The 57,157-nt window shown below is 70.4% G+C and carries 50 protein-coding genes (2 of these 50 cut by a window edge); 22 read left to right on the forward strand and 28 right to left on the reverse strand.

Annotated features, from left to right (window positions below; translation table 11 throughout):
• A protein-coding gene (locus tag V3W46_RS02625; protein ID WP_331781535.1) for a hypothetical protein crosses the window boundary here: on the forward strand, nt 1-334 show its 3' portion. It extends 14 nt beyond the left edge of the window; only the last 334 of its 348 coding nucleotides appear in the window; the start codon falls outside the window, past its left edge; the stop codon is at nt 332-334.
• A 37-nt stretch (nt 335-371) separates the two neighbouring features.
• On the opposite strand, the gene V3W46_RS02630 is transcribed toward V3W46_RS02625, so the two are convergent.
• Nucleotides 372-1,643, reverse strand: a complete 1,272-nt coding sequence (locus V3W46_RS02630) for a patatin-like phospholipase family protein (RefSeq protein WP_331781536.1) — start codon at nt 1,641-1,643, stop codon at nt 372-374.
• A 223-nt stretch (nt 1,644-1,866) separates the two neighbouring features.
• Between V3W46_RS02630 and V3W46_RS02635 the strand changes: the two genes are divergently transcribed.
• The 3 genes from V3W46_RS02635 (at nt 1,867) to V3W46_RS02645 (ending at nt 4,229) form a co-directional block, all read left to right on the forward strand.
• On the forward strand, nt 1,867-2,373 hold the full coding sequence (locus tag V3W46_RS02635) for a MerR family transcriptional regulator (protein ID WP_331781537.1): 507 nt from the start codon (nt 1,867-1,869) through the stop codon (nt 2,371-2,373).
• Nucleotides 2,370-3,329, forward strand: a complete 960-nt coding sequence (locus tag V3W46_RS02640; RefSeq protein WP_331781538.1) for an NAD-dependent epimerase/dehydratase family protein — start codon at nt 2,370-2,372, stop codon at nt 3,327-3,329. The genes V3W46_RS02635 and V3W46_RS02640 overlap by 4 nt, the downstream gene beginning before the upstream one ends.
• A gap of 210 nt (nt 3,330-3,539) precedes the next feature.
• Complete coding sequence (locus tag V3W46_RS02645; RefSeq protein WP_331781539.1) at nt 3,540-4,229, forward strand: SDR family NAD(P)-dependent oxidoreductase; 690 nt, start codon at nt 3,540-3,542, stop codon at nt 4,227-4,229.
• 149 nt (nt 4,230-4,378) lie between these two features.
• On the opposite strand, the gene V3W46_RS02650 is transcribed toward V3W46_RS02645, so the two are convergent.
• Complete coding sequence (locus V3W46_RS02650; protein WP_331781540.1) at nt 4,379-5,320, reverse strand: NADP-dependent oxidoreductase; 942 nt, start codon at nt 5,318-5,320, stop codon at nt 4,379-4,381.
• Between the two features lie 96 nt (nt 5,321-5,416).
• On the opposite strand from V3W46_RS02650, the gene V3W46_RS02655 reads away from it, so the two are divergent.
• The 3 genes from V3W46_RS02655 (at nt 5,417) to V3W46_RS02665 (ending at nt 8,945) form a co-directional block, all read left to right on the forward strand.
• On the forward strand, nt 5,417-6,736 hold the full coding sequence (locus tag V3W46_RS02655; RefSeq protein WP_331781541.1) for an FAD-dependent oxidoreductase: 1,320 nt from the start codon (nt 5,417-5,419) through the stop codon (nt 6,734-6,736).
• A gap of 31 nt (nt 6,737-6,767) precedes the next feature.
• Complete coding sequence (locus tag V3W46_RS02660; protein WP_331781542.1) at nt 6,768-7,109, forward strand: aldo/keto reductase; 342 nt, start codon at nt 6,768-6,770, stop codon at nt 7,107-7,109.
• Between the two features lie 165 nt (nt 7,110-7,274).
• Nucleotides 7,275-8,945, forward strand: coding sequence for an FAD-dependent monooxygenase (locus V3W46_RS02665; RefSeq protein ID WP_331781543.1), 1,671 nt, complete (start codon nt 7,275-7,277; stop codon nt 8,943-8,945).
• Nucleotides 8,946-8,953: 8 nt separating this feature from the next.
• Here the strand turns inward: V3W46_RS02665 and V3W46_RS02670 are convergent, their stop codons facing one another.
• Complete coding sequence (locus V3W46_RS02670) at nt 8,954-9,304, reverse strand: ArsR/SmtB family transcription factor (protein WP_331781544.1); 351 nt, start codon at nt 9,302-9,304, stop codon at nt 8,954-8,956.
• A gap of 175 nt (nt 9,305-9,479) precedes the next feature.
• Here V3W46_RS02670 and V3W46_RS02675 point away from each other — a divergent pair, with 175 nt between their 5' ends.
• The gene (locus V3W46_RS02675; protein ID WP_331781545.1) at nt 9,480-9,887 is read left to right on the forward strand and encodes an arsenate reductase ArsC; all 408 of its coding nucleotides are present in this window, start codon (nt 9,480-9,482) and stop codon (nt 9,885-9,887) included.
• Between the two features lie 125 nt (nt 9,888-10,012).
• Here the strand turns inward: V3W46_RS02675 and V3W46_RS02680 are convergent, their stop codons facing one another.
• A complete protein-coding gene (locus V3W46_RS02680; protein WP_331781546.1) occupies nt 10,013-10,240 on the reverse strand; it encodes a DUF3072 domain-containing protein in 228 nt (75 codons plus the stop codon).
• Between the two features lie 183 nt (nt 10,241-10,423).
• Here V3W46_RS02680 and V3W46_RS02685 point away from each other — a divergent pair, with 183 nt between their 5' ends.
• Complete coding sequence (locus V3W46_RS02685) at nt 10,424-11,452, forward strand: hypothetical protein (protein WP_331781547.1); 1,029 nt, start codon at nt 10,424-10,426, stop codon at nt 11,450-11,452.
• A 39-nt stretch (nt 11,453-11,491) separates the two neighbouring features.
• Here the strand turns inward: V3W46_RS02685 and V3W46_RS02690 are convergent, their stop codons facing one another.
• From V3W46_RS02690 to V3W46_RS02725, 8 genes are all read right to left on the reverse strand, one after another.
• Nucleotides 11,492-12,310, reverse strand: coding sequence for an SDR family oxidoreductase (locus tag V3W46_RS02690; RefSeq protein WP_331781548.1), 819 nt, complete (start codon nt 12,308-12,310; stop codon nt 11,492-11,494).
• An 83-nt stretch (nt 12,311-12,393) separates the two neighbouring features.
• On the reverse strand, nt 12,394-12,912 hold the full coding sequence (locus V3W46_RS02695; protein ID WP_331781549.1) for a mycothiol transferase: 519 nt from the start codon (nt 12,910-12,912) through the stop codon (nt 12,394-12,396).
• 3 nt (nt 12,913-12,915) lie between these two features.
• Nucleotides 12,916-13,392: a VOC family protein gene (locus V3W46_RS02700; RefSeq protein ID WP_331781550.1), complete on the reverse strand. Its 477-nt coding sequence runs from the start codon at nt 13,390-13,392 to the stop codon at nt 12,916-12,918.
• Between the two features lie 86 nt (nt 13,393-13,478).
• Nucleotides 13,479-13,610 carry a hypothetical protein gene (locus V3W46_RS02705; protein WP_331781551.1) on the reverse strand — a complete coding sequence of 44 codons (132 nt, stop codon included), beginning with the start codon at nt 13,608-13,610 and terminating at the stop codon, nt 13,479-13,481.
• A gap of 186 nt (nt 13,611-13,796) precedes the next feature.
• Nucleotides 13,797-17,297: a helix-turn-helix transcriptional regulator gene (locus tag V3W46_RS02710; protein ID WP_331781552.1), complete on the reverse strand. Its 3,501-nt coding sequence runs from the start codon at nt 17,295-17,297 to the stop codon at nt 13,797-13,799.
• A gap of 18 nt (nt 17,298-17,315) precedes the next feature.
• A complete protein-coding gene (locus V3W46_RS02715; protein ID WP_331781553.1) occupies nt 17,316-17,480 on the reverse strand; it encodes a hypothetical protein in 165 nt (54 codons plus the stop codon).
• Between the two features lie 170 nt (nt 17,481-17,650).
• Nucleotides 17,651-18,520: an LLM class F420-dependent oxidoreductase gene (locus V3W46_RS02720; protein WP_331781554.1), complete on the reverse strand. Its 870-nt coding sequence runs from the start codon at nt 18,518-18,520 to the stop codon at nt 17,651-17,653.
• A gap of 30 nt (nt 18,521-18,550) precedes the next feature.
• Nucleotides 18,551-19,048, reverse strand: a complete 498-nt coding sequence (locus V3W46_RS02725; RefSeq protein ID WP_331781555.1) for a hydophilic protein — start codon at nt 19,046-19,048, stop codon at nt 18,551-18,553.
• Nucleotides 19,049-19,221: 173 nt separating this feature from the next.
• On the opposite strand from V3W46_RS02725, the gene V3W46_RS02730 reads away from it, so the two are divergent.
• Nucleotides 19,222-20,334 (forward strand): ATP-dependent DNA ligase, encoded by a 1,113-nt coding sequence (locus tag V3W46_RS02730; protein ID WP_331781556.1) that lies wholly within the window; start codon nt 19,222-19,224, stop codon nt 20,332-20,334.
• 101 nt (nt 20,335-20,435) lie between these two features.
• Here V3W46_RS02730 and V3W46_RS02735 read toward each other — a convergent pair whose 3' ends face one another.
• Complete coding sequence (locus V3W46_RS02735) at nt 20,436-21,587, reverse strand: NADH:flavin oxidoreductase (protein WP_331781557.1); 1,152 nt, start codon at nt 21,585-21,587, stop codon at nt 20,436-20,438.
• A gap of 107 nt (nt 21,588-21,694) precedes the next feature.
• On the opposite strand from V3W46_RS02735, the gene V3W46_RS02740 reads away from it, so the two are divergent.
• The 6 genes from V3W46_RS02740 to V3W46_RS02765 all read left to right on the forward strand — a co-directional run bounded on the left by V3W46_RS02740 (nt 21,695) and on the right by V3W46_RS02765 (nt 33,724).
• Nucleotides 21,695-25,126, forward strand: a complete 3,432-nt coding sequence (locus V3W46_RS02740) for a DUF2207 domain-containing protein (protein WP_331781558.1) — start codon at nt 21,695-21,697, stop codon at nt 25,124-25,126.
• Nucleotides 25,127-25,135: 9 nt separating this feature from the next.
• Nucleotides 25,136-25,486, forward strand: a complete 351-nt coding sequence (locus tag V3W46_RS02745; RefSeq protein ID WP_331781559.1) for a VOC family protein — start codon at nt 25,136-25,138, stop codon at nt 25,484-25,486.
• Nucleotides 25,487-25,699: 213 nt separating this feature from the next.
• Complete coding sequence (locus tag V3W46_RS02750) at nt 25,700-29,191, forward strand: FtsX-like permease family protein (protein WP_331781560.1); 3,492 nt, start codon at nt 25,700-25,702, stop codon at nt 29,189-29,191.
• Entirely contained in the window at nt 29,188-31,881 is a 2,694-nt protein-coding gene (locus V3W46_RS02755; protein WP_331781561.1) for an FtsX-like permease family protein, read from the forward strand. Before V3W46_RS02750 ends, V3W46_RS02755 begins: the two co-directional genes overlap by 4 nt.
• Nucleotides 31,878-33,038 carry an ABC transporter ATP-binding protein gene (locus V3W46_RS02760; RefSeq protein WP_443069911.1) on the forward strand — a complete coding sequence of 387 codons (1,161 nt, stop codon included), beginning with the start codon at nt 31,878-31,880 and terminating at the stop codon, nt 33,036-33,038. Before V3W46_RS02755 ends, V3W46_RS02760 begins: the two co-directional genes overlap by 4 nt.
• A complete protein-coding gene (locus tag V3W46_RS02765; protein ID WP_331781562.1) occupies nt 33,035-33,724 on the forward strand; it encodes an ABC transporter ATP-binding protein in 690 nt (229 codons plus the stop codon). The genes V3W46_RS02760 and V3W46_RS02765 overlap by 4 nt, the downstream gene beginning before the upstream one ends.
• A 103-nt stretch (nt 33,725-33,827) precedes the next feature.
• Here V3W46_RS02765 and V3W46_RS02770 read toward each other — a convergent pair whose 3' ends face one another.
• The 5 genes from V3W46_RS02770 to V3W46_RS02790 all read right to left on the reverse strand — a co-directional run bounded on the left by V3W46_RS02770 (nt 33,828) and on the right by V3W46_RS02790 (nt 39,814).
• Nucleotides 33,828-34,721 (reverse strand): phospholipase, encoded by an 894-nt coding sequence (locus tag V3W46_RS02770; protein ID WP_331781563.1) that lies wholly within the window; start codon nt 34,719-34,721, stop codon nt 33,828-33,830.
• Nucleotides 34,722-35,166: 445 nt separating this feature from the next.
• On the reverse strand, nt 35,167-35,943 hold the full coding sequence (locus V3W46_RS02775) for an SDR family oxidoreductase (protein WP_331781564.1): 777 nt from the start codon (nt 35,941-35,943) through the stop codon (nt 35,167-35,169).
• Nucleotides 35,944-35,983: 40 nt separating this feature from the next.
• Nucleotides 35,984-37,006: a non-homologous end-joining DNA ligase gene (ligD, locus tag V3W46_RS02780; protein WP_331781565.1), complete on the reverse strand. Its 1,023-nt coding sequence runs from the start codon at nt 37,004-37,006 to the stop codon at nt 35,984-35,986.
• 61 nt (nt 37,007-37,067) lie between these two features.
• A complete protein-coding gene (locus tag V3W46_RS02785) occupies nt 37,068-38,432 on the reverse strand; it encodes an NtaA/DmoA family FMN-dependent monooxygenase (protein WP_331781566.1) in 1,365 nt (454 codons plus the stop codon).
• The gene (locus tag V3W46_RS02790) at nt 38,429-39,814 is read right to left on the reverse strand and encodes an NtaA/DmoA family FMN-dependent monooxygenase (protein ID WP_331781567.1); all 1,386 of its coding nucleotides are present in this window, start codon (nt 39,812-39,814) and stop codon (nt 38,429-38,431) included. The genes V3W46_RS02785 and V3W46_RS02790 overlap by 4 nt, the downstream gene beginning before the upstream one ends.
• 140 nt (nt 39,815-39,954) lie before the next feature.
• Here V3W46_RS02790 and V3W46_RS02795 point away from each other — a divergent pair, with 140 nt between their 5' ends.
• Entirely contained in the window at nt 39,955-40,545 is a 591-nt protein-coding gene (locus V3W46_RS02795; protein ID WP_331781568.1) for a TetR/AcrR family transcriptional regulator, read from the forward strand.
• A gap of 12 nt (nt 40,546-40,557) precedes the next feature.
• Here the strand turns inward: V3W46_RS02795 and V3W46_RS02800 are convergent, their stop codons facing one another.
• The 4 genes from V3W46_RS02800 to V3W46_RS02815 all read right to left on the reverse strand — a co-directional run bounded on the left by V3W46_RS02800 (nt 40,558) and on the right by V3W46_RS02815 (nt 46,821).
• Nucleotides 40,558-41,181 (reverse strand): histidine phosphatase family protein, encoded by a 624-nt coding sequence (locus V3W46_RS02800; RefSeq protein WP_331781569.1) that lies wholly within the window; start codon nt 41,179-41,181, stop codon nt 40,558-40,560.
• Between the two features lie 110 nt (nt 41,182-41,291).
• Entirely contained in the window at nt 41,292-43,055 is a 1,764-nt protein-coding gene (locus tag V3W46_RS02805) for a M57 family metalloprotease (RefSeq protein ID WP_331781570.1), read from the reverse strand.
• A gap of 245 nt (nt 43,056-43,300) precedes the next feature.
• On the reverse strand, nt 43,301-45,367 hold the full coding sequence (locus tag V3W46_RS02810; RefSeq protein WP_331781571.1) for a VWA domain-containing protein: 2,067 nt from the start codon (nt 45,365-45,367) through the stop codon (nt 43,301-43,303).
• A 53-nt stretch (nt 45,368-45,420) separates the two neighbouring features.
• Nucleotides 45,421-46,821 (reverse strand): magnesium chelatase, encoded by a 1,401-nt coding sequence (locus V3W46_RS02815; protein ID WP_331781572.1) that lies wholly within the window; start codon nt 46,819-46,821, stop codon nt 45,421-45,423.
• A gap of 236 nt (nt 46,822-47,057) precedes the next feature.
• Between V3W46_RS02815 and V3W46_RS02820 the strand changes: the two genes are divergently transcribed.
• Nucleotides 47,058-47,630, forward strand: coding sequence for a helix-turn-helix domain-containing protein (locus tag V3W46_RS02820; protein WP_331781573.1), 573 nt, complete (start codon nt 47,058-47,060; stop codon nt 47,628-47,630).
• A gap of 249 nt (nt 47,631-47,879) precedes the next feature.
• Here the strand turns inward: V3W46_RS02820 and V3W46_RS02825 are convergent, their stop codons facing one another.
• The 3 genes from V3W46_RS02825 to V3W46_RS02835 all read right to left on the reverse strand — a co-directional run bounded on the left by V3W46_RS02825 (nt 47,880) and on the right by V3W46_RS02835 (nt 52,053).
• Nucleotides 47,880-49,808 (reverse strand): trypsin-like peptidase domain-containing protein, encoded by a 1,929-nt coding sequence (locus tag V3W46_RS02825; RefSeq protein ID WP_331781574.1) that lies wholly within the window; start codon nt 49,806-49,808, stop codon nt 47,880-47,882.
• A gap of 206 nt (nt 49,809-50,014) precedes the next feature.
• On the reverse strand, nt 50,015-51,478 hold the full coding sequence (locus V3W46_RS02830; RefSeq protein ID WP_331781575.1) for an MATE family efflux transporter: 1,464 nt from the start codon (nt 51,476-51,478) through the stop codon (nt 50,015-50,017).
• Between the two features lie 128 nt (nt 51,479-51,606).
• Complete coding sequence (locus tag V3W46_RS02835) at nt 51,607-52,053, reverse strand: MarR family winged helix-turn-helix transcriptional regulator (protein ID WP_331781576.1); 447 nt, start codon at nt 52,051-52,053, stop codon at nt 51,607-51,609.
• Nucleotides 52,054-52,282: 229 nt separating this feature from the next.
• Here V3W46_RS02835 and V3W46_RS02840 point away from each other — a divergent pair, with 229 nt between their 5' ends.
• Nucleotides 52,283-52,774 carry a DUF4190 domain-containing protein gene (locus V3W46_RS02840; RefSeq protein ID WP_331781577.1) on the forward strand — a complete coding sequence of 164 codons (492 nt, stop codon included), beginning with the start codon at nt 52,283-52,285 and terminating at the stop codon, nt 52,772-52,774.
• Between the two features lie 34 nt (nt 52,775-52,808).
• On the opposite strand, the gene V3W46_RS02845 is transcribed toward V3W46_RS02840, so the two are convergent.
• On the reverse strand, nt 52,809-53,510 hold the full coding sequence (locus V3W46_RS02845) for an NADase-type glycan-binding domain-containing protein (protein WP_331781578.1): 702 nt from the start codon (nt 53,508-53,510) through the stop codon (nt 52,809-52,811).
• 243 nt (nt 53,511-53,753) lie between these two features.
• Here V3W46_RS02845 and V3W46_RS02850 point away from each other — a divergent pair, with 243 nt between their 5' ends.
• A complete protein-coding gene (locus V3W46_RS02850) occupies nt 53,754-54,029 on the forward strand; it encodes a hypothetical protein (protein ID WP_331781579.1) in 276 nt (91 codons plus the stop codon).
• Nucleotides 54,030-54,055: 26 nt separating this feature from the next.
• Here V3W46_RS02850 and V3W46_RS02855 read toward each other — a convergent pair whose 3' ends face one another.
• Together V3W46_RS02855 and V3W46_RS02860 are read right to left on the reverse strand one after the other, a co-directional pair.
• Nucleotides 54,056-54,553, reverse strand: coding sequence for a hypothetical protein (locus V3W46_RS02855; protein ID WP_331781580.1), 498 nt, complete (start codon nt 54,551-54,553; stop codon nt 54,056-54,058).
• Nucleotides 54,550-54,714 carry a hypothetical protein gene (locus V3W46_RS02860; RefSeq protein WP_331781581.1) on the reverse strand — a complete coding sequence of 55 codons (165 nt, stop codon included), beginning with the start codon at nt 54,712-54,714 and terminating at the stop codon, nt 54,550-54,552. The genes V3W46_RS02855 and V3W46_RS02860 overlap by 4 nt, the downstream gene beginning before the upstream one ends.
• Before the next feature lie 657 nt (nt 54,715-55,371).
• Here V3W46_RS02860 and V3W46_RS02865 point away from each other — a divergent pair.
• Entirely contained in the window at nt 55,372-55,746 is a 375-nt protein-coding gene (locus V3W46_RS02865) for a hypothetical protein (RefSeq protein ID WP_331781582.1), read from the forward strand.
• A 175-nt stretch (nt 55,747-55,921) separates the two neighbouring features.
• A protein-coding gene (locus tag V3W46_RS02870) for a cation:proton antiporter (protein WP_331781583.1) crosses the window boundary here: on the forward strand, nt 55,922-57,157 show its 5' portion. It continues 708 nt past the right edge of the window; 1,236 of the gene's 1,944 nt are visible here — the first part of the coding sequence; the start codon lies at nt 55,922-55,924; its stop codon lies beyond the right edge, outside the window.

Below are 57,157 nucleotides of genomic sequence, written 5' to 3' on the forward strand. Positions count from 1 at the left end.
CGAGGTGCGGGGGCGGCACGATCGTGCGCGCAGCGGAGCCGGGCGGGGGCGGCACAACCGGGCCGGCAGCGGGGCAGGGCGGGGGCGGCGCGACCGGACCCCCACCGGGGCGGCCGAGGCGCCCGCAGCAGCCACGCGCGAGCCGGGGTGGCGCGCACGCTACGTCGATGACGTGGGATTCACCCTCATCTCGCTGTTCGATGCGTTCACCGTCGTCGGTGCCATCGACATGGGGGCACCGGTGCCGGTCGCGATCGGAGTCGGTGCGGTGGGCGTGGTCGCGGGCATCCTCGTCGTCAATCGGGCGAAGGCCCGCCTGGCGCTGCGGGTCTGACCACGACCACCCGGCACAGCAGCGACAGACGACCGGGTCAGTGCCAGAACGCGGCGAGCTCTGCCGCCCGCGACCGGCCCTGCGCGAAGCCGGCACGGGCGGCGGCCGGGCGGGCCGACAGGTTCATCATGGAGGGGCCGAAGGCGTCGAGCGAGGCGTCGTCGGGGAGGATGGTCGCGACCTCGCTGCCGCCGGCCCGAAGCTCGTCGACTTGTGCGGCGAGGTGCATGTTCCACTCGAGGGGCATGCGGGTTCTGCCGCCGAGCGGAGACAGCACGAGCACCCGCCGGAAGCCCGCCGCGAGGTCGGCGTTCTCGCTCGACCGCCGGTAGCCGCCGTCGATGTACGCGATGCCGCCGATGTCGTAGGGGGGCCCGCCCGCGGTGCTCGCCGCGACCGCATCGACCAGGTCGACGCCGCTGTCGCGGTCGAAGACGACAGCGGCTCCGGTGCGGGCATCGACGGCGGAGATGAGCACCGACGCTCTCGGCCGGGGCGGCCAGACGCGGCTCGTCAGGCGGCCGGCGACAGTGGTTCTCCACGCCGCCTGCCGCTCGCGGTCGTGTGCGTCATCCAGTGCAAGAGCGGATGCCCCCAGCCGGCGCCGAACGTCGGCCGGGCCCTCTGCGGCGGCGATGACATCGTTCGTTCTGCGCAGGTGGTCGGTCATGGGCCCCAGTGGGCCGTGCTGGGGAGTGGGTTGCGCGCCGGGCTGTTCGGCGAGTTGGGCGCTGCGCCGGGCGCCGGGCTGGCCGAGGAGGTCGCGGGGCTGCGCGCCGGGCTGGCCGAGGAGGTCGCCGGGCAGCGCGCCGGGCTGGCCGGGGTGGGGGCCGGGCTGGGCGCTGGGCCGGGCGCCCGGTTGAGCTCCGCCGTGGCGCTGCGGCGACGTGGCCGACAGGATGTCGGCGTAGAGCCGGCGCGGCGCCTCCCCCGCCAGCTGGGCCGCCGCCGTCGCGCCCGCCGAGGTGCCGACGACGAGGTCGGCCGCCTCAGTGACGTCGAGGCCGCCATCGGCGAGCCCCGCGATCACCCCGATCAGCCAGGCGTTGCCGGCGGCCCCACCGCCGCCGAGCACCAGGGCCCGCTCGCGGGCGAGTTCGGGTTCGCGGGTGCGTTCGTGTTCGTGGGCGAGTTCGGGTTCGCGGCCGAGTTCGGGTTCGCGGGCGCGTTCGTGTTCGTGGGCGTACTCGTGTTCGCGGGTGCGTTCGTGAACGCCCCCACCGTCGCCGAGCGCGACGTACTCGATTCGACGCTCGGCCTCGGGCCCGAGCAGGGAGACATGAAATGTGGTGAAGGGTGTTGCGTGCATGGGAGATGCCTTTCGCGAGCTGCGTCGGGCGCTCCCTCAGACGACGCTGTCAGCCGCCCGATCGTGCACAGCAGGGAGCACCCACTACGGATACTTCGTTCATGGGTTCACCTCCCGTCGACTCGTCACGATCGCAGAAACTTTAGCACCCGGCCGAAACCCGCGCGATACTCGCGCGAACTGCGCTTGACCTCAAGCGCTTGAAGTGTGTTCAGATACCGATATGACGACAGTGACCCTGATGACCATCCAGGATGCATCCCAGCGCACCAGGCTCAGCGAGCCCACCCTGCGCTACTACGAAGAGGTCGGGCTCATCGGCCCGATCGCCCGCGACGAGCGCAGCGGGCACCGCCGCTACCGCGAAGACGATATCGACAACCTGCAGGCCCTGGCCTGCCTGCGCGCGATGGGTGTCGGCATCGAAGACATGCGCACCTACCAGGCGAACCGCAGGATCGGCCGCTCGATGGCCGGACAACAGCGCGACCTGCTCACGAAGCACGCCCGGCGCATCGAACGCGAGATCGCCACGCTGCACGTGCACCTGAACTATCTCGAGGCGAAGGCGAGGCTGTGGGATGCCCGCGACCGCGACGACGCGCAGGCCGAAGCCGAGGCGAGCGACCGTGTGAACGCGATGCTCGGCGACCTCGAGGCGGTGCTCGACCCGAGCCGGCCGCCCCGGGTCGCGGCAACCGACGACGCGCTCGAGGCGGTGCTGTCATGAGCAGGGTGCTGGTGACGGGCGGAAACGGCTACCTGGGCACACGACTCATCGCCGACCTGCTGCTGGGCGACGCCGAGGTGCGCACCACGCTGCGCAGTGCCGCCGGCGAGCCCGCCATGCGCGAGGCACTGCGACGTGCGGGAGCCGACGACAGCGGGCTCGAGGTGGCCTACGCGAGCCTCACCGAAGACGAGGGCTGGGCATCCGCTGCCGCCGGCGTCGACGGGGTGTACCACGTCGCGTCGCCGATGATCCAGTCGGCGAACGTCGACGAGGTCGTGGTGCCGGCCCGCGACGGAGCCTTGCGGGTGCTGCGCGCGGCTCGGGATGCCGGGGTGCCCCGCGTGGTTCTGACGTCGTCGTTCGCCGCCATCGGATACTCCCCCAAGCCGGTTCGCGACTACGACGAGAGCGACTGGACCGATCCCTCGACGCCCGGGCTCGCCGCTTACCCCTTGTCGAAGGCCGTCGCCGAACGCGCCGCGTGGCACTTCATCGAGAGCGAGGGCGGCGACACCGAACTCGTGGTGATCAATCCGACGTGGATCGCGGGGCCCACGCTGACGACGGATGCCCGATCATCCCTCCAGTTCTTCACAGGCATGCTCAGCGGTGCCCTGACGCAGGTACCCCGGCAGCGGTTCGGCATCGCCGATGTGCGCGACGTCTCGTCGGTGCACATCGCGGCGATGAACACGCCGGAGGCTGCCGGAAAACGGTACCTGGCGCTGGCCGATGGGCCGACCCTGACCTTCCTGGAGGTGGCGCAGGTACTGCGCGACCGGCTCGGCGCGGTCGCCGAGCGGGTGCCCACGGAGGAGCTGCCGGGAGAGGAGCCCGCGCCGCTGGTGATCCACAACGAGCGGGCGAAGGCGGAGCTCGGGTTTCGCCCGCGACCGGCGGTCGACACGATCGTGGAGACGGCCGAGAGCCTGCGGGAGCTCGGGCTGGCCTGAGCGGGGCGGCCTGGCCTGAGCGGGGCGGCCTGGCTTGAGCGGGCCCGGTCTGCCTGGGGGGCCGGGCTGGCCTGAGCGGGGCCGGGCCGGCCCGGGGGTGTGGGCGGGCATCCATACCCCCACCCCCGGGAGACCCTGTGGGTGACCGGCCGGTGGGAGTATTCTCCGTGTGAGGCCAGCGCCTCACAGGCGCTGGGGATGGGTGTGATCATGAGCGTTTTGTTGATCGTCGGGTACGGCCCGGGAATCTCGCAGGCCGTCGCGAATCGGTACGCGGGCGCCGGCTACAGCCTCGGTCTCGTGGCGCGCGATGCGGACAAACTGGCGGATGCGGTCGACCGTTTCGCGGCAGACGGCACGACGGCGGCGGGGCAGACGGCCGACGCCGGCGATCCGGCGGCACTTCGCAAGGCAGTGGGGCGCATCCGGGCCGACCTCGGGCCCATCACGGCCGTGCTCTGGACGGCGTTTCGCGGCACGGAGGTCGGCAACGTGCTCGAGGCCCGACCCGAAGACATCGAGGGTGTCTTCGACATCGGCGTGACCGGGCTGCTGGCCTGCGTTCACGAGGTGCTCGACGATCTGAAGGCGGCTCCGGGCGCGTCGATCCTGGTCGCTAACGGCGCCCTGGGCGAGAACACCAGCGAGCTCGACAGGGTGTCGGTCTTTCTCGGGGGCGACGGCGTCGCGCTGCAGAACGCGGCCAAGTCGAAACTGGTCGGGCTGCTCGCCGAGCGCCTGCGCGAGTTCGACATCTACGTGGGCGAGGTGACCATCGCCGGCTCGGTCGCCGGCACCGCGACGGAGAGCCCCGGTGCGATCGACCCGGCCCGCATCGCCGACCGGCTGTGGTCGATGGCCGAGCAGCGCGACACCACCCGGGTGCGCCTGACGGAGTGAGCGCCGCGGCAGTCACGCACTACCGAGGTGCAGCAGCTGGGTTACAAGCCGCGTTGGGCCGATGGCTGCGGGAAGGTTCGACACCGTCACGAAGAGACCCTACCGGCAGATGACACACGCTCATCTTTTTCCTGGGAGGAAGGGCGGATTCAGGGGCGCACGAGGAGCACCGTCTTGCCGGGGGGACGGTGGGTGCCTCGGCCACTCTCGAAGGCGGCGCGGCCCTCCCCGAGCGGGAAGGTGGCAGCGAGAACGACGGTGAGCTCTGCCCGGTCGGCGAGGCCGGCGAGGTAATTCAGCTCGGTCACGTCGGGGGCGACGATGAAGAAGGTGGCGGTGATGCCGAGACTGCTGGCACGCGCCTGGTCGGGTGGCTCCTGCAGGGTGACGAGGCGGCCGCCCTCGACGATCACGTCGAAGGAGCGGTGCAGGGTGTCGCCGCCGATGGTGTCGATGACGACGTCGAAACGCCTGCCGGCGGCGGCGAAGTCGGCGGTGAAGTCGGCGGTGTCGGTGTCGATGATGTGATCGGCGCCGAGGGTGCTCGCCAGGGCGACACCGTCGCCGCGAACAGTGGTCGTGACGGTCGCACCGGCGAGTCTGGCGAGCTGAACGGCGAAGATTCCGACGCCGCCGGCCCCGCCGTGCACGAGAACGCGGTCGCCCGCCGAGACGTGCGCGACGTCGAAGAGTGCCTGCCAGGCGGTGAGGGCGGCCAGCGGCAGGACTGCTGTCTCGGCGTGGCTGAGCCGGGTCGGCTTGCGGGCGAGGTCGGCGGCGGGCACGACGACGTAGTCCGCCGCGGCTCCCTGCAGCTCGAAACGGATCAGGCCGAACACCTCATCGCCGACAGAGACGTCGGTGACGTCGTCGGCCACGTCGGCGACCACGCCCGAGAACTCGTGGCCCGGGATGGCCGGGGTGTGCATCCACGTTTCGTCCCACGTCAGTTCGGCGAAGGTGATGGCGGCGGCGTGCACCTCGATCAGGGTCTCGCCGGGGCCCGGGCTCGGCACCGCGATCGTGTCGATCGTGAGCTGCTCGGGGCCGCCCCGGCGCTCGGCGCGCAGGGCTCTCATCTGTTCGGTCATGGGGTCTCCTTCGACGCATTCCACTGTGGCCCCAAGCGGGCGCGAAAGCCAGACCCGAGGCTGGTGTGCGGCGGCCCGGGGCGGCAGAATCGTGGCATGGGCGACGGGGCGCAGGGCGACGAGGCGCAGAGCGACGCAGCGCAGGAGGACACGCGGGATGACGCGGCGGCAGTCATCGCGACACGCGTCTGCATCGCGGGCGGCGGTCCGGCCGGCGTGATGCTCGGCCTGCTGCTTGCGCGGGCGGGCATCGATGTGGTGGTGCTCGAAAAGCACGCGGACTTCTTCCGCGACTTCAGGGGCGACACCGTGCATCCGTCGACCCTGAACCTGATCGACCAGCTCGGGCTGCGCGCGGCGTTCGACGCAATTCCGCACACCCCGTTGCCGAAGCTGGATGTCGTGGTCAACGGCGTGCGCGTCCACGCGATCGACTTCTCGAGCCTGCCGCGACCCAACCGGCAGGTCACGCTGATGCCGCAGTGGGATCTGCTCGACCTGCTCGCTGCCGAGGCCTCCACCTCGCCGCACTTCGACCTGCGCATGGGCGTCGAGGTCGTCGATGTGTTGCGGCGCCCGGGCGACGGCCGAGTGGTGGGGGCGCTGGCCCGCGCAGCAGACGGGTCCACGCTGCGCGTCGAGGCCGACCTGACCGTCGCCGCCGACGGCCGCGACTCGACGGTGCGGCGATCGCTCGGCCTGCCCGCGCAGCAGTACGGGGTGCCGGTCGACGTGGCGTGGTTCCGGCTCGACCGGCCGCCCCAGGGGGTGCCCGACACGCTGGGGTACCTGGGGGCATCCGCGATTCTGATCACGATTCCGCGGCCCGAGTACCTGCAGTGCGGGCTGCTGATTGAGAAGGGGTCGTTCGAGACGCTGCGGCGCGAGGGGCTCGCAGCCTTTCGGGCGCGGGTGGCGAGCGCGTCGCCCCGGCTCGCGCAGGTGGCCGAGGGTCTCACCGACTGGAGCCAGATCAAGCTGCTCGCGGTGCAGCTCGACCGGCTCGAGTCGTGGTCGGTTCCGGGCGCCCTGTGTATCGGAGACGCGGCGCACGCGATGTCGCCGGTGTTCGGTGTGGGCATCAACTACGCGGTTCAGGATGCCGTGGCCACCGCGAACCGGCTGATTCCGGTGCTCGGTGCAGGTGGTATGCCCCGCGCGATCGACGCCGCCGCGCGTGCGGTGCAGCGACGCCGAGAGCGCCCCACCGCGCTGATGCAGAGGATGCAGCGCGGCGTGCACCGAGTGCTCGGCACGGGCGCCGGCCTTCGGGTGCTGCACAATCCGCCGACAGCGGTCGAGCGGGCGGTGCTTCGCGTGCTGCTGCCGGTCATCCGCCCCGTCGCGGCGCGGTTGGTGGGGTACGGGTTCAGGCCCGAGCGGCTGCGGGTGGTGGCACGGCCAGCCCGTCGATGAAGAGAGCACCGACGTGATTCGGGCGAAGTTCTTGACATCATTCACGGATGCCCGACGACTCGATGCGGTGGAGCAGCTCGTGACGCTCGCCGCCGAGGCGGGGCTGTCGATGCCGCACCTGGCGATGGCGTTCGCGACGCCGCACCCGGCGGTGTCGAGCGCACTGCTCGGGGCACGCACCATGGCGCAGCTCGACGACCTGCTGAACGGGGTCGACACGGTGCTGTCAGACGACGTGCTCGACCGTATCGACGAAATCAGCGCGCCCGGCACCGACGTGGGAACGCTCGACCAGGCGTACGTGCCGCCTGCGCTGCTCGACGTGCGGCTGCGGCGGCGTTCGCCTCAGATCACGGGGTGTCACCTGAGGTGACCACGAAGGTATTCCTGCCGAGACAAGGATGGTGTCGCCTGCGGTGCTCAGGATGGGGTTGCCTGCCGTGATCAGGATATCGGGCGGGGCGGGGCTTGCCGCAAGACCCCCTGAGGGGCGCAGACTACCCTGCGGGTTCAGTCAGGGCCTGGAGGCGGGGTCGGCGTGCGTGAGTGTGAAGTGGTCGTCGTGGGGGCGGGGCCGGTGGGGATGGTGCTCGCCGGTGAGCTGGCGCTCGCCGGCGTGACGGTGATGCTGCTGGAACGGCGGCCCAGCCAGGCGCTGGTGGGGTCGCGGGCCGGCGGGTTGCAGGCGCGCACGATCGAGGAGTTCGACCAGCGTGGCATCGCCGACCGGTTTCTGGCGGCCGGAACGACGGCGCAGGTGCAGCGGTTCGGCGAGGTGACGCTCGACATCAGCGACTTTCCGACGCGGCATCCGTACGGGTTGGGGCTGTGGCAGAACCGCATCGAGACAATCCTCGCCGAGTGGATCGGCGAGCTCGGGGTGACGCCCCAGTACGGCTGCGAGGTCGTCGGGGTCGATCAGGATGAGGCGGGGGTCACCGTGCGGGTGGCGGGCGGGCATCCGGCGGCGGGCGGCGCGGGCGGCGGCCCCGCGACGATGGGTCGCGCGGGTGACGGCCTCGCGGCGGCGGGCGGCGCGGGGCACGAGATCACCGGATCGGCGTCGGCGAGCGACAAGACCACCGGCTCTGCCTCGGCGAGCGACAAAAGCACCATACGGGCGCAGTACGTCGTGGGGTGCGATGGCGGGCGCAGCGTGGTGCGCAGAGCCGCCGGCATCGGGTTCGAGGGCTGGGACGCCACCGTGAGCAACCTGGTCGCCGAGGTCGAGTACGGGGTCGAGCCCGAGTGGGGCATGCGCAGACACGGTGACGGCAGCCACGGCATCGGGCGCATCGGCGGCGATTCCGAGACCATCCGCGTGGTGGTGACCGAGAGCGAGCTGAAGCAGGGCGCGGCCGAGCCGACGCTGGGCGATCTCAGCGCGGCGATGACCGCGGTGTGGGGAACCGATTTCGGGGTGCACTCCCCCACCTGGATCTCCCGGTTCACCGACGCCGCGCGGCAGGCGGGAGCGTACCGGGTGGGGCGCATCCTGATCGCCGGCGACGCGGCGCACGTGCACTACCCGGCGGGCGGGCAGGGGCTCAATATCGGGGTGCAGGACGCCACGAATGTGGGCTGGAAACTGGCGCAGGTGGTTCGCGGAATCTCGCCGGCGGCACTGCTCGACACTTACGAGGCCGAGCGGCGGCCGGTGGCGGCGCAGGTTCTGCGCGACACGCTGGCGCAGGTGGGGCTGCGGCGGTCGGATGAGCGGTCGGTGGCCGTGGCCGAGGCGGTCTCTGAGTTGCTGTCGCTCGACGCGGCACGCCGGCGCTTCGGGGCGCGGCTCTCGGGCCTCGGGGTGCGCTACGACTTCGGGGGTGGTGCCGGGCCGGCCGATGGGGGCGCGGCCGGGTGGGTCGGCGACGGTCGGGGCGAGCATCCGCTGGTGGGGCGACGGATGCCCGATCTACCGCTGCTCGTCGAGGGCGACGCCGTGCAGACCTTCGAGCTGCTGCACGAGGCGCGTCCGGTGCTGCTCGACTTCAAAGCCACGGTGCCAGACGACGCGGTGCTGCCCTGGGCCGACCGTGTGCGCACGGTACAGGCACGGTACGACGGCGTGTGGGAGTTGCCGGAGGTCGGCGTGGTCGACGCGCCGAGCGGTGTGCTCATCCGGCCCGACGGCTACGTGGCGTGGGTCGGGTCGGAGACGAGCGCCGGGCTACGGCCGGCCCTGGAGCGGTGGTTCAGCCCTGCGTGACGGGTCGGTCAGACGGCGGCGAGCAGGTTGGCGGCCGAGGAGAGAGCGCCTTCGACGAGGCGGTAGTAGTGCCAGGTGCCGCGCTTTGTGACCGAGAGGTAGCCGGCGTCGACCAGCACCTTGAGGTGATGCGAGACGGTGGGCTGCGACAGACCGAGGGGGTCGGTGAGGTCGCAGACACACGCCTCACTGTCTTCGTGGGCGGCGACCATCGAGAGCAGGCGGAGGCGGGCCGGGTCGGCCAGCGCCTTCAGCGACCGTGCCAGCGATTCGGCGTTCTGCTGCGAGATGGCGGCCCGGGTGAGCGGAGCGCAGCACGACTGGAGGTCGCGCAGCGGGATGAGCTGGGCGGTGGGCATGCACCGATGATGCCACAAACATTGACAGGCGTCGATGTTTAATCGCAGACTGTCTGCATCGACAGCCGTCGATGTTGAGAGGAGATCTGTGATGGATGATTGTTGCGACCCGTCCGTGTGCCCGCCGGAGTGTCTTGCCGGCTGCGCAGCTGACTGCTGCTGAGAAAGAGACTCGATGAGCGACTCCCCCACCGTGCTGTTCGTCTGCGTACACAACGCCGGTCGCTCGCAGATGGCCGCGGGGTACATGCGGCAGCTGAGCGGAGGTCGCGTGCGCGTGCTGTCGGGCGGCTCCGAACCGGGCGTTGCGCTCAACCCGACGGCCGTGGCAGCGATGGCCGAGGAGGGCATCGACATCGCAGACGAGGTTCCGAGCATCCTGAAATCTGCGGATGTTCGGGCCTCTGACGTGGTCATCACGATGGGTTGCGGCGACGCCTGCCCGGTGTTTCCCGGCAGACGCTACGAAGACTGGTCGTTGACCGACCCCGCCGGAAAGCCGCTCGACGAGGTGCGACCCATTCGCGACGACATCAGATCGCGCGTGGAGCGGCTGCTCGCCGAGCTCGACGCCGACCACTAGAGCGGGGCCGCGTCGGGATCGGGTGAGCCCCGAGGCCCGGTCAGCGACGACAGCAGCTCAACTTCGCGAGCAGGTCAGCCGCGAGAGCAGGTCAGCGACGACAGCACGTCAGCCGCAAAGGCAGGTCAGGAGGACTGCCCGCGGCCCGTCTTCTCCTGCAGGCGATCGATCTGCTCCGACGCCTCTGCCTTGGTGATATCGGCGGGAATCTCCTCGCCGGCCTCACGGGCGAGCGTGTCGAGGTAGCTGCGCTGGGCCGCGGTCATCGGCTCGTCGCCGGTGACCCAGTCGGAGGGGTCTTTCGAGGCGGGGTTGGTGGGTTCGTCGGAGCTTGCACCGAGCATGTCTGTCATGAGAACAACGCTAGGACGCGACGCTCGGTGACGACAGGGGTTGTGTTTCGCGGCGCCACGTTGAAGCGCTCGGCCGGGACTGCCGCCGATCGCCTGCTGGGTGATGGCCCGCAGCGGCGTCATGCCCTACCGTTGAGCCACGGGCATCCGCCGGGGGGGTGCGTCGTCGGCAGAGGGGGCCAGATGCAGCACGATTCGGGGCGACGGCGGTGGGGTGCCCGCAAGAGCGGCAACCGAGACCTCGCCACGGAGGCGCAGGGGCACGCCCAGGTGCGAGACACCTTCATTCGGCATGCGCTCGCGCGACTGTCGATGATCAGTCTGCTGGTGATCACGATCAATCTGTTCGTGCAAGTGCGCGGTGACGTGGGGCTCGCCGTGGCGGTCACGCAGAACCTGACGTTCGGGGCCATCGCCGTCATCGTGCTGCTCAACGTGGTCGTGTACATCATCCTGGGCGTGATGGTCGTTCTGATGCCGCTGGTCTTCGACCGCGACTACAACCGATGGACGCGCATCGTCGGGTCAGCCGCCCTCGTTCTGCTCACCGTGGTGCTGGCATACACGACGCCGTGGCTGATCATCGTCGCCCTGATCGTGGTATTCATCGTGATCAGCATCGTCGTTCTGCGCAGCAGGCGGCAGCCACCCGTGCAGGTGACCCGGGCGAATGTCACCGACGTGCTGCTCACCCCCGAACCGCCGGTCGACAGCGGCCTGCACCTGCTGTGGGCCGAGGGGCGCGCCATGCTGAGAATCATCGCCCCCGCCACGGCACCGCCGGTCAGCGCAGCCGAGCAGGCGATCGAGCCCCCGCCCGAGCCGAGGGTTCTCGCCGACATCGCCGACGACTGGAACCACCGCTCGGCGCAGATTCGCGAGCCGCGCACGAAGTCGGTCAGCCGCCTCGCGTTCGCCGGTGTGATCGGCTTCATCGCTCTGTTTGGTCTGACGTTGCTCACCCAGCCGATTCGGTTCGCACCACTCGAGCTGGTGTCGATCAATGGCTCCGACCCTGAACCCGGCTTCGTGCTGTTGCAGGGCGCGCGCGGCATGTTCGTGCCCGACCCGTCAGGCGCGGCACAGTTCATCTCGGCCGGCGACATCACGTCGATTCAGCTGTGCAACGACATACACACCTGGTGGTCTGTCTCGGTGATCGACGTGCTCTCACCCCAGCCGCAGAGCGGGGTCGACTGCTCGGGCCACTGAGCGGCCGCTGATCAGAGCGCGATCACCGAGACACGAGCGTCAGCCTTGGGCTTCGACCGACCAATCGTTGTACTGTTCCCAGGTCTCGATGCGACCGGCATAGTCGGCCTTCGCGATGGTGATCGGGCTGGTTCCGAAGAAGATGCGCAGCGGCGGCTCATCGAGGTCGACCAGCTTGAGCACCACCCCCGCGCTGGCGGCCGGGTCGCCGGGGTTGCCCGTTCGGGTCTTGCGCGCCTCGGCGACCGCCTTGTGGGTCTCGGCGTAGGCGGGCAGCTCCTCCGACCGCGACGACGACGAACCGCTCCAGTCGGTGTCGAATCCACCGGGCTCGATGAGAGTGATGTGGATGCCGAACCCCGCCACCTCCTGCGCGAGTGCCTGCGAGAACCCTTCCAGCGCCCACTTCGACGCGTGGTAGATGCCCACGAGCGGGAAGGCAGAGATGCCGCCGATCGACGACACCTGGATGATGTGGCCGCCGCCCTGCTCGCGCAGCAGCGGCAGGGCCGCCTGCGTCACCCACAGCGCTCCGAACAGGTTCGTCTCGATCTGGGCTCGCGCTTCCTGCTCGGTGATCTCTTCGATGAAGCCGAAGTGGCCGTAGCCGGCGTTGTTGATGATCACGTCGAGCCGGCCGAACTTCTCGTGAGCGTTCGCGACCGCCGCGAACGCTGCGTCGTGGTCGGTGACGTCGAGCTCGATGGGCAGAATCGCGTCGCCGTACTTCTCGACCAGGTCGCTCAGCGTGTCGGTGTTGCGCGCGGTCGCGGCGACCTTGTCACCCCGCTCGAGAGCCGCTTCGGCCCATTCACGGCCGAAGCCGCGAGACGTACCAGTGATGAACCAGACCTTCATGTGCATTCCCTTCGCAGACCACAGATTCGGCCGCCACAAGGGCGACCGTACTTCTCAGGCTACGCCGATCGGATGCCCGGAGATCACTTCTGCGAACGTGCGAGCACACCCTTGACGAACGCCGCCTGGCCCACATGCTGCACGTCGTCGTTCACGACGCTGACGAGCCGTGCGGCGAGCGTGACCGGTGGATCCCAGTTCGTGTCGACCACACGATCGAGGTCGCCGTCGCTCAGTGAGGCGATGTACGCCAGGGTGCGGGCGTGAACCGCGTCGAAGTAGTCGGCGAGCAACGTCGCCGAGACGCCGGCGACCTGGCCGACCTCGTCGGCCGATTGGGCGTATCCGGTGGCGTTCGCCGCGAAGGGCAGGTCGAAGCGGTCGACCCAGCCGTCTTCGAGCCAGAGCTGCGGGGTGCCGGCGACATCGCTGATCTGGGCATCCTGACCCCGCGTGAGATGCCAGACGAGCCACCCGATGGTGTTCGCCTCGGGGTCGATTCGGCCGGTGAGCTGGTCGTCGTCGAGGCCGTCGAGCACGCGGTGCAGTGACCCGGAGACACGCTCGAACGAGTCGGTGAGAATGTCGATCGCGGATGCCACGGGTCAGGCCTTCCCGTCTGCCGCGGCCTGCAGGCCGGCGATGTCGAGTTTCTTCATCTGCAGCATGGCCTGCATCGTGCGCGACGCCCGGTCGGGGTCGGGGTCGGAGAGCAGCTCGCCGAGCACCGGGGGAACGATCTGCCACGACAGTCCGAACCGGTCTTTCAGCCAGCCGCACATGCTCTCTTCGCCGCCGTCGGCGGTGAGGGCGTTCCAGAGGTAGTCGATCTTCTCCTGCGTCTCGGCCTGCACGAAGAACGAGATGGCTTCGGTGAAGTGGAACTGCGGGCCCGCGTTCAGCGCCTGGAACTCGAGACCGTCGAGGGTGAAGCTGACGCCGAGCGGGCTACCGGGTGACGGTGAGCCCTCAGGGTACCGAGAGACGCTCTGGATGCTCGAGTTGGGAAAGATGCCGACGTAGAAGTTCGCCGCCTCTTCGGCCTGGGTGTCGAACCAGAGAAAAGGGCTGATCGCTTGCATCGGGACTCCTTGGTGGGGCGGGTGGGGCATGGGTGGCTGCGCCCCGTCATCAGGCTAGCCACCCGGGTGCCCGGCCGCCAGAGGCCTCAGCGGCGACGGTCGTCGGTCGGGGTGCCAGGGCGGGTGGCGACCGGGCGATAGCCGTCGGTGCGCACCTCGACGAAGGTGGCGACGATCGCGGCCGCGGCAAGAACGAGAATGAAGATGAGGAAGAGCATGAGGGCCTCCGGGGTCTGCTTCGGTGGTGTCTGTCGGCGCGGTCTGCGCCGATGTGAAGAGACTCGTCTGTGAGGCGGGCGGGGTGAATCGGGCGATCGACGTATGTTGCAGGCCGATGCGGCGGGCATCCGTCTGGCCGTCTAAGGCGCCTCAGTGCTGGGCGGCCGGCGGGGCGGGTGCTGGAGTCAGCTGGGGCTGCGGGCCCAGTGGGCCGCCTCGGTGCGAGTGGTCGCGCCGGTCTTGCGCAGAATGTTCGAGACGTGCACGCTGGCGGTCTTGACGCTGATGAAGAGTTGGTCGGCGATCTGGCGGTTGCTGAGGCCCTGCTCGACGAGGTCGAGCACCTGGCGTTCGCGGTCGGTGAGCAGCGCCTCGGCCGAGCCCGCATCGGCGACAGCCCCCCTCGCGTCGCTCCCGCCGGTCGGAGCGGTGGTACCGGTCACACCGCTCCTGCCGGTTTGAGCGGTCGCACCAGCCAGGAGAGTCGCGCCGGTCGTGCCGGCGGCGGCACCAGAAGTCGTGCTCGACGCAGCGCTCGACGCGCTGGCGATCACGCCGACACGACGCTCGAGCTCGGTGACGCGGTCGACGACGATGCCGAGCCCGATGGGCCCGGCGGCGGCGCGCGCTCTGGCTGACCATTCGCGGGCGGATGCCCGGTCGGCGGCGTTGGCGAAGGCCTCGGCCGCGCGGGCCATCGCGTAGGGCCGCAGTTGCGCGGGCGTGGTGGGCGCCTCACACTCCGCGACCGCAGCCAGCCAGAGCTGTGCATCTGTGCCGGTGCCGCGCACCCCGCCGAGCTCGGCCTCGAACAGCGCAGCGAACGCGCCGGCCGTGGGCCACGCCGCCGAGTCGGCGAGCACGCGGCGCAGTGCCGCTTCGATCAACCTGCCCGAGGCGCTCGCCGACATCGCTTCGGCCCCGCCCGAGGCGCTCGTCGACATCGCTCCGCCCCCGCCCGAGGCACTCGACGCCGGCGGGGCCAGCTGCAGGCCCGTGGTGCGGGCGGTCGCCAGCACGTGGGCGGCCGCGGCGAGCAGGGGGAGATCGTAGGCCGGGAACGAGCGGTGCTCGGGGGCCAGCAGCGCCGACACCTCGGCCCAGGCCTGGCGCACGTCGCCGCGGGCCAGGGCGATCTCGCCGGCGACGAGCGCGAACCCGAGCCGCGATTGGGCGTCGATACGCAGCTGCAGCCGCAGGCCCGACCGCCAGGCCCGCAGCAGGCGCTCGGCCTCGGCCGTGTCGCCCGACCACAGCACCGACTGCAGCTTGAGGCGCTGCAGGTGGGCGCTGAAACCGATGGGCGGGTCGAGTTCGAGGGCACGGTCGAGCAGGTCGTCGGCCTTGGCGCTCTGGCCGAGCGAGAACAGCGGGCCGATCACGTTCGACACCAGCATGATGCCCGACGTGCGTTCTACGCCGCGCTCCCGCGCGCGTTCGGCGCCCTCCTCGGCGGTCGCGATGGCGTCGTCGAAGCGCCCCAGCAGCGTGAACGCGTCTGACTGGTTCACCGAGAACCGCAGCCGCGCCGAGTCGTTGCCGATCGCCAGACGGCCGGCGAGCTCGAGGTCGGCCAGACCATCGTCGATCTGGCCCGAGCCGAACTTCGAGATGCCGCGGATGTTCGCCGCCACCGACATACGAGCCGACGACTCCACGGCCGAGGCCTCGGCGAAGGCCCGGTCGGCCGTCGTGATCGCCTCGTCGAAGCGCGCCTCGAGCATCAGCCGCGCGGCCAGCTCGCCGAGGATATTGGCCCGCAGCACGCTGCGCGGCCGAAGATGGATGACGTCGAGCGCCTCGCGCAGCAGCGCGATCGAGCCGACCTGCCCGACGTTCGCCAGGTACGACGCCTTGTCGCGCAGCATGCGTGCGTACTGCTCGGGATGCTCGCCCGGCGGTGACTCTGCGAGTGCCTCGTCGATCAGCGCGATCGCGCGTTCGCTCTCGCCGGCGTTGCGCAGGATGTACGACGTCTCTGCGAGCAGCTCGACCCGGCTGCAGCCCGCGACCTCTTCGGCCGAGGGCACCTCGCACCAGAGCTCGAGCGCCCGCTCCCCCATGCTTGCGGCGGCGAGGTACGCGTACGAGCCGCGCGCCTCGCGGAAGGCGGCGAGCGACGAGGCGAAGGCCTGCGACCAGTTGTGCGCGAGCATCCAGTGGTACGACATGGAGCTGGCGGCGCCCGGGTCTGCCGAGGTCGACAGCGCCTCGGCGTAGCGGGTGTGGAACCGCACCCGCTCACCCGGCAGCAGCTGCTCGTGCACGGCCTCGCGCACCAGCGCGTGACGAAAGGCGTACGACGTGTCGTCGACGACCAGCACGCCGGCGGCCATGGCCTCGCGAACGGCGGCGTCGAGCGCGTCGGCCTCGGTGTCGCAGACGGCGGCGAGCAGCTCGTGGTCGACGCGCACTCCCCCGGCAGCGATGAGCCGCACCAGGCGCTGGGCGCCGTCACCGAGCAGCTCGTAGCGGGCGAGCAGAATGCCACGCAGGGTCTCGGGAAAGCTGTCGGCACCGACGAACGTCTCGCAGCCGACCAGCTCTTCGACGAAGAACGGCACGCCATCGGTGCGCTCGAAGATCACGTCGGCGTCGCGCGCGTCGAGCGCCGAGCCGTGGATGTCGGCCGCCAGCTCGCGCACCTGCCGCCGGGTGAGCCGCGACAGCTCCCGCCGAACCACCCGGCGATTGCGATCGAGTTCGGGCAGCCAGGCGTGCAGTCCGCTGCCTCGACCGACCTCGTCGCTGCGGTAGGTGAACACGAACAGCACCGGCGCGTTCTCGAGAATGCGCACGAGAAACCGCAGCACCTGCAGCGTGGCCTGGTCGGCCCAGTGCACGTCTTCGACGATCACGATGAGCGGATGCCCGCCCCGGCCGTCGCCCGCGAGACCGTCGCCGTGCACGCCCTCGACGCCCCGGCCGTCGCCCGCGAGACCGTCGCCGGGCATGCCCTCGCCGCCTGTCGAGCCGGCGCGAGCACGGCTGCCGGCTGCGACCGTGTCGACGCCGCACGCCACGCCCTCGATGACCGCCGCCACCGCCTCGAACAGCCGCTCGGCGCCGTCGCGGCGCGAGGTGGGCGCGGGGTCGGCCTCGTCAGACAGCTCAGGCAGCAGCACCGTCAGGGCGTTGCGGCCGCTGCCCGAGGCCGCGATGACCCGGTCGGGGCCGAGCTGGGTGAGCAGCGTCCGCAGTACCGAGACGAGCGGCGCGTAGGGCGGAGCGTCTCGGTCGAGGTCGATGCACTGGCCGCGTGCGACGAGGGGTCGCGGCAGCCGCACAGCGCTGCGAGCGCCGGGGCTACCCGACCGGTCTGCCGCGCCAGACACGCCTGGGGCGCGCGAACCGGCTGCGGCGCGAGACCCGCCCGCTGCGCGCGAACCGGCTGCGGCGCGATACCCGCCCGCCGCGCCCGAACCGTCGACCTCCGTGAGCCCCGCGCCGTCGCCGGTCGCGCCACGCAGGAACTCGTCGACCAGGCGCGTCTTGCCGATACCCGCCTCGCCCCCGAGCAGCACGGTACGCGTCGAACCGGCCAGCACCTCGTCGAGCGCAGCAGTGAGCTGCTCGAGGTCGTTCTCTCGACCCACGAGCAGCTCACTGGTCACCATCGGCATGCCCTCATCGTGCCACGAGCGGATGACAGTGGGGAGGGCATCCGGTGCCTCGACGGCCGACACGGCCCGGTGCCCCGCGGCTCAGTCGTGCGACCAGAAGAAGTGCCGGCCGTGGCCGGGTTCGCGGCCGGCCGCACGACGCTCGTCGATGCGCTCACGCACGAGCCGGCGGTACTCGAGTTCACGCATGAACTCGTCTTCGCTGACGTGGTGGAGCTGCAGGAACGATTCTGCTGAGTACTGCATCAGGATGCCTTTCGTCTGAGTGGTCTCTGTCTGACAACCCTGACGATGCGCCCTAAGGCAGGGGGGCGGCATGAGGCAGATGCCCTATCTCAGCGGGTCGGCAGCACCGGCCGCTCACTGGGTGGGCAGCACCGGCCCGCTCACCGCGCCCGCAGCAGAACGCCGCCGACTCAGACCTGCGACAACCGCGGCACGATGCGCTCGGTCATCTCGGCCACCCAGCCCGCCGGGTCAGGGGCGGGCACGGCCGTCGACACCAGGTCGATGCCGATGGCCGCGTACTCCTCCATCGACGACAGAAAGGCGTCGGTGTCGGCGAACAGGGTGTTGTTCACCAGCAGTGTCTTCTCGATGGTGGAGTAGTCGCGACCCACCTCGTCGCAGTGCGCTTTCAGCACGTCGAGCTTGTGCGTGATACCCGCCACGTCGGTGGCGAACAGGTTGCAGGCATCGCCGTACTGGGCGACCAGCTTCAGCGTCTTCTTCTCGCCGCCACCGCCGATGAGCACCGGCGGGCCGGGCTTCTGAATCGGCTGCGGCGAGTTGATCGTCTCGGCGAGGTGGTAGTACTCGCCGTCGTACGACCCGTCGTCGTCGCTCCACATCTGGCGGCAGATCTGGATGGTCTCCTCCAGTCGCCCGAACCGCTCACCCAGCGCGGGGTAGGGCACGCCGAGGCCGAGGTGCTCGCGCTCATACCAGGCGGCACCGATGCCGAGAACCGCGCGGCCCTCCGAGAGCACGTCGAGCGTGGTGACGATCTTGGCGAGCAGCCCCGGGTGCCGGTAGGTCACGCCGGTGACGAGCAGCCCGAGCCGCACGTTCGACGTCTTCGCGGCGACGTAGCCGAGCGAGGTGTACCCCTCGAGCATCGGGTCGTACGAGGTGGCGAACTGCTCCATCTGAAAGTAGTGGTCCATCAGGGTGAAGAGCGAGGCACCACCCTGGTCGGCCGCCTCCGCCGTCTTGGCCAGGGTGGGGGCGAGCGCAGCGGCGCCGCCCGGAAGCGTGAAGTTCATGAAGTGGATGCCGAGTCTCATGGCTTCACTCTACGACCGTGGGTGTGGTGCTCAGGCCGTGTCGGGCTCGTCTGCAGGGGCGGGCTCGACGCTGGTCTCGGCCTCGTCTGCGTGCGGGGGCTCGACGCTGGTCTCGGGCTCGTCTAGCGGCACGCTCTCGGCCTCGTCGTCGATCGGCACGCTCACCTCGACCTGATAGAACTCGTTGCGCGCACGCGCCCGTGCCTCCCGTTCGAGACGCAGGCGCTCCTGCTTCTCCTCGCGTTCGCGCAGACGGTTCTGGTCGACCTCGACCCGGCGCACCGTGACACCGCGTTTGACGGCCGGCGAGGCCGATGCGGATGCCCGCCCCGACGCCGAACGCGACGACGACCCTGCCGCACCGCCCGAACCCGCCGCGCCCGACCGGCTCGACATGCCGCTGCCCCCCGAGCCGCCCGATCGCGCACCGCCCCGCGACGCGGGCTCGGCCCGCACGACCGGAGCCATGCCGGTGCCCTCGCAGCGCTCGCCGTTCTTGTTCTCGTGCTGAATCAGCGTCTGCGACACCAGCCCCACTCCGACAGCGCGCCCACAGATCGGGCACTTGGTTGCAGCCCCACTAGCCATTCGTCGTCAGACCTCTCGCATCACGCAGCGGCGACCGTACGGGTTTCCGGTCGCCTCAACGATTGTACGAGCAGCCACTGGGCGAAACAGCCATGCTGCGGGATGATCGAAGCATGCTCCCCACCGCCTCACAGCCCATCGCGCCCATGCTCGCCAAGGCCGTCGACGCCGTTCCACTGCCCGACTCGGTGGCCGGGGGGCTCAGCTACGAGCCCAAATGGGACGGCTTTCGCGCCATCGTCTACTTCGACGGCGGCGCAAGTGACGCGGCCGACGACGACTCGGGCGCGGGCAGCACGGGCACGGCCGACTCTGGATCGGTCGAGATCGGCAGCCGCGGCTCGAAGATGCTCACGCGCTACTTTCCCGAGCTGGTCGACGCCTTCGCGCGGCTGCTGCCGGGGCCCTGCGTGCTCGACGGCGAGATCGTGGTGCAGCGCGGCGACACCGGCAGCGCCCGGCTCGACTGGGAGGCGCTGAGCCAGCGCATCCACCCCGCCGCGAGCCGGGTCACGAAGCTCGCCGCCGAGACTCCCGCGATGTTCGTCGCGTTCGACCTGCTCGGAGTGGGCGACGAGAGCCTGCTCGAGCGCCCGTTCGGCGAGCGCCGAGACGCACTCGAGGCGCTGATGGCGGGGGTCGGGCATCCCCTCTACCTCAGCCAGCGCACGACCGACGTCGACCTGGCGAGGCGGTGGCTGACCGAGTTCGAGGGCGCGGGCCTTGACGGAGTGGTCGCCAAGCCGCTCGCGGCGGCGTACGCGCCCAACAAGCGCGTCATGCTGAAGACGAAGCACCACCGCACGGCCGACGCCGTGGTGCTGGGCTACCGGATGCACACCAGCGGCCAGGGCGTGGGCTCGCTGCTGCTCGGGCTCTACGACACCGACGGCGAGCTGCGCGGGGTGGGCGGGGCGTCGGCGTTCAGCAACGCGCGACGACTCGAGCTGATCGACGAACTCGAGCCGTACGTCGAGCGCGACGACGCGGGCGACGCCGTGAAGGGCGAGACCGACCGCAGCCGGTTCTCGGGATCGAAAGACGTCTCGTTCGTGAAGCTGCGGCCCGAGAAGGTCGTCGAGGTGCGCTACGACCAGATGGAGGGGTCGCGGTTCAGGCACACGGTGCAGTTCGACCGCTGGCGCCCCGATCGCGATCCGCGCTCGTGCACCTTCGAGCAGCTCGACCTCCCGGTCGCCTACGACCTCTCCCAGATTCTCGTCTGACCTGCTGCCCGGCCGCCGTCGGCCACGGTGAGGTGCGGCTGCAGAGCGGCGGCTGCAGAGCGACGACGGCAGAGCGACGACGGCCGGAGAGCGACCGAGAGTCAGTAGAGGGTCGTCTCGTGCTCCTTGGCGTAGGCGCGGATGTCGGCGAGGCGGTTCTCGCGCAGCTTTCGGGTGAACTCGGGGTCGGAGAGAACCGAGCGGCCGAGGGCGACGAGGTCGAACTCACCGCGCTCGAACAGCTCGACGAGCGGGGCCATCGACAGCGTCGGCTGCGCCTCGTTGGAGGAGTCCATGAAGGCGCCGGGAACGCCGATGGAGCCGAGGGCGATGGTGGGCAGGCCGGTGAGGTGCTTGGTCCAGCCGGCGAGCGTGCGGTCGGAGCCGTCGAACTCGGGCAGCCAGTAGCGGCGGGTCGAGGCGTGCAGCAGCGTCACACCGGCGTCGACCAGCGGAGTGAGGATCTCGTCGAGCTCGGCCGCCGTGTCGGCGATGCGGGCGTCGTAGTGGCCGCCCTTCCACTGCGAGAACCGAAAGTCGATCGGGTAGTCGGGGCCGACCTCGGCGCGGATCGCCTCGACCACCTCGGCCGCAAGCCGTGTTCGGCCCGAGGTCTCGCCACCGAACCGGTCTGAGCGGCGGTTCGTAGCCGACCAGAAGAACTGGTCGAGCAGGTAGCCGTGTGCCCCGTGCAGCTCGACGCCGTCGAAGCCGAGCCGCTGGGCATCCACTGCCGCCCGAACGAACGACGCGACGATGTCGTCGATGTCTTTCGCAGTGGCCGTCTCGCCACGCGGGTTGCCGTTCGCCGAGAGGCCCGACGGGCTCACGATGGGGGCGTCGGGGTTCAGCGGCGCGTTCTCTGAGCGGGTGACACCGAGATGCCAGAGCTGCGGAAAGATGCGGCCGCCGACCGCGTGCACGGCGTCGACCACCCTCGTCCAGCCGGCGAGCGCGTCGTCGCCGTAGAAGGTGGGAACACGGTCGCTCGAGCCGGCAGACGGATGATCGATGTACGTGCCCTCGGTGACGATCAGCCCGAGGTGCGGTGCCCTGCGCGCGTAGTACTGCGCCACGTCGTCGCCCGGCACGCCGTTCGGCGACTGGGCGCGGGTCATCGGCGCCATGACGAACCGGTTCGACAGCGTGAGGGCGCCCGAGTGGAACGGCGTGAACAGTTCGGCGGGGTCGGCGTCGTCGAGAAGGGTCTGGGTGAGCACGTCGGTGCCCGCGGCGGAGTCGGTTGTGGTCATGGTGGGTCGAACCGGCCGGCGACGGCGAAGATTCCCGGCCACGGCGTTCTCGGAGGCTGCGCGTCGGCGGCTTCGATGGGTCGTGCCGGGTTGGGTAAGCTCGTGCTGTGACCGCCGATCCTCCGCACGATCCGAACGGCACGGGCGACGGCACCGGTGAGGGCACGGGCGACGACGACCACGACTCCCCCACCGATGCCGGCTACTACCGGGCAGAGGCCGAAGCGTCAGAGCGCATACCGGCGCCGGCACCGCACCACTCCCGGCTGTGGGTGGTGCTCTCACGGTGGCTGCTCGACCTCGAGGCGTGGCTGCGGTCGCACGGCGGCCGCGGCCTGCGATTCGGGCTGCGGTTCTTCTGGGGGCTGGTGGCACTCGGCGGAGTGATTCTGCTGGTCGGGCCGATCATCAATCCGCCGCTCACCCTCGATGACATCACCCAGTCGGCCTCGACCGTCACCGACCGGTGGATCGCCCGCGAGTTCGCGGTCGACTACCAGATCACACGTACGCCCCAGGGGGCGCTGACGGCGCACGTGACAGAGAACATCAGTGCGAACCTTCCGGCCGGCACCGATGAGTCGGGCATCCAGCGCGTGCTCGCGACGCAGTACCAGTCGCATGCGCTGCATCCGTCGAACATCGCGGCGACGATCGACGGGGCGAGTGTCGAGGTCGGGAGCACGCAGACGGCCGACCAGCAGACGCTCACGATCGACGGCCCCAGGCGGCTGAGCGGCGACCACCAGTTCGTGCTGCAGTACGACCTGGCTAACCTCGCCTACTCGACCACCGACGACGCGACGGGGCGGAACGTCGACCTGCTCGAATGGAACGTGTTCGGGCCGTCGTGGCCGCAGGGCCTGGCCGGGCTCGACGTTCGGGTGACCATACCGAAGGAGCTGAACGACCGGCTGGTGCGGCAGCCGCGTGGCAGCCTCGCGTGGACGCTGCTCAGCTCGGGCGAGTGGCTGAGCCCGGAGCCGGCAGGGTCCGGCACCGGAGCCGCAGGCGCGGGCGCCGCCGGGGCGGGCGCCGCGGGGGCGGATGCGTCGAACTCCGACGACGTCACGTACCGGTTCACGAACGACCAGAACATTCCGCCGCACGCGGAGGCGTGGTTCACGCTGAGCTTCGAGCCCGGCACCTTCACGATGCCGGCGCCCACGGCACTGTACTGGGTTCAGGTGTGGGGGCCGTTGGCTCCGCTCGCGCTGCTCGCCGGCGCGCTGCTGCTGGCGCTGGCGGCCCGCGCGGTGGCGTGGAGCGACGCGCGGGGGCGGCCGTGGTTCGTGGCGCAGTTCGACCCGCCGAAAGACGTCACGGCGCGCATGGCGGCGCAGATCATCCGGTCGGCGCAGGCGTTCGAGCTCGCCGGGGCGCTCGCAGACGCGCAGGCCGGCTCGGGCGGGCTCGGCGCGGGCACGGGTTCGGCCGACTCGACGGGGGCCGGCGGCACGCGTGGCATGGGTGGCACGCGTGGCGTGGGCGGCACGCGCGGCTCCGAAGGCACGCACGGAGCGCGCCCCAAGCGCGCCTCGGGTGCCGCGGCCGGCCGCAGGCACGACCGGCTCGTGGCCGCCGCGAAGGTGGCGCGGCGCACCGGGCGCATCGGCGACCGGCCGAGAGCGCTGTCGCGCTACCTCACCGCGCCCGAGCGCCGGGCACAGCAGGCGCAGGGGCTGCGACGGGTGCCGCGGGGGTTCGTTCGTGACTTCTTCATTGCGGCATCCATTGCCCTGACGCTCGTGCAGTGGGGGCTCGTGCGGCAGCTGTCACACCAGGCGAAGCTCGCCGTGGTGTGGTGGCCGGTCGCGTTCGTCATCGTGTCGACCGTGATCGCCGCCGTCGTGCTGACCATCGCCCTGACGGCACGGCCGCTCACCCGCCGCGGAGCGCTCGTGAAGCAGTACCTGCAGGGCATCGGGGCCAACGCCGAGCGCACGCAGCTGCTCGACCGGGGCGTCGCCAGCGAGCGCGTGCTGCCCTACGCCGTGCTGCTGGCACCGGCCCGGGATGCCGGCGAGAAGACGGTCGCTCTCATCGAGACCGAGCTCGGCGAACCGGGGGCCTCGACGAGATGGCGCACCGGGTCGTTCCTGACCTGGCCGCGGCTGCTCATCCGGGCGTTGGCGATCGTGTTCGTGGCGGGGGCAATCGCCGCGGCGGCGCTGCTGCCCGACCCGTCTGCACGCTCGAACGACTACATCGCGTATTCGGGCGACGTCGCCGGCACCCTCGATACGAAGGTGCAGTCGATGGATGCCGTGGCCACCCTCATCCGCACGGCAGACCGGCACGCGAAAGTCGACGTCACCGAGACGCTGACGGTCTCGTTCTCTGACGACTCGTCGCAGGTGCCGCAGTTCGCGCAGCAGTGGCCGAGCGAGCTGAACGGCCAGAACCTCGGACTGGTGGTGACCTCTGTGACGCTCGACGGGGCGGCGGTGCCGTTCGCGGTGGAGCAGCAGCCGGAGCAGCAGGGGTCGGCGACGCAGCTCATGCGCACAGAGCTCGCCGACGTGGTGACGGGCAGCCATGCGGTGGTCGTGTCGTACTCGCTCGAGTCGGCGGCGGTGGCGGCTGCGGCGTCGTCGGGTGCCGGCGGTGGCACGCATTCGGGCGACGATGCGAATGCCGGTGACGGCGCGGGAAACGGCAGCGCGGGTGTCGGCGGCGGCACGGTCGACCGGGTGCGGTGGGCCGCGTTGCTCGACGGCTGGCAGTACGACTCCCAGTGGGGCGACGACCCGGCACCGAAGCCGCTGCGCATGGAATTCGTGCTGTCAGACGAGCTCGCCGGTCTGGCCACGCGGGCGGGGTGGATCTCGCTCGACACCGACAGCGACAGCGCACGCGACTGGACTGCGTCTGTGGTGCCGTTCGGCAGTCTCGAGGCTGCGGCGGCGAGCCCTGCGGCCGGCACCGCCACCGACGCGGCGACCGCCACCTCGGCGGGCGAGGCGACCGGCACTCCGACCGGCACCACAGCGGGCGCGGGCGGTGGCGCATCGGGCGACGACGACGGCGCCACCGAGTCGAGCGACGCGGGCGGGGGCACCCAGCGCCACGTGCTCGACCTCGCGCAGAACCCGTACGGCAGCTGGCCGTTCGACGTCACCGTCGATGATGTGGGCGCGAGCGCCGACTTCCCGGCCGAAACCTTCGCCGGGCCCTCGGCGCAGGCACTGCAGGCGGTCGAGGTGGAGGGGGCGCTGCCGACGATCGTGATCCTCTCGCTGGGAGCGCTCGGGTTCGTGTTCGGGGTGCTCGGCACGGTGGTGGGAGCACAGCGGCGGCGCCAGGCGTTCGACGCGGGGCCCGTGCGGGATCTGGTGTGGTGGTTGGCGCCCGGAGCGACGCTCGCCACGATCATCCTGTTCGTGTGGGCGACGCTCGACATGCCCGCTGACGACCCGGCGTTCGTTCCCCTGGCGGTGGCGGCGGTGGCCGCATTGCTGGCGTGTGCGAGTGGGCTGGTGCTCACTCGGCGTAGCCGGCGCGCGGGTCGGGTGCAGAAGGAGCGCTCGACTGCGTAACCTATGAGCATGGTTCTGCACCTTGAAGAAATCGTCGTCGATTGCCACGACTTCAGTGCCCTGGGGCACTGGTGGGCCGAGGCGCTCGGCTGGCCGATCGTCGGGGAGTACGACGGCGAGCTCGAGCTGCAACAGGCCGACGGGTCGCACCCGACGCTGCTGTTTCTGAACGTGCCCGAGCCGAAGACGATCAAGAACCGGCTGCACCTCGACTTCGTTCCCGACGACCAGGCCGCCGAGGTCGAACGGCTGGTTGCGCTCGGCGCTCGCCGTGTCGACATCGGCCAGGGCGAGAAGTCGTGGGTGGTGCTGGCCGACCCTGAGGGCAACGAGTTCTGTGTGCTGTCCGCGCGCGGCTGAGTCGGCGGCTGCGGGTGCTGCCGGGCTGAGGGTTGAGTGCGCTGCCGGGCTGGTCGCTGAGTGCGCTGCCGGGCTGCGGGCTGGGCGGGCTGCCGGGCTGGTCGCTGGGCGGGCTGCCAGGCTGGTCGCTGAGCGGGCGGCTGGGTGAGGGGCCTTCGCCTCTGGCGGGTTCGCACGCGCGCGCAGGCGGGATTGTTTCTCTGCATCGTCGCCGTGAGTGCTCTCGCCGTGGGGATGCTCAGCCTGACCGCGGCACTGCTCGACGACACCTCCATGGCGGCAGCACGCCAGATGTTCGCGCAGTCGCAGCCCACAGCACAGGCCCTGCGCGTTCGGGCCGACCTGGCGGTGAGCGCGGCCGCGGGTGACCCGGCCTCCGACAGTGATACGGCGACGAGCGCCCAAGACGCGGCGGTTCGCGGGGCGCTGGCTGCGGCGCTCGGTGGGGCAGACGAGTCGACCACGCGCACACTGCGGGGCCAGCCGCTGCCGATCGCCGGGCATCCGTCGCTGAACGCCGTTCTCGAGGCCGATGCCTCGTTCGAGGGCAGGGCGACGCTCGTCGCGGGCGCGTGGCCGTCGGATGCCGCACAGCCGTCTGCAGAGAGCGCAGGCTCGGCGGGCACGACCGGCCTGGCGGTGGACGCAGGCGCGGCGGGCACGACCGGCCTGGCGGCGGGCGCAGGCGCAGCGGACACGACCGGCCTGGCGGAGGCCGCAGGCACCACGGCCGCGGCGGCCTCAGGCGAAGCGATCGCGGTCGCGGTCGCGGTTCAGGCTGCGGCGGCCGCCGCGCTGGGGGTGGGCGTGGGCGACCACCTCGTCGTCGGATCGGCGGCGAACCCGATCGAGCTGCTGGTGACCGGAACCTTCACCGCGAACCATGCGAGCGACCCGGTGTGGTTCGGCGACCCGTCGGTGGCAAGCGGAGCCTCGGGGTCGACCGTCGGGCCGTTCCTCGTCAGCGAGGCAGACCTGCGATCGCTCCCGGTGGCCGTGACGGCCTCGTGGGTGGCCGTGGTGGCGCCCGACCGGCTCACCCGTGACGACCTCGACCGGCTCTCGGTCGCAGCGCGACCCGAAGCGGTCACAGCCGACCTCACGTCGCGGGCCTCCTCGTCTGCCACCGCAGTCATGCTCGGCAACCTGACGGTCGACGGCGGGGTCGCCGCCACCGCCGCCCGCATCGCGGATGCCGAGTCTGCCGCCTCGGCGATGACAGTGGTTCCGCAGCTGCTCACCGCCCTGTTGGCCGCCATCTGCCTGGGGCAGCTCGGCTCCCTCGTGTCGGTGGCGCGGCTCACCGAGACCGCCGTGCTGCGGGCGCGGGGGGCTTCGGCAGCGCAGCTGAACCGGGTCGCCGCCCTCGAGGCGGCCGTCACCGTCGGCCTCGGCAGCATCGTCGGAGTCACGGTCGCCCTGCTCGTGCTTGGGCTGCTGCAGACCGGCGGGGTTCTCGGGGCGGGCGGCTCGGGTGCGGCATCCGGTAGCCAGATCGGCCTCGTGGTGGGCGTGGCCGTGGTGCTGGCCGGCGTGGTGGCGGTGCGCATGTCGGCGGCGAACGCCAGGCTCGGCAGTACGCGGCCCGCACGCGTCACGCCGGGAGCGTTCACGGCTGTGGCTACGGCTGTCGTCGTGCTGATCGCGGGTGTGTGCACCTGGCAGCTGCTGTCGACGGGCTCGCCCCTCACCACCGCCGCCGACGGGCGAACCACGATCGACCCGGTGTCGACGGCGTCGTCGGTGGTGCTGATCGTGGCCGTGTCGCTGCTTCTGCTGCTGGTCTGGCCGCGTGTCGCGCGCTGGGCGGCGAACGCGTTGTCTGCACGGTCGCGGGCAGCGGCGTTCCTTGCGGCGGTGCAGGCGTCGCGGTCGCGGGGCGGCCTGTCGATCGTGGTCGTCGTGGTTTCCCTTGCCTGCGCCGGGGCCGTTCTCGTGGCCGGCCTGACGGCGACCTGGCAGAACGCCGAACGGCTCAGCGAGTCGGCTGCGCTCGGCACCGATGTGCGCGTCGCGCTCGCGGTGCCGGCCTTCAGCTCGACCGACTCCCCCTACGCCCAGACGGCGGCCTACGGCGCGCTGCCGGGGGTGGATGCCGTCGCCCCCGTCATGGCGACCCCGGTGCAGATCGGCGCCGAGCCCGTATCGTTGCTCGCCGTCGACGTCGACCGGGTGCGCTCAGTCATGACGGGGGTGGGTGCGCCCGGAGACGCCGAGCTGGCGGCGCTCGGCGCGGGTGGCGGGGGTGGCGCGGATAGCGCAGCGACAGGTGGTGCAGATGGTGCAGATGGCGCAGCTGGCGCGGGTGGCGCAGGTGGCGCAAGTGGTGCGGGTGGCACAGCTGGTGGAGCGACGGCAGGCGCAGCCGGCGAAGCGAGCAGCAGCAGCAGCAGCACGAGCATCCCGCTGCCGACGGGCGCTGCGACACTCAGTCTCACGGTCGCCGCAGCCGGCGCCACGGGCGACCGGGCCGGCAGCATCGCCGTGTCGGCCTGGATCGGCACCGGCGCAGAGTCGCTCACCCGCATCGGGCTCGGCGACGTCGCCGTGAGTACGCTGGCAGCTGGCCCCGCTACCGTCTCGGCCGCCCTGCCGGCGTCGACCGACGGCTGGAGCCTGCTCGCCGTCGATGCGCACCTGCAGGGGTCGCCGGGTGACGCCCTGACGGTGTCGTTCGTGGGGGTGGGCACCTCGGCTCCTGACGGCAGCAGTGCCGCCGTGCCGCTCACCGGCGATGAACTCGCGGATGCCGTGCTCTCGTCGAGCAGGAGTGTGGGCCGCTCGATCGTGGGTGGGGCATCCGCCGCCCCCGTACCCGCGCTCATGACGCAGGCCTTCGTCGACCACCAGGGACTCACCGTGGGCGACCAGGTCGACCTCACCCTGCCGAGCGGAAGAACGGTCGCAGTGCGGCTCGCGGCGGTGACGGCGATGTTGCCCGGGGCGGCCAGCGCATGGGGTGTGTTCGTCGACCTCGGCGCGCTCAACCATGCGCTGCTCGTGGCCGGCGACCCGATCACGCCGGCGTCGGAGGTGTGGATCGCCACCTCGACGCCCGGCCCGGTCGCCGCCGGGGCGGCAGGGGTCAGTACCTTCCCCGACGCGATCAGTACGGTGGCCACCACGTCGACGGGGCCGCTGGTGACTCCGACCGTGGCGCTGCTGTGGCTGGCGGCGGCCGGCGGACTGCTGCTCGCGATCGTGGCCGTCGCCGCCGTACTTCTGACGCTGCTGCGATCGCGGCGCGACGAGGTCGGGGCGCTGCGTGCGCTCGGCATGGGCCCGCGCCGGCAGGGGGCGAGCCGGGCGATGGAGACGGTGTCGGCGTCGGTCTTCGGGGTGGTCGCCGGGGTGCTGGCGGGGCTGCTGGCGGCCGTCGTGTGCGCGCCGCTGTTCGCGGGGGCAGGGCTGTCGGGCGGGGCGGGGCTGTCGGCGGGCGCGGACGGGGCGTTCGCGGCAGGGCTGTTCGGCGGCGCGGGGCTGTTCGGCGGCGCGGGGCTGTTCGGCGGCACGGGCGCCGCGACGCAGTTCGACCCGGTGGCGCTCGCCATCGTCTTCGGCGCGGTGGCCGCCGTGCTGCTCGCCGCGAGTGCCGTCTCCTCCGCCGGTGTGCAGCGCCAGGCCGCCGCGCGCCCCCGCAATGCTCGTCGAACGGGCAGCACCCCGACGCGCCGCCCGTCCCGCGACCCGGAGCAAGACTCGTGACCGGGCGGTCGTTCTGGCGGCTCGTGGCGACGAACCGGGTCGCCGGGGCGTTCGTGTCGGTGTTCGTGCTGCTGGGCGTGGTGGGAGCGCTGCTGGGGCCGGCACTTCTCGGCGCGGCGTTCACCGCGGGCATCCGGTACCAGGTGACGACCACCACGACCGCCGCTCAGCGTGACCTCACCGCTCAGACGGTGGGGTCACCCGCGACCGGCGCCTCGGCCGACCCCGCCGCATCGGGCCTCTCCCCCGAGGTCGACGCGGTGTGGGGGAAGCAGAACGACGCCCTCACGACGTTGCGCTGGCAGATGCCCGCCGAACTGCGCGACGCCACGGCGGCGCCCGTTGCGACGGTGTCGATGGATCCGGTGCCGGTGCTGCACCCCGAAGGCGCGGTGTGGCCCGAGAACTCGCTGACGATCGGGGCCGATCCGCGGTACGCCGACCGCATCGAGCTGGATGCCGGAACCCTCCCCGGAGCGTACGGATCGGGCGGCGTGGTCGAGGTCGTGCTCGCCACGGCCGCCGCGCAGAGCGTGGGCTGGACGGTCGGTGAGGTGCGCACGCTCGACTTCGCCGACGGCACCACCAGCGACGTGCGGCTGAGCGGAACCTTCAGCCCGCTCGACCCGGGCGACCCGTACTGGGTGCATCAGAGCACTCTGCTGCGGGCGAGCATCGTGGCCCTGCCCAAGGAGACGATCTCGTACATCGAGGGATACGCCGACCCCGCCTCGTGGCCTGCCCTGTCGGAGCTGCACTCGACGGCGCGAACCGCGGTGTGGTTCGGGGTGCGCACCGCCGCGCTCACCACGGCCTCGGCGCCGTCCATCGAGAGCGAGGCCCGGGCGTTCGTGTCGAAGCCGCATTCGCTCGGGCCAGACACCGGCCAGGGGCAGTACGCCCTCACGGCGTCGTTCACCACGAAGGTGCCGGCAGCGCTCGAGGCCGGCGAACAGCGCAACGCGGTCACCGCCCAGCTCGTGGCGATGGTGCTCGTGGGGCCGGCGGCCGTGCTGCTGGCGATCTTCATAGTCATCACCGCCCTGTGGTGGCGGCGTCGCGCGCCCACGTGGAGCCTGCTGACCGCCAGGGGCGCGTCTCCACCCCAGGTGGCGGCCGTGACGGCGCTCGAGGCGCTGGTGTACGCGTTGCCCGCGGCCGTCGTGGGGTGGGTGCTGTGTGCGACGCTCGGCGGGTTGCAGCCGGGAGTGGCCGATGGCGCGGTGACACTGGGCGTCGCCGTCGTGGTGCCGGTGCTGTTCGGCGCGGCCGCCGTCGCGCGCACGGCTGCCGCCGCCCGGCCGGCCACGCGACTCGCAGCCGTCGGGAGACCCCTCGTCGAGCTCGCGTGCCTGGTGTTCGTCGCGGCCGCGATTCTGCTGCTGGTGCAGAAGGGTGCAGGCGGGGCGGCGTCGCCCTCGCTCGATCTGCTGCCGACAGCGGCACCGGTTCTCATCGCGCTCGCCGCGTGCCTGGCCGCCCTGCGCCTGTTCTCGCTCGCCCTCGACGCCATCGCCAGACGCCTCGCGGGCACCCGCTCCACCACCGGCTTCCTGGGCGCCGCGCAGGCGGCTCGGGATGCCCGGCTCGCCGTCGCCCCCCTGATAGCGATCGGCGTGAGCCTGTCGATCGTGGTGTTCGCAGCGGGTGTTCTGGCGACCGTGCAGTCGGGCATCCACCGTCAGGCGGCAGCCGAGGCCGGGTCGAGCCTCACCGTCTACTCGCTCACCTTCACCGAACCCGAAATGGCATCGATCGCGAGCATCGACGGCGTGCAGGCATCGGCCCCGGTGCTCACCGACACGAGCGGGGTGGCGAACGTGGGGTCGGGGCGTGTGCCGGTCGACATCATCGTGGTCGACTCTGCGCAGGTGCGCGCGGTGCAGCAGGGCTTCGTCGCACCCACGCCGCTGCCTCCACAGGCACCCGCGTCGACAGCGAGCGGCCCCGTGCCCGTCATCGCCTCAGGCAGCGCGGCCGCGGCCCTCAAGGCGAACGACTTCACGATTCGCGGACAGCCGGTGACCGTGGTCGGCGTGCAGCCCGACCTGTCTCCCCTGACCACCGAGCAGTCCTGGATTCTCGTCGACACGAGCTACGCCTCGACCATCACCGGGCCGACCACCTCGATCAGCCGCGGGCTGTTCCGGTTCGGCGACGGCGGCCCGAGCGCCGCGCAGGTCGACGAGGCGCGAGACCGCGCCGACTCGTTCGCCACGGTCGTCGTGCCGGCAGAGATCGAGCAGACACTGGGCGCCAACCCGACGACGCTCGCCCTCACGGCCGCGCTGCTCACCGCCGGCGGCCTCTCGCTGCTGTTCAGCCTGGTCACGATCGTCATGGCCCTCGCTCTGACCGCCGCCGACCGGGCGCGACTGAGGCTGCCGCTGCGGGCGCTGGGCGTGACACGGCGACAGCAGCGGGCACTGCGGCTGTGGGAGATCATCCCCATCACAGTGGCGGCGGTCGTGGCGGGGGTGGCTGCCGGTGTGGCGAGCACCCTCCTCGTGACGGCGACCGTCGACCTCGACCCGTTCACGGGCGGAGGCGGGCAGCCGCCGCCGGTCATCCCGGTCGCCGCGATCGTGGCGGCGGCGGCCGGCTTCCTGCTCGCCTCGATCGTCGCCGCCACGGTCTCGATCGCCTCGACCACCCGCAGACCACCCGACCAGACGAAGGGAACCCCGTGAGCGCAGCATCCAGCCCACCGCCCAGCCCCGACCTCGACGGCGGCACCCCCGCGGACCGCGCCGGCACCGGCGTCGGCACCGGCACCGTCGCCGCGCCCACCAGCCCCGCGCCCACCAGCCCCGCCCTGCACATCAGCTGCACCGACCTGGTGCGCGTGTTCAGCGGCGCTGGGGTCGAGGTACAGGCGCTGCAGGGGCTCAACCTGCAGGTGCGGGCCGGCGAGATGGTGGCGATCGTCGGAGCATCAGGCTCGGGCAAATCGACCCTGCTGACCATCCTCTCGGGCCTCGACACACCCACCGCCGGGGCCGCCTCGGTCGCGGGCCACGATCTGCTGCGCATGAAACGGCGTGAACGCATCGAGTTCCAGCGGCACAGTGTCGGATTCGTGTGGCAGCAGACCGCGCGCAACCTACTGCCGTACCTGTCGACCGCGCAGAACATCAACGCTCCGCTGGCGCTGGCCCGCACAGCGAAAGCCGAACGGGCGCGCCGGGTCGACGACCTGCTGGCGCTGCTGCACCTCGGCGACGAGGCCGACCGGATGCCCGCCGAGCTGTCGGGCGGACAACAACAGCGCGCCGCCATCGCCGTCGCCATCGCGAACGACCCGAAGGTGCTGCTGGCCGACGAGCCCACCGGCGACCTCGACGAGGCGACCACCGAGGAGGTTCTGTCGGCGCTGCAGCTCGTGAACGACGAACGCGGCATCACCACGCTCATCGTCACGCACGACCCCACGGTCGCGTCGCACGTTCGCCGCACCATCCAGATACGCGACGGCCGAACCTCGTCTGAGGTGCTGCGCAGCACCCGCCGCGGCACCGCGGGCGACGAGGTCATCGCGCAGGAATACGCCGTGCTCGACCGCGTGGGCCGCCTGCAGCTGCCGCGCCGCTTCACCGAGAGCCTCAGCCTCGCCGACACCGTGCGGCTCGAACTCGAGCCCGACCACGTGCGCATCTGGCCGGGCGACTCTGAGCCGCGCGACCCCGACCCGCGCGACCCCGACCCGGCCGACCCTGACCCGCGCGACTCCGACCCGACCCACCCCGACCCGCGCGACCCCCACCCGGCCCACATTCACCCGACCGATCCGGCCACCCCGACCCCACCGGTTCCGGATGCCCCCACCGACCCAGGAGCGAACCGATGACCGTGCCCGTGCTGAGCGCCGAGGCTGTCGGCCGTGACTACCGCACCGGCGCCGGAATCGTCACCGCCTGCGCCGACGTCACCCTCAGTGTCGACGCCGGCGAACTGCTCATCGTGCGCGGAAAGTCGGGCGCGGGCAAGACCACCCTGCTCACGATGCTCGGCACCCTCGACGCTCCCACGCGCGGCGTGGTGCGCCTGTTCGGCAGAGACATCGCGTCACTCAGCGACGACGAGCTCACCGCGTTCCGGCAGCAGCAGCTCGGTTTCGTGTTCCAGACCTTCGGGCTGCTGCCGCTGCTCACCGCCGCGGAGAACGTGGAGCTGCCGCTGAGGCTGGCCGGTGTGGCACCGCGGCGCCGTGCGGCGCGGGCTGCGGAGATGCTCGACCGCGTGGGGCTGGCCGACCAGGCCCGCCAGCGCGCCCCGCAGCTCTCTGGCGGGCAGCAGCAGCGTGTGGCGCTGGCCCGCGCGCTCGTCAGCAGGCCGACGCTGCTGGTCGCCGATGAGCCCACCGGGCAGCTCGACAGCGAGAACGCCGAGATCATCATGGCGCTCATCCGGTCGGTGGTCAGCGAGACGGGCGCGGCCGCCGTTGTGGCGACGCACGACCCGTTGTTCGCCGGCCGGGCCGACCACGTGATCGAGCTGCGCGACGGCCGGGTGGCCGAGGCCGCCGCGAGCTGAACCGGCCGGGCGGCGAGCGGCACCACGCCACTCTGACAACACGCACCCCGACCCGGAGCCGAGCTGCACCGCCGCACGGCCACCTACGCGGCTCAGCGCGCGATCAGTACCAGTTCACCGACTGCGAATGCGACCACGCCGAGCACGGAGTTCCATACGACCCCGCGATGTAGGCGAGACCCCAGGTGATCTGCGTGGTGGCGTTCGTCTGCCAGTCGTCGGCGACCGACGACATCTTGCTGCCGGGCAGGGCCTGCGGGATGCCCGCCGCGCCGCTCGACGCGTTCAGGGCCTGGTACGACCATCCCGACTCCTTCTGCCACAGCGAGACGAGGCACGAGAACTGGTCTGACCCCCAGCCGTACGTCGACGACGCAAGGTTCTCGGCGGTCGCCTTCGCTCCGTCGACGGTGTTGCCGGCCGCCAGCGCCTCGGCGGCGGCCTGGGCGGCCGCGGCAGCATCGGCGGCGGCCTTCGCGGCTGCTGCGGCGGCGGCTTCGGCCGCGATGCGGTCGGCCTGGGCGGCGGCGGCCTGGATGTTCTGCGACTCGAACTCGGTCTGAACGGTGAGCCCGACCACGGTCTGCGCGTCGACCTTGCTGTAGTCGCTCAGCGTGGCGAGGCTGGTGCTGGCGTTCAGGCTCGAGAGCTTCGTGCTGAGGTCGGTGGTGTCGACCTTGGCCTGGGCCTGGTCGACGACCTGCTCTGCGCGACTGATGGTGTTCTTCGCAGTGGCGACGACGGCTGACTTCTCGACAGTGTCGTTGAGGGCCTGCTGCGTGCGGGCGGTCGCCGCGGCGGTCTCGGCCGAACTGACGGAGGACTGCACGACAAAACCGGTGCCCACGACGAGGCCGGCGGTGACGAGGGCCGTGGCGACGAGCATCCGGCCGCCGATGAAGCGGCGCAGTGGCAGGCGATCGTGCGCGGTGCGGCGCGGGTGGATGGTGCGGGTGATGGTTCGGTGGGTACGGCGGGTGGGTAGTTCGGGGTGCATGTGTTCCAATGGTTCGGCCGACCCGTGCGCGCATCGTGGCGCACGAGCATCCGTCTGCTCTGCCGTGGGTGTGAGCGGAGCGCGCCGAACGACCGCAGGGGTGAGCGGAACGCGTGCACGAGCGCAGCCTGCGCGGGTTTCGGGTGTGCGCAGGGCGGAGAACGTGCGGGGCACGGAGGCGACAGTCGGTGTCGTAGGTCGGCGCGGAGTGCGTCGGCCGAGCCCGGTGCCTCAGTGGGCGCCGCGGGCGAAGCCACTACCGTAACCACCGTTTCTGAGCAGAACCTCCACCGAAGCTGGCAAGGTCATCCATGCGGCGGCGTGGCGCCACCCGCCCATCCCCCCACTTCCACGCGTCGAGTCTGCGCACATGGCTGTTATCGCGGCCGTCAGCAGCCATGTGCGCAAAGTGGCGCCCGGGGAAGATGCGGCGCGGGCCGGCCGCTCAGGGCCGCCGCGCCGCCAGGTACTCGGCGAACGTGATGCGGCCGTAGGGCTCGCCCGGCACGAAGTTGTAGCCGGCACCGAGCGCCGCGAACGTTCTTCCGGGCAGGCGCACGCCGACGACCGGCCTCCGACTGCCCACCGAGCGCGCCCAGCTGCGCCCGATCTGCCGCGCCGTGAGCTGCTCGGGCCCGCCGATGTCGGGCATCCGGCCCTGCGGCCCGGCCGGGGCCAGCGCGGCGAGCTTCAGCGCCACCTCCCCCACATCGATCGGCTGAAACCGAAGGGCCGGCGCCACGAACACCGGCGAGAACCGTTGTGCCGTGAACAGCCGTTCGACAAGCGAATGAAACTGCGTCGCGCGCTGGATGGTGTGCGGCAGCCCCGAGCCGAGCAGCCGCCGCTCGATCTCAACCCGCTGCCGGTAGAAGTCGACCGGCAGGTGCTCGATACCCACGATCGAGATCAGCACCAGGTTCTGGATGCCCGCCCGCCGGCTCGCATCGAACACCGTCTGGGCGAGCTGCACGTCGCGCCTGCCGTTGGTGGTGGCGAGGTGCACCACGGTGTCGACCCCGGCGAACGCCGCGTCGACGGCTCCGTCGCTCTCACCCCGGGCCGCCGCCGCATCGCGTCCACCGCTCAGCAGGTCGGCCACCGTCAGGCCGGGCCCGGCGTGCCGGCTGAGCGCCCGAACCTCGTGGCCGGCGGCGCGCAGGGCGGCGGCGGTGGGCACGCCGACCTGGCCGGTGGCCCCGGTGACGAGAATGACGGTCACGTCAGTGCTCCTCCTCGCGGTTCAGCTTGCAGCCGTACCTCTACGGCTCCTTGCGCGCCCGGCTGGGCTGCACGCGCGGCGGCTCGCCGGGCATCTTCGGGTAGTCGGGCGGAAACGGCAGCTCGCCGAGCCCACTCGCCAGGTCGCGTTGCCACCAGCCGAACAGCGTGTCGATGGTTCCCGGATGCTCGTTCATGGTCGCCCACGGGTCGCCGACGGTCTTCAACCGCTCGGGCACCGTGGTGATCGTGAAGACCTTCGGGTCGGTGGTCTCGAGCTCGTCCCACGTGATCGGCGTCGACACCGGAGCGTGCGCCAGCGCACGCGGGCTGTACGCCCCCGCCATGGTGCGGTCGCGGTTGGCCTGGTTGAAGTCGACGAAGATGCGTTCGCCGCGCTCCTCCTTCCACCACGCCGTGGTGACCTTCTCGGGCATCCGTCGTTCGAGTTCGCGGGCCGCCGCGATCACGGCGTGCCGCACGTCGAGAAACTCGCGCACCGGCTCGATCGGCGCGAAGACGTGCAGGCCGCGGTTGCCCGAGGTCTTGATGAACGCATCGAGCCCCGCCTCGGCCAGCACCGTGCGCAGCTCGAGCGCGGCCGGGATGGCGTCGTCGAAGTCGGTGCCGGGCTGCGGGTCGAGGTCGATGCGCAGCTGGTCGGGGTTGTCAGAGTTCTCGGCCCGCGACGGCCACGGGTGAAAGACGACCGTGTTCATCTGCACGGCCCACACCGCCGCGGCCGGCTCGTCGATGACGAGCTGCGGATGCGAGCGGGCGCTCGGGTAGATCACGGTGACGGCGCGCACGTACTCGGGCGCCCCGCGGGGCGGGTTCTTCGAGAAGAACTGCTCGCCGTCGATGCCCTCGGGAAACCGCTGCAGCGACAACGGACGATCGCCGTTGGCCGTGACGAACGCGTCGCCGACCGCGATGAGGTAGTTCGCCAGGTCGAGCTTCGTGATGCCCGGTTCGGGCCACAGCACCCGGCTCGGGCTCGAGAGCCGAACCTCGCGCGTGCCGTTCGGCCCGTCGACGCTGAGCGTCACTGCTTCGCTTGCCATGCCTCGACCCTACCGTCGGCGCCGCCGACGCAGAATGGGGCTGCGGCCCGGGTCAGGCCGGTCAGGCCGGCAGACCGAAGTGCGAGCGCAGGGTGCCGCCCTCGTAGTCGGTGCGAAAAAGGTCGCGGCGCCGCAGCTCGGGCAGCAGTTCGCGGTTCAGTTCGGCGACCGGGTCACCGCCCAGCAGCGTGAAACCGTCGGCGGCTCCCCCGCGAAACCAGCGCTCCATCTCGTCAGCCACGCTCTGCACCGTGCCGATGAAGGCGGCATGCGGGCCCGAGATCGCCGACCGGTCGAGAAACTCGGCGAACGTCGGCGGCTCGACAGGAGCCGGGTCGAAGGCCAGCCGGCGGTACACCTCGATGCGACTGCGTCTGCCGCCCCACTGCTCGACCCGCTCGCGGCTCGGAAACCGCCCTGGCGGAATCGGCTCATCCGGTGCCAGCCCCGTCAGGTCGAGTTCGGGAAACTCCACCTCCAGGTCTTTCAGGATGCTCGAGATGCGATGCTCGGTCACCGCCGCCGCACGAGCCGATGCCCACGCCTGGTCGTCGGTCTCGCCGAGGTAGAGGTGCACCCCGGGCAGCACGATCACCGACTCCTCGGCCCGGCCGGCTGCCACGGCGGCGGCTTTGGTCGCGGCGTAGTACTCCTGCGCGATGGTGAAGACGGGGGTGGCGGCGAAGATCGCCTCGGCGTTGCGCCCGGCGAACGAGATGCCCTCGGCCGATGCCCCGGCCTGGAAGATCACGGGATGCCCCTGCGGCGAGCGCGGAACATCGAGGGCCGCCTCGAGCGTGATGTACTCGCCGTCGACCACCACGTCGTGGATGCGCGACACATCGGCCCAGACACCCGCCCGGGCATCCGCCACCACCGCATCGGGCTGCCAGCTCTGCCACAGCGCAATCACGGCGTCGAGAAACTCCTGGGCACGGGCGTACCGCTCGGCCGGCGACGGCAGCGCGGCCAGGCCGAAGCTCTTCTCGGCGCTGAACGAGGTCACGACATTCCAGCCCGAACGGCCGCCGCTGAGCTGGTCGAGCGAGGCGAACTGCCGCGCCACATTGAACGGATAGTTGTACATCGTCGAGGCGGTGCCGATCAGGCCGATCGTCGAGGTCGTCGCGGCGATCGCGCCCATCACCGTCATCGGCTCGAACGGCACGGCCGGGTTGGCGGCGATGGCCGTGCGGTTCAGCCCGATGAAGTCAACGTAGAAGATCGCGTCGAGCTTCGCCTCCTCGGCCGCGCGGGCCCTGGCGATGTGCCGGTCGAGCGACACCACCTCGTCGACGTAGTGCGGCGACTCGCGCCATGACCGCGATTCGCTGATGAACGGCATCGTCGTCACGAGCGAGAGGTGCCGGCGGCGCTGCACGAAGGGCGGGGGTGGGGCCGCGCCGGAGGTCGACGCGCCGCTCATCGGGCGGGCATCCGAAACCGGGCGCCCGGATGATCGGCCCGCAAGTGCACCTGGCCGTCGCCGAACAGGCGCTCGCGCAGGGTGCCCGCCCCGTACTCGGTGCGGGCCAGTCCGCGCTCGCGCATCACGGGCAGAATGAGGTCGATCAGGTCGTCGTAGGTACCGGGCGTGATGTGCGGCTCGAGCAGGTAGCCGTCGATGCCGGTCGCCTCGGCGTACTGCTGCATCTGGTCGACCACCTCGGTGGGGGTGCCCGCCAGCACGAGCCCGCGCAGCCCCCGGGTGCGGAACTCGTCGAGAATCTCGCGCACCGTCGGCGCCGGCCGCCCCTCTGCGCTGCGAAAGCGGTCGATGTTGCTCTGACCCTGCTCGCCGTGCATCCCGTCGAGCGTCGACGACGGGTCGAGGTCGAGCAGGTTGATGCCCGTGTTCGCCGAGTACCGGATGGCCGCGCCCACGTCGCTCGAGTACACATACAGTTCGTCGAGCTTCTCTGCGGCCCCTTCGGGTGTCTCTGCCGTGAAGATCGAGAGGCCGACGAGGATCTTGATCGCGTCTCGGTCTCGCCCGTAGCCCTCTGCGCGGGTGCGGATGTCGTCGACCGCCTTCGCGACCTCCTCGAGCGTGGTGCCCTGCAGGAAGACGCACTCGGCGTTGCGGGCGGCGAACTCCCGGCCGCGGCCCGAACTGCCCGCCTGGAAGAGTACCGGCGTGCGCTGCGGCGACGGCTCGACCGGATAGGTTCCGGAGGCCTGGAAGAAGGGGCCGGAGTGCTCGATCGGGTGCACCTTGGCCGGGTCGGCGTAGACACCGGCGGCCTTGTCGACCTTCACGGCATCGTCTTCCCAGCTGCTCTCCCAGAGCGTCAACGACAGGTCGAGGTAGTCGTCGCCGGTCTCGTAGCGCACGTCGTGCGGGGTGAGCTCCTGCCCGAACATGCGGGCCGCCGACTCCATCGCCGAGCCCGTCACGATGTTCCAGCCCATGCGACCGTCAGAGAAGTGGTCGAGCGTCGAGAACCGGCGGGCGTTGGCGTAGGGGGGCTCGAACGTCGTCGAGGCGGTCACGACCAGCCCGAGCTTGTCGGTCACGGCCGCGAGCGCCGAGATGATCATCATGGGGTCCATGCGAACCAGCAGTGCCTCTTCGTGCGCCTCCGGCGGAACCGTTCCGGCCAGCGTCGGGTAGCCGTACGAGTCGGCGAAGAACAGGAAGTCGAGCCTGGCGTCTTCGAACCGCTTCGCCAGCTCGATCCAGTGGTCGAGCTCTTTGTAGTGGTGCGAAGCGTTCTGTGGGTGACGCCAGGCCGCCCCCGACATTCCGTTCGGGCTGAGCAGCTGGAAGATGCCCAGCGTGAGGGGCTTTGCAGGCACAGATGACACGTGATCTCCTCTGAATCGAAGTCGAGCGGGAGAAAGCCAAGTATTGAACTGAACAATTCAAAACCATATGCCCGTCACGTTTCGTGCAGATTACGCGTCGGTACGAAGAGCTTCAGTCGCGCCTCGATACCCTATGAACCATGGGTGAGCGAAAGAACGAACGCCAGAGACTGCTCTCCCTCGTCGGCGACCTGATTCTCGACGAGGGCGTCTCGGGGCAGAGCCTCAGCAGCCTGGCCCGCAAGATCGGGTCGAACAACCGCATGGTGCTCTACTACTTCGGGTCGAAGGAAGACCTGCTCGCCGAGGCCAGCCTCGAGGCGTTCATCCGGTTTCCCCTGCTGCGGCAGATGACGACCCGGCTCACGTCAGACCCGGGAACCCTCGAGCAGCGCCTCGACGCGGCGTGGCTGCAGATCAGCGACCCTGCGAACATCCCGTACCTGCGCCTGTTCTTCGAGGCGTTCGGCGTGGCCTCGCACAGCCCCGAGAAGAACCAGTCGCTGCTCACCACCATGGGCACCGACTGGGTGCAGGCGCTCGTCGGCGTTCTGCGCGCCGACGGCTTCGATGAGCCCACCGCGCGCCTCGTCACCGTTCAGATTCTCGCCCTCTGGCGCGGCCTGCAGTTCGACCTGCTGCGCGGCACACCCCGCGACACCCTCGACGCCGCCCACCCCGTGGCCATCCGCGGCCTGCTCACCGCCAACCGGGCGCTCACCGCCCTCTGACCGGGCAGGCCGTCACGCGGGCAGGGTGAGGGCGTTCCACTGCACGATGACCGGGGCGCCGTGCTCGTAGCCGAGAGCGCTGATGGTGGAGGTCGAAAGGGTGAAGATCTGGCCGCCGCTCGCGGGCAGCTCGACCCAGGCCGCCGCGAAGGCGCGCAGAATGTGGGCGTGCGCGAACACGAGGGCGTCGCCGCCCGACCGTGCCACGTCGCGCACCCGCGAGATGACCCGCAGCACGCGGGCCTGCACCTCGTCGGGTGTCTCACCGGGGGTCTGCCCCGGCGGCACGCCGTCTGTCCAGATGTTCCACGGCCCGCGCTCGGCCACGATGTCATGCGTGGTGCGGCCCTCGTAGGCGCCGTAGTCCCACTCGGCGAGGTTGGGGTCGACCTCCACCTGGTCGCCGTAGCCTGCCAGACGGGCGGTGGTGAGGGCACGGATGCGCGGGCTCGAGAGCACGAGGTCGAAGTGCCGGGCATCCAGCGCCGCACCGGTCGCGGTGGCCTGCTCTTCGCCGTGGGCGGTCAGCGGCAGGTCGGTGACACCGGTGTGCTGGCCGGTCAGGCTCCACGCGGTCTCGCCGTGGCGTACGAGCACGATGCGCCCGGGGGTCGCCGATTCGGTCTCAGGGGGCATGGTGGTGGGTTCCAGTCGTCAGCAGGTGCAGGGTTCTGATTCAACGGTATCGCTACTCGGCGGGCTGCTCCCCCTCGTGGGAATCCGTGCGGGGGCAGACCCTCTGCGTGTCAGCTGCGACGGCGAACGCCCGCGAAGATCAGGCCTCCGGCCAGCAGCACGACGGCGCCGAGCAGCCCGATCGGCCAGAGCGGCGCCGTGCCCGTCGCGGCGAGCGACGACGAACCGCCCGATGCGTCGGGCACGACCGGCACGACGGGTGTCGAGGTCGGCGTCGGCGTGGGAGCCGGTGTGGGCACGACCGGGTCGGGTGTCACCGCGGCGGCGAGGGTGTACTGCCCGAGCGAACCGTACTTCGGCGCGGCCGGCGTGCCGAACTCGGTGTTCGTCGCCATGTCGCCGAACCCAGTGCCCTCGATCGAGACGTCGTAGGTGCCCTGCGGCAGAGCAAGGGTGGTCTGGGCATCCGCACCGACGAGCGTGACCTCGGGGAAGACGCCGCCCACCGAGTCGGGCAGGTCGACGACGGCGACCACGGCACCGGTCGAATCGGTCACGGTGAGCGAGATGTCGAGGTTCGCCCCGATCGCGGCGGGGGTGGCGTGCAGGCTCAGAGTGCCGGCAGGCATGGTCAGCGCATACACGTCTGTGTCGGAGTTGGTGCTGATGATTCCGGATGCCGAACCGGCGTCATTCGCCAGAACGAGCGGCGTGGCGGTCGCAGCGGTGTCTCCCACGTCATCCGCGCGAAAGTCGAGCTTGCCGCTGTAGTAGGTGATGGAGGAGAGGCGCTTCGACGGGTCGTAGTCGCCGCAGATCGCGTACCCGTCGGCATCGAGCGAGTCGGGGGCCCAGTACACCCCGTCCTCCTGGCATTCGGCTCGATCGGAGGGCATCAGGTCTCCGCTGCCGACGGCGTAGGTCGAACCCTGGATCACCTTCGCCTCGGCCTGGTCGGTGATCACCGCGAGGTCGTCTTGGGCGGGATGGGTCGCACCGACGTACGCATTGTCTGACCAGCGAGCGAGGGGAACCCACGCCGGATTGCCCATCTCCGGCGCCCACAGACCGCCATAGGGCGTGTAGTACTCGTCGTAGGCCCCTGCGCCGTCGTGCCACCCGCTGTGCGCGAGCCCGAGCGAGTGACCGACCTCATGCGCCATGTCTGTCGCAATGTCTTTGACGTAGCCTTCCAGCTCACTGGCGACCACGAAGGTCTGGTTCTCGTACGGGTTTCCGAAGGAGTCGTAAATGCCTCCCCCGGGATGACCCGACGCGAGATTGATCCCCATCTGGTCTGCGGTCGTGTCGGTGAGAATGTCGGTGACCCCGTACCGCTGGTCGTCGGGCCCGCTGCGGTTCAGCGCATCATCGCCCGGGTACACGGTCGTCACGTCGACGTCGAACGGCGCGTAGATCTCCGCTACGCGCTCGAAGATCTCTGTGCGCCGCGCGACCGAATCGTCGATCGCCGCGCCCGAGTAGACGATCGGTGCGTTGGTGTGGTCGGGGCGTTCGAAGTTCCACCAGGTGTTCGTGAGGGTGCCGCCATCGAAGTTCAGCCAGATCGTCTTGGTCGAGTCGGGTTTGCTCGACAGCGCCACGAAGTTCGGGTTCGTGCCGGCCGGATCTGCCGGGATGCTGTGCGGCTGCTGGTCGGGCCGCAACGTCACCGGATCGCCTGCCGCCGGCGCCGGCTGGTCAGTGAGCAGCGGAGCGTCGTCGCCGTCGGGCGACGGCACGGCCGGAACGGGCGCCGCTGCCGAGAGTGCTGCCGCCTGAGCCGACATCGACCCGCTCACGACCAGCGCCGCGGCTGCGAGCGCCACCACGATCGAACAGACGGCCGTCGTGCGCGCGCGAACTCGTGCCACGATTCTCCCCACCCCCGGAGCACCGCTGCGCACCGCCGATCGGCGGGAGGCGCGACACCACACGCAAATGTACCGGGCACGAGCATCCGGGCGCTACCGCCCGTTCGGGGTTTGCGGATGCCCGACCTAGGCGGCCTGACGCGACGGCCCAGGCCTATCAGCCCCTGCCTCCCAGTCCCCGGTTACGAGCCCCGCCTCCCAGCCCCGGTTACCAGCCCGCGCCTCCCAGCCCCGACCGGCCCCGCTCAGTCGACCCAAGAGCTGCGGCCGAACCAGCCGCCGTAGCTCCGCCCCGGGTAGGAACCGTCACCCGAACTGCCCCGACCGCCGGAGTCGCGCCCGGGTGCCCGCGATCCGAGGTACGAGTCGACCACTGCCACCCCCAGGTCGTCGAGCTCGGGCGCCACCACGTACCCGTCGACCCGCTTCGCCATCTGGTCGATGAACCGGGCGAGACCGGGGTCGTCGCCGAGCCGGAAGATGGTCGTCTGCGCGCCGAGCCGCTTCGAATTGTCGAGCTCGCGCACCGAGGCGGCGATGGTCAGCGGATGCGGCGGGTACGAGAAGAACACCCGGCCGTCTGACTCGAGGTGCGAGGTGGGCTCGCCGTCGGTCACGATCAGCAGCACCGGTTGCGCGTTCGGGTGCTTGCGAAAGTGCCGATTCGCCAGCAGCAGGGCATGGTGCAGGTTCGTCCCCTTGTCCCACATGGCGTCGAGGGCGGTGAGCTGCTCGATGTCCATCACCTCGGCGTGCCGGCCGAACCCGATCAGCTGCAGGTGGTCGCCGCGAAACCGCGACTGGATCAGCGTGTGCAGAGCAAGCGCGGTGCGCTTCATGGGCACCCACCGGCCATCCATCGCCATCGAGAACGACGTGTCGACGAGCAACGCGACCGCCGCCTGGGTGCGGGTCTCGGTCTCTGAGACCTCGACGTCGTCGATGGTGATGAGCCGGCCCGAGCCGCCCTGCCCGTCGCCGAGTCGCCGCTGTACACCGTTCAGCACGGTGCGCGGAATGTCCCACGGCTCGGTGTCGCCGAACTCCCACGGTCGGGTGGCGCCCGACAGGTCTCCGGATGCCCCGGCCCGCCGTAGCTCGCGCTGACCCTGCCGCCCCGACATGCGTGTCGCCACGTCGCGCAGCAGCGCCTTGCCGAGCTGGCGCATCGCCTTCGGTGTGAGCTTCAACTGTCCAGACGAATCGTTGCGCAGGGTGCCGCTGGTGCGCAGCGCCTTCTCGAGGTCACGCAGGGTTCGGGCATCCACCACCGCCTCGTCGCCGAGCTGGCGGGCCAGCGCGTCGAGGTCGACGTCATCCATACGGGCGCCGCCGTACCCCTGCGAGAGCTGCTCGGCGAGCTGGTCGAGGTCGGCCAGGTCTTGCAGAACGCCGGTTCCGTCGCCGAGCCCGAGGCCCTGCTCACCGTCGAACCGCTCTGAGCCGCCCCAGTCTTCGCCAGGCCGCAGCGCCTGCAGGTTCGCGTCGAGCTGCGAGAGCTGCTGCATCAGTGCCGGCGAGCCGAACGCCTCGGCCGAGAGCTTCATCAGCTCGTCGCGTTGCTCGGGGCTCATCGAGTTGAGCATGCGCTGGGCCGCGGCGGCACGCTTGGCGAGCGAGTCGAGCAGCTCGTCGATATTCTCCGGATTCTCGGGAAACTGGTCGCCGTGCTTCTGCATGAACTGGTCGAAGTCGTCTGGGGTGTCTTCGCCGCGCTGGTGCTTCTCGAGCAGCTCGTTGAGGTCGGCGAGCATCTCGTTGATCGCCTCGCGGTCTTCGTCGGTGGCATTCTCGAGCGCCTGCTTCATGCCCGCGAAGCGCTGGTCGAGCAGCTCGCGACCGAGCAGGTCTTTGATCTTCTCGTAGTCGTCGCGTGCCTCGCGCGACTGCCAGTCGTAGTCACTCAGGTCGCTCACGGCGGCGCTCGGCGAGGCGGGCAGGGTCTCGAGGCGCAGCTCGGCGAAGGCGCGATCGTTGTCGTCCATCTGGGTGTCGCGGGCGAGCTGCTTGCGTTCGTTCAGCACTGCACGGTCGAGCAGCTCCTTGATCTGCTGCATGGTGCCGTCGAGGTTGTTGCGCTGCAACAGGTCGCGGCGCCGCTCGGCGACGCGGCGCGCCAGGTCGTCGAGCCCGGTCTGGTTCGGACTGCCCCGGCGCAGGAACTCCTGCATCGCGCGCTCGGGCGACGTTCCGCCCATCACGCTCTCGCCGATGGCGTCGAGCGCCTCGGCGATGTCGACGGGCGCGGCCAGCGGGTCGCCGCCCTCGTAGCGACGAAACCGGCGACGGCCGACGTGCGGCGTCTCAGTCACGGTCTGCTCCTGCCAGCCGAAGCGGGCGGCCTGCAGCCGGGGTGGTGCGCGTCTCAGCCATACACGGTCTCGATGCCGTCGGAATCTTTGCCGATCTTGCGGGCCAGGTACAGCCCTTCGAGGGCGAGTTCGATGGCCGCGGCCCGCTCCCCTTCGTTCGCCGCGCCGAGCCGGGCGTACACGTCGTCGTAGAGCTCGGACTCGCCGAGCACCGGCAGGCCGCCGAGCACGTCGTGGGCGGTCATCCGCTCGCCCGTCGTCACCATGGCGCCGTCTTCGATGGCGTCGACCAGGGGTGCGAAGTCGATGCCTTTCATGTGCTCGCGCACGGTGTCGGCGGTGGCCACCCGCAGCAGGTGGGTGAGCACCTCCTGCTCGCGACCCTCTTCGCCGCTCTCGAACTCGATCTTGCCGCCGAGCACGTCGACCGCCGTCTCGAGGTCGACCACTCGGGCGACGGCGTCGTTCTCGCCGGTCACCGCCGCGCGGTGCAGCGCCGCGGCCGCGATCGTCTCGGCGCCGGCGATCGCGAACCGGGCACTGACGCCGCTGCGCTGGTCGACCGACGACGAGCCGCGCAGGTTGCGGGTGAATCGGGCCAGAATCTCGATGAGATGGTCGGGCACCTCTGCCACCAGGTCGGCCTCCTGACGGATGACCGCCACCTCGGCCACGAGCTCGGTCGGGTAGTGCGTGCGAATCTCGGCACCGAACCGGTCTTTCAGCGGAGTGATGATGCGCCCGCGGTTCGTGTAGTCTTCGGGGTTCGCGCTGGCCACGACGAGAACGTCGAGCGGCAGGCGCAGCACGTAGCCGCGAATCTGGATGTCGCGCTCCTCCATCACGTTCAGCATCGCGACCTGGATGCGTTCGGCGAGGTCGGGCAGCTCGTTGATCGCGACGATGCCGCGGTGGCTGCGCGGAATCAGGCCGAAGTGGATGGTCTCGGGGTCGCCGAGCGAGCGCCCGTCGGCCACCTTCATCGGGTCGACGTCGCCGATCAGGTCGGCCACACTCGTGTCGGGCGTGGCCAGCTTCTCGACATAGCGTTCGCTGCGGTGCCGCCACGCGACGGGCAGCCGGTCGCCGAGCTCGAGCGCGCGGCGCTGCGAGGCGTGGGTGATGGGCTCGTACGGATGCTCGCCCAGCTCCGACCCGTCGATGACCGGCGTCCACTCGTCGAGCAGCCCGGCGAGGGTGCGCAGCAGGCGCGTCTTGCCCTGGCCGCGTTCACCCAGCAGCACGATGTCGTGCCCGGCGAGCAGCGCCCGTTCGAGCTGCGGAATGACGGTGTTCTCGAACCCGTGCAGGCCCGGCCACGGGTCGACCCCCGCGCGGAGCTTCGCGAGCAGGTTCTCGCGGATCTCGTCGCGCAACTGCTTCTGCTGATGGCCGGAGGCGCGCAGCTCTCCGACGGTACGGATGGTGGGTACCTCGAACGCCTCGTCGGTCACCCTTTAAGGCTAAGCCTGCGCGGGGCCGCCTCGCCCGAGCGCGCAGAATTCGCTCAAAAACTCTGGGAGAGCATCCAGCCCGCCGTCACGCGTTCGAAACGTGGCCGCGGCGCCGCGCAGTAGTGCACGGAGCTACCATGCGGCCATCTTCGCGAAATGATATAATGTCATTTATTGCCCGACAGAACTCCGTATACTTACTTATACGTAAACTATCGATGCCGTAAGGAGGCGAAATGGCAGAGAACGGGTTGATCGCCAACGCTCGGCGGGCGCAGGGCCTGACCCAACAGGCGCTCTCCAGGCGCACAGGTATTGCCGAGACCGCGGTGTCCTCCATCGAGAACGGGCGGGATGCGCGGCTCAGCACCGTCGAACGACTACTGGCGGGCGCCGATCACAGCCTCATCGCCATCCCATCCACTCGCGCCGGGGCGGCCGACGTCGCCGGTGACATCCGCTCTGCCGTCAAGGCGAGGCGTCCCGACGTCGCGGCGCGAAGCTTCATCCAGCTGAACGACAACCTGGCCGCTGAGCACAACGAGAGCCGGTACGGGCTCGGCCTGACAGAGCCGGCACCGACCGGCAACAAGCGCTGGGATGCTGCGCTTGCCGGGCTCGTTGCGTTCCGTCTGCGCGAAGAGGGTTTCCCTCCCCCAACGTGGACCACGCGCGACTCGAGGCACCTGAAGAAGGCGTGGACATTCACGTCGGGCACCTACCTCACTCCCGTGCGGAGATCAGCAGTGCCGCCCGACTTCCTCGAGCGTGGAGTTCTGATCGACGCCGCCAGCCTCCGCAGCGTCTGATGGCGGCGACCCTCCTCTCTCGCCAAGACCTGGTTCGCGGCCTCACCGAACTGGTGGCGAGGCTCCAGTCGCAGAATGAGCCTGCGAGCATCCGCATCGTCGGGGCGCCATGGTGAACGCGATTCTCAGGCGGGGTCTGCCGCGAGTGCCGGCCGGGCCGCCGCCCGTTGTTCGTCGGCTTTGACCCCCCAGACGACGCGGGCAGCACAGAGGAGCCGCCTCCCGGGGGCGGCCCCTCTCGCTTGAGTGTCAGCCGCCGAGGGCGTGACCGCAGGTGGAGCAGAAGTGCGAGTCGGGCTTGTTGGCGGCGCCGCAGTTCGAGCAGTACAGCACCGCCGGGGCGGCAGGTTGAGCTGCGGCGGGTTGAGCTGCGGCGGGTTGAGCTGCGGCTGGGTGGGCGGCGGCCGGTGGAGCCGCGGCCGGTGGAGCTGCGGCTGGTTGAGCGGCGGCCGGTGGGGCGGCAGCCGAAGCGGCCTGCGCCGGAGGCTCGGCCACGGGAGTCGCCTTGAATCCTGTGGCGACCGGAGCGGGTGGCTCGGGCGGCGGGGGTGGGGTGACGGCGGTCGCCGGGGACTCCAGGGTCGCCTCCGGGGTGAGGGAGGAGGGTTGCACCTCGGCCACCGACGCCGGTGCGGGGGCGGCTGCCGGCACGAACGGCGGCGCGCTGGGCGGCGCCGATGAGGCGGGGGCCGGTTCAGCGGGAGGCGCCGACTGCGTGGCCGGGTCGGAGATGGGTGTGGCCGACGAGGGCGGGGCGTATGAGGGCTCGGGCGCCGCCGTGGGGGCGGTTCCGTAGTCGGGAGCTGCCGCCGCGTAGGCACCGCCCTCGGCAGCGGGAGCCGCCGCGGCGTAGCCTGCCGGAACAGGCTGGGGGCCCGGCGGGTAGGGGCCGGCATTCGGCGCGGCTGCCCCACCGGCATCCGCAGCGCGCTGGCGACGACGACGCCGTACGCCCAGAAGCACGAAGAGCAGCACCAGGGCCACGATGATCACGAAGAGCAGGATCGCCCCGAGAATCACCCAGATCACCCAGCCGGTCGTGTTCTCCTGCGGGAAGGCCACGATCGCCTTGCTCTGGTACTGCTGCGCGATGGCGTTGTTGGGCTGGCGGGTGACCACGGCGCCGAGGTCAGCGGCGGCAGCGTGGTACTGGCCGCTGAAATACTCGTCGAGACCCTTGCGGTAGCTCTGGTCGATGTCGCTCAGGGTGTTGTTGACCCCGTTGCGCGACAGCATGGCCGCGATGGTGTCTTGCGCCGCCGCGAAGTTGAGCTGCTGAGTGTCATTCGACGGGCCGAAGCTGACCGTGCCGATGACGTCGCCCTGCCCGTTGACGACCGGGCCGCCGCTCATCCCTGGGCTCATGGTGACGCCGATCTGGGTGAACGGTCCGCCGTCGGTCTGCTGCCGCCCGCTGACCTGGCCCTGTGAGAACGTGGGCTGCGGGTTGCCGCTGACCAGGTCGGTGACGTTGCCGGGGTAGCCGATGGCGTCGACCGTCTCACCGGTGGCCGGCTGGGTGGTCGACACCACCAGAACCGGCAGCGGCGAGGTGGTGTCGATCTTGAACAGGGCGGTGTCGCCCTGGCTCAGCGGCCGGTCGTCGACCAGCACGGCCGAGTATCCCGACGCGTTGTCGTTCGACACACTGACCGCCGGAACCACCGTCATCGCGAGCGTCGGAGGCGACCCGGCGGCAGCGCCCTCGACCGGCCAGCCCTCTTCGGCCCCGGCGTTCAGAAAGGTTGTCTCATCGTCGCTGGTGATGTCGCCGTTCGCCACCTCGTCGGCCAGAAACTGGTCGACGATGGCCTTCTTGCCCTCTGCCGCATCGGCGCAGTGACCGGCCGTCACGATGTAGCCGTCGGGGCTGGCCACGAAGCCGCTGCAGCTGAAGTTGGCGTCGACCTGGTCAGACCAGCCCCCACTGCCGTCGATGGTCGGGTAGTTGACGAACCCCGTCCACGTTCCGCCGAGGTACACCGTTCCGGCTTCGCCGATCGCGGCGATGTGCTCCTGGCTGAGATCGGCGGCGGTGTCGGCGTTCGCCGCCGTCGCACCGACGGCGCCGACCGCCATGCTCGCGCCGGTGATGGCGAGAACCGAGGCGGCCGCGGCCCATCGGCGGTGCCCCCGACCGCGGCGTTCAGCCGACGGAGGCAGAGAATTCGTTCGCATTTCTGTACGCAACATTGCACACATCCAACTCGGCCACCCCATACCAGAGACGCCGGAGAGGGATGGCACGAATTCCGCAGCGGCGTGGATATAACGAAGTGCGCTCACGTTACCAAAGGCCGGTGCGCCGCGGAATCCCCCTGTACGGGGCGGTGCCGAGACGGATGCCCGCCGGCACCCCCCTCGAACACCGCCCCGCTCCCCCGTCAGGCCGCTGCCTGCTCGAGCACCTCGGCGGCGCGCTCGGGGCTGCCTTCGGCGAGGCCGCGGTCGATGGCGGCGCGCGACGCCAGCCACATGCCCAGCCCGATCACGAACACGAGGGCCTCCGAGACGGTCAGCGACCAGATGATGCCCGCCAGGCCGAACCACAGGTTGCCGAGCAGCACGATCGGGATGAACAGCACCCCCTGCGCCATCGACATCACGATCGCGGCCACCGACCGCCCCGTCGCCTGGAAGAGAGACGTGATGAGGCCGGTGAACCCGTTCACGATCATGGCGACGAGCTGGGCGGTCAGAATGGTGACACCGATCGCGAGCACAGACGGGTCGGCCACGAAGGCCGAGAACACCTGGTCGCGAAAGGCGAACACCGAGACGGCCGCGATCAGCACGATGCCGCCTACGGTGAGCGCCGAGACGCGCACCGCCGAGGTGAGCCGGCCGCGGTCGCCCTTGCCGTAGGAGTAGGCGAGCAGCGGCAGCACTCCCAGCGTGACGCCCATCACGAGAAACTCCGGCACCTGTGCGATGCGCACCGCGACGCCCATCGCTGCGAGCGCGCTGTCACCGTAGGCCGCTGCGAGGTTGTTGAGCACGAGCGACGTGACGATCAAGAACGAGGCCTGCAGCAATTCGCCGACACCCACCCCGAACACCGGCTTCAGCACGGCGGGCGCCAGCGTGAACCAGCGCGGCGAGAGGCTCACGTGTTCACTGTTTCGCTGCAGCCAGACCACGAAGTAGACGACCACGCCGACGTTCGACAGGCCCATCGCGAGCGCGGCCCCGCCGACACCCCAGTGCAGCACGAGGATGAACAGCACGTCGAACACCACATTGGCGACGGTCGAGGCGATCAGGCCGATCATCACCTGGCGCGCGGCACCCTCGGCCCGAACGATCTGCTCGAGGCAGAAGGCGGCCGCGAGCACCGGAACGAAGCACAGCATCACGGCGACGTAGGCGCCGGTCGCGGCCACCGCCTGGGCATCCGCCCCCAGCACCGACACGAGCGGACCGAGCAGCAGCAGCCCGAGGCCGCCGAACACGACGCCGGCGATCACCGCACCCCAGAGGGCGAATGACGAGACGTGCTTGATCTCACCGGCTTTGGCCGGGTCGGCCTCAGAGGCTCCGAGCAGGCGGGAGATGAGAGCGCCGCCACCGACGCCGAACACGCCGCCGATGGCCATGACGAGGCCGAGCAGCGGGGTGCCGAAGGTGATGGCGGCAAGCAGGGTGGAGTCGTGCAGCGAGCCGATGAAGCCCGCATTGATGACGTTGTAGACGGCGCCGACGATCATGGCAGCGGCCATCGGCACGCAGAGGTGCTCGAGAGCCCGCACGATGGGTGCGGCCGAGAGGTACCAGCGGTTGCTGCCGACGGCGTCGGCATCGGCCTGGTCGGGCGAGCGGTGTTCCGAGTCGATGTTCGAGGTGTTCATGACTGCTCCTTGGTGGGCAGGTTCGACCTGCTCGAGAGTGTTCCGGGCGCGCCGACGACCGCCGGCACGGTGTGAGAGAAAAGACGGATGCACGGGCCGGCGTCAGGCCGACGGGTGCCGTGACCCGGTTACGACCGGGTGGGTCTGGGCAGCTCTGACGTGATCTTCGTCAGCAGTGCATGAAAGGCGTCACGCTCAGCCTGGTTCAGCGGAGCGAGGATGACCTCCTCGGTGGCGGCCATCGCGTCTTCGAACCCCGAGATGAGGTCGACCCCGGCCGGCGTCGCGTAGACGCGTTTGACGCGCCCGTTGCCGCCCTCGGTGCGCCGCTCGATCAGGCCCCGGCGTTCGAGCCCCTGCAGAAGGCTCGACACACTCGCCGGTGTCGTACGGCTCACCTCGGCCACATCGCGTTGCATCGAACCGGGGTTCTGCACGAGGTAGCCGAGCACGAAGCTCTGTTCGTGGCTGAGTTCGCGTTCGCGCACCCAGTCCTGGCCGGCCTTCATCTGGGCCCAACCGACCCAGCGCATCAGCTCGAGGGTCGTGGTGAGACCAATCTCCGGTTCGTCCATACTCAGAACTCTAACCGTTTGATCTCAAACTGTCAACCTTCGAACTGATCGCTGATCGCGTCCGCACCCTCGGAAGGTCGTCTGCACCGGGGGCGTCGCTGGCCCTGGCTGAGTCGGCCAATCCCGCGGCGGTGCCTGCTCACCCAGGCGCAGTATCACCGCGGCACCCCCGGCCAATAGAGTGAGTATCCTGCCGTGCAACGAGCACGACCGACACTGGGGATACGCCATGACAGACAACCAGCCCTCTTCGCCCGACGACGCACCAGAACCCCACGCCGGGCCGCCTACTCCCCCGAATTCACCCGCCGGGCCGCCCGCCTCCTCGGCACCTCCCGCCGGGCCGCCCGCCTCCTCGGCACCACCCTCCTCACCCCCGGCCTACTCGGCACCTCCCGCCTCACCCCCGGCCTACTCCGCACCCGCGGCCTACTCGGCACCTCCCGCCTACTCGTCCTCACCCGGCGAGTCGCTGGCCGGCCCCGTGCAGGGCCGCCCCCCGTTCAGCGGAATGGCCATCGCCGGTTTCGCGATCTCCTGCGTCTCCCTCTTCATCTTCGGCTTCCTCGGCATCGTCGGCCTACTGCTCTCCGTCGCAGCCCTGCGCCGCATCCGCACCGGCGTCGCCCGAGGGCGCGGCCTCGCCATCGCCGGGCTCGTCATCGGAGCCGTCGCCGCCATCTTCTACCTCGTCGGCCTCCTCCTCCGCCTCGGCAGCTGACCCACGTGACGCGCGACCGTGTGGGCGAAACCGCTTAGCCGGAAATACAGAGCGCGGGGCACAGCAGCGCGGCGGGGAAGTCGCGCGAGTCCGAGCTCGTCCACAGCTCCACTTCGCTCATGGTCGCCGATACCGGCCCCTCCGACGGGTCTGGATGCACGGGTGGATCGACCACGAGCATCGTCAGGGTCACGGTCGACGTCTTTCCCGGCGTGAATGCCAGGGGCTGATAGTCGAATGCGTTGTCGGCGGTCAGGGCGGGAAGTGTCGCGTCGCGTTTACCGCGGTCGGTGGCGACTTCGACGACCTGCACGCTCGCATTCATTTCGTAGTCGGCACCCTTCGCATAGCCGTTCAGCACGCAGATGAGCCGCAGGTCCACGTCGTGCGGCAGGGTCAGCGTGACCGTCGACCCGACGCCGAGCGTTGCGGTGTCAGCACTCACCCACGCAGTCGACCGAGTGCCGTCGACGAGTTGATCGGGCGGGTAGCTGAACGTTCCGCTCGTCGTCGGGTAGCTGAGAGACGCACCTGTGGCACTGATGGAGTTCCCGCTCAGCAGGGTGAGATCCTGGGGGTTCGCGCAGGTGGCCTGATTCGCCAGGCTCTGGGCGAACTGGCCACTGATGTTGGATGCGATCACCGTTGAGGGAACGCCCACGAGCAACCCGCTTATCACCGCCGCTATCAACGCGTCGCGCGCCACCCAGCCGGAGGATCTCTCCCGCTTCGCCATCCCAGCAACCCCTTTCGACCGTTCTCGTTCCGATCGATACCCGAATCGATACCTGGCGGAGCTGCCGCGGTGTCTCCTCCCACCTCGTCGTGGGATCCTTGCATCGAGTTTCGCTCAGATGGTCGCGAGTGAAACCCCCCGCGAAGTGGGTCTGGCGGTGGCCCGCCGAGCGGCGCCGCCGGTGTCAGCCGAGGGCTCTATCGTCGAACGTACGTTGGCCGGAACGCTCTGGAGGGGGCGCAGGTGGTCGGTGACGGGCCCATTCGCATCGGGTGGCACGAGTGGGTGGTCATGCGCAACGATCCGCGCTACCCGGCGGCGCTCATCCGTCGCATCGACCCCGGTGAGCCGACCGAGCACTACCGCGTCGTCAGCTTTCACCACGATCCCGCCCGACGTGAGCTGCTCGGTCGGTTTCGTTCCCTCGAGGCGGCGAACGATTCGGTGCGTTACACCGTCACCGACCGCCAGCCCGGCTCCAACTTCGGCCTCTACGAGAACCGCCCGCGCCCCCGCTGACCGTCACGCCTGCTCGACGTCGCCGACTATGTCAGAGCGTCGAGCCCGATTGCGGTGCCCAGGCCGTCTGTCGTGTAGGCATCGATGAACATGGTGTACACCGGCAGGGTGACCGCCGCCGTCATCGGCGAGCCGAAGGTGGTCATCGGCGAGTGCACGGTGACAACCCAGACGGGCTCCGTTGAAGGAATGGTGACCGTCACGCCCGCGCCGTACAGGTCGTTCGCCTGCTGTGCGGTCATCAGTTGTGCTCGGGTGGGCTCGGTGACGACCGCGTCACCCTGAGCCAGCGCGACAGCCTGACACTCCGGCATCAGTGGGTTGCCGGCCCGAGCATCCGATTGCGGCAGCGGCATCGAGGGCTGCGAGATGTAGGCGCACGGAGCGGGCGAGGCACTGTGAGCGGCGTCAGGGGCCATGTCGTGTGTGAAGGGCCTGAGGATGATCGCGACTGCTGCCAAAGCGAGGGCGCCGGCGCCGACAGCAATGACGATCCACCGCGACCGCTTTCGCTTCTGATTCACGCCCGCATCCCATCGATCGGCAGCACAGCAAGACTAGTCGGCCGAGGGGCGGCCCAGTCGATGTCGATGACCATCAGGGCGAGCAGGGCCCGCCCGACCAATGCCGCCTGGCGGTGGGCGGAACACGACGTGGCCCGCCCACCGCGGGTGAAACCAGGCATTCGGGGGTCAGTGCACCGTTTCATCCCGTGGCCGCTTCGAGACACCGTCGCTAGGAACTCTGGTGAACCGAAACAACCTGCAATTCGGGTTGCAAGACAAACCTACGGTGAACGAGCAGTGACCACATTCCCCAGAACTGGGCCCACCCGAACGGGGCTCGCGAAACGCTCCCACGAAAACGACGCGCTGACGGGCGGTGGTCTGTACGATCAAAGTCGGGGGGCAGCTTCCTGCAGTTCGGGTTGGGGAAGCCTGCCGGGTGCGATGGCACGCTGGCAGTTGCTAGGAACAACTGTCGGCTCACCCGCACCACGACGCGGCCTATGCGGATGACCACTCTCCCGGGCCGCGTCGCCCCTCACCCGTGCAACGCCGCTGTCACACCGCGCAGAAGTTCGGGCTGCCGACGAGTGGGGGTCAACCATTTGGGGGGGTTTGCTCGCCGGTAGCTGACGTCGACTCTACGAAACAATGAGCCACCGGGGTGAGCCCCAGTGAGGGTGCCCCTCGACGGTGCCCCCCGCCCGCGAAATGACACGTTCTTTGGGGGTAGAGGGCACGACGCTCGCCGAGTTATGTTCTTCGTACCCTACGTTTGCGCGCTCACCTAGACCTTGTCGGTTTCGAATCAAACGGCACTGTTCTTGAAGGAAGCGATGACGAATACGCATGATCGGCGCGCACTGGCGGTACTGCTGCGGCCGACCCGGCTCGTGCGCAGTGTGTTTCTCGGCGCGATGCAGCGCCAGGACGACCTGCCGCAACTTCTCCCTGCAACCGAACCTGTATCTGCGCCCCTCGGCCCGATCGACTTCGAGCTGCGGTCACCTGCGCTGTGGTTCACGGCGATCCTCGAAACCCCCGGCGACCCGCCCACGTTCGAACAGCTCGACCTGCCGCGCGAGAGCGCAGAGGCGCCGAAGGAGCTGCGGCGCAGAATGCCGTCGGGGCAGTGGCTGACCTTCTCCCTCGAAGACACCCGGGCGTGGCCGACCGTTGCACGCTACGTGCTGAACTCGCCGCATCGCTGAAACGCCGCACGCTGAACTCTCCGCACCACTGAACTCTCCGCACCACTGAGCACATCGCACGAATGGGCACGTCGCACCACCGTACCTCCAGTTGCACAGTGCCAACACCGCCACTCACGCGACAACCCTCCCGGGTGCATCCTGTTCGGCGCCTCTCCCCCGGTAGCCTGATCTCATGGAGAGCACCGAGCTGGTCACGCTTGTGGTGATCGGCGTCGTGCTGGTGATCGGGGTCGTCTCGTTCTTCGCCAGCCGCATCGGGGTCGCCGCCCCCCTGGCGCTAACGGTCGTCGGGGTCGGCGTCGGCGCGATTCCGGGCCTGCCCCATTTCGAGGTCGAGCCGTCGGTCGTGCTCACGGTCATCCTGCCCCCGCTTCTGTACGCCGCCGCCCGGCAGGTGCCCCTGGTAGACTTCCGTCGCAACCTGCGGGTCATCGGGTTTCTGGCGATCGTTCTCGTGGTGGTGTCGGCTGTGCTCGTCGGCGTGCTGGTGCATCTGCTCTGGCTGACCGTGCCACTGGCTCTCGCGATCGCTCTGGGCGCGGTGGTCGCCCCACCCGACGCAGTGGCCGCGACCAGCCTGGGCAAGCGACTCGGCCTCCCGCCGCGCATCGTCACCATTCTCGAGGGCGAGGGCCTCGTCAACGACGCGACCGCGCTGGTGCTGCTGTCGACGATGCTCGCCATCGTCACCACGACCGTCGAGACCCCGAACGGGTGGATGATCGCCCTCACCTTTCTCTGGGCCGTCGTCGGTGCCGTGCTCATCGGTGTCATTCTCGGGGCCGTAGCCGTAGCGCTCCGACGCCGCATCACCGACCCGGTTCTCGACGCCGCGATCTCTCTCGTGGTGCCGTTCGTCGCGTATCTCGGCGGCGAGTTCGCGCACGCCTCCGGAGTCGTCGCAGTCGTGGTCGCGGGCATCCTGGTCGGCAACCGGGGGGCGTACCGCATCCGCGCCACGTTCCGCCTCGCCGAGGCCGGCACCTGGCGCATCGTCACCCTGCTCGTCGAGAACGCGGTGTTCCTGTTCATGGGTTTCCAGCTCTGGCCGATCGTGAGCGCGGTCGCGAGTGGAAACGAGCTGCTCGGCACCCTCATGGTCGCCGGACTGGTCATCCTGCTGCTCGTCGCCGTGCGGTTCGCCGCCATGCCGCCACTGCTCTGGACGATCCGGCGGCGCTACCGCAAGCGCGCGGCGCGAGCCGACGAGACCAAGGGCCGGTTCGACGACGTCACCGAAGAGGACTTCCAGCGCCGCGCCGCGAACTTCCGCCAGCTCGGCATCAAGCAGTCCCCGCTGAAGAGCCTCGCCCGCGGTGTGCGCGCGAACTTCGGCATCGTCACGAAGAAAGACAAGGCCGCGCGCGACCGCATCGTGGCCCAGCTGGCCGAGCTTGAGAAGAATCCG

It is taken from the genome of Subtercola sp. YIM 133946 (assembly GCF_036553535.1).
GTDB lineage: Bacteria > Actinomycetota > Actinomycetes > Actinomycetales > Microbacteriaceae > Subtercola.

Excerpts from the sequence above, each read along its gene's own strand:
- V3W46_RS02835 (WP_331781576.1), bottom strand. The coding sequence starts at position 52,053 with ATGGACGAACCGGAGATTGGTCTCACCACGACCCTCGAGCTGATGCGC.
- V3W46_RS02800 (WP_331781569.1), bottom strand. The coding sequence starts at position 41,181 with ATGCCCCCTGAGACCGAATCGGCGACCCCCGGGCGCATCGTGCTCGTA.
- V3W46_RS02715 (WP_331781553.1), bottom strand. The coding sequence starts at position 17,480 with ATGCAGTACTCAGCAGAATCGTTCCTGCAGCTCCACCACGTCAGCGAA.
- V3W46_RS02860 (WP_331781581.1), bottom strand. The coding sequence starts at position 54,714 with ATGCCTGGTTTCACCCGCGGTGGGCGGGCCACGTCGTGTTCCGCCCAC.
- V3W46_RS02635 (WP_331781537.1), top strand. The coding sequence starts at position 1,867 with ATGACGACAGTGACCCTGATGACCATCCAGGATGCATCCCAGCGCACC.
- V3W46_RS02865 (WP_331781582.1), top strand. The coding sequence starts at position 55,372 with ATGACGAATACGCATGATCGGCGCGCACTGGCGGTACTGCTGCGGCCG.
- V3W46_RS02795 (WP_331781568.1), top strand. The coding sequence starts at position 39,955 with ATGGGTGAGCGAAAGAACGAACGCCAGAGACTGCTCTCCCTCGTCGGC.
- V3W46_RS02820 (WP_331781573.1), top strand. The coding sequence starts at position 47,058 with ATGGCAGAGAACGGGTTGATCGCCAACGCTCGGCGGGCGCAGGGCCTG.
- V3W46_RS02845 (WP_331781578.1), bottom strand. The coding sequence starts at position 53,510 with ATGGCGAAGCGGGAGAGATCCTCCGGCTGGGTGGCGCGCGACGCGTTG.
- V3W46_RS02735 (WP_331781557.1), bottom strand. The coding sequence starts at position 21,587 with ATGACCACAACCGACTCCGCCGCGGGCACCGACGTGCTCACCCAGACC.
- V3W46_RS02675 (WP_331781545.1), top strand. The coding sequence starts at position 9,480 with ATGAGCGACTCCCCCACCGTGCTGTTCGTCTGCGTACACAACGCCGGT.
- V3W46_RS02765 (WP_331781562.1), top strand. The coding sequence starts at position 33,035 with ATGACCGTGCCCGTGCTGAGCGCCGAGGCTGTCGGCCGTGACTACCGC.
- V3W46_RS02770 (WP_331781563.1), bottom strand. The coding sequence starts at position 34,721 with ATGCACCCCGAACTACCCACCCGCCGTACCCACCGAACCATCACCCGC.
- V3W46_RS02655 (WP_331781541.1), top strand. The coding sequence starts at position 5,417 with ATGGGCGACGGGGCGCAGGGCGACGAGGCGCAGAGCGACGCAGCGCAG.
- ligD (WP_331781565.1), bottom strand. The coding sequence starts at position 37,006 with ATGGCAAGCGAAGCAGTGACGCTCAGCGTCGACGGGCCGAACGGCACG.
- V3W46_RS02645 (WP_331781539.1), top strand. The coding sequence starts at position 3,540 with ATGAGCGTTTTGTTGATCGTCGGGTACGGCCCGGGAATCTCGCAGGCC.
- V3W46_RS02700 (WP_331781550.1), bottom strand. The coding sequence starts at position 13,392 with ATGCAAGCGATCAGCCCTTTTCTCTGGTTCGACACCCAGGCCGAAGAG.
- V3W46_RS02830 (WP_331781575.1), bottom strand. The coding sequence starts at position 51,478 with ATGAACACCTCGAACATCGACTCGGAACACCGCTCGCCCGACCAGGCC.
- V3W46_RS02730 (WP_331781556.1), top strand. The coding sequence starts at position 19,222 with ATGCTCCCCACCGCCTCACAGCCCATCGCGCCCATGCTCGCCAAGGCC.
- V3W46_RS02650 (WP_331781540.1), bottom strand. The coding sequence starts at position 5,320 with ATGACCGAACAGATGAGAGCCCTGCGCGCCGAGCGCCGGGGCGGCCCC.
- V3W46_RS02640 (WP_331781538.1), top strand. The coding sequence starts at position 2,370 with ATGAGCAGGGTGCTGGTGACGGGCGGAAACGGCTACCTGGGCACACGA.
- V3W46_RS02690 (WP_331781548.1), bottom strand. The coding sequence starts at position 12,310 with ATGAAGGTCTGGTTCATCACTGGTACGTCTCGCGGCTTCGGCCGTGAA.
- V3W46_RS02680 (WP_331781546.1), bottom strand. The coding sequence starts at position 10,240 with ATGACAGACATGCTCGGTGCAAGCTCCGACGAACCCACCAACCCCGCC.
- V3W46_RS02670 (WP_331781544.1), bottom strand. The coding sequence starts at position 9,304 with ATGCCCACCGCCCAGCTCATCCCGCTGCGCGACCTCCAGTCGTGCTGC.
- V3W46_RS02840 (WP_331781577.1), top strand. The coding sequence starts at position 52,283 with ATGACAGACAACCAGCCCTCTTCGCCCGACGACGCACCAGAACCCCAC.
- V3W46_RS02685 (WP_331781547.1), top strand. The coding sequence starts at position 10,424 with ATGCAGCACGATTCGGGGCGACGGCGGTGGGGTGCCCGCAAGAGCGGC.
- V3W46_RS02745 (WP_331781559.1), top strand. The coding sequence starts at position 25,136 with ATGGTTCTGCACCTTGAAGAAATCGTCGTCGATTGCCACGACTTCAGT.
- V3W46_RS02825 (WP_331781574.1), bottom strand. The coding sequence starts at position 49,808 with ATGCGAACGAATTCTCTGCCTCCGTCGGCTGAACGCCGCGGTCGGGGG.
- V3W46_RS02720 (WP_331781554.1), bottom strand. The coding sequence starts at position 18,520 with ATGAGACTCGGCATCCACTTCATGAACTTCACGCTTCCGGGCGGCGCC.
- V3W46_RS02630 (WP_331781536.1), bottom strand. The coding sequence starts at position 1,643 with ATGCACGCAACACCCTTCACCACATTTCATGTCTCCCTGCTCGGGCCC.
- V3W46_RS02785 (WP_331781566.1), bottom strand. The coding sequence starts at position 38,432 with ATGAGCGGCGCGTCGACCTCCGGCGCGGCCCCACCCCCGCCCTTCGTG.
- V3W46_RS02705 (WP_331781551.1), bottom strand. The coding sequence starts at position 13,610 with ATGCTCTTCCTCATCTTCATTCTCGTTCTTGCCGCGGCCGCGATCGTC.